The sequence below is a fragment of the Arthrobacter sp. genome, from assembly GCF_048266065.1.
GTDB lineage: Bacteria > Actinomycetota > Actinomycetes > Actinomycetales > Micrococcaceae > Arthrobacter_H.
Genome location: NZ_JBLXAH010000003.1, coordinates 55285 through 109626, shown reverse-complemented (window position 1 = coordinate 109626; position 54342 = coordinate 55285). Strand labels below are relative to the sequence as shown.

The window sequence follows — 54342 nt, the reverse complement described above, 5'->3', positions numbered from 1 at the left end:
CCAAGGGCCACCTCGACGCCTTGTTCTCCCTCGCCGAGGAGTTCCAGGTGCCGGTCGACGTCCACCTCCATGAGCCCGGCCATCTCGGCGTGTTCTCCACCGATCTGATCCTGGAACGCGTCAGGGCCCTGGGCATGCACGGCCAACTGACCATGTCCCACTCCTACGACCTGGGCGGCGTCAACGAGGCGACGACCCGGCGGCTGGTGGAGGAATTCGCGGAACTGGACGTCTCCATGGCCACGGTCGCCCCCGCGCAACAACGTGGCCTCCCCCTCGTGGACCTGGTGCAGGCAGGGGTCCGCGTCGGCTTGGGCGAGGACGGCCAGCGTGATTTCTGGTCCCCCTACGGAAATGCCGACATGCTGGACCGGACGTGGCAGCTGGCCTTCACCCACCAGTTCCGTGCCGACGAGCTCATCGAGCACTGCGTGGCGATTGCCACGCGTGGCGGCGCGTCCATCATGTCCGCCCAGGTGCCGCGGGTGTCCTCGGTTGCCGACCGGCCGGGTCTGGCCGACGGCGACGCCGGTGACCTGGTGCTGGTCTCGGGCGACACGGTGACCGCAGCGGTCATGGACCGGTTGCCGGACCGCACAGTGGTCCACGCCGGCCGGGTGGTCGCCGACGGTCTGCAACTGACCTGACGGCTGGTGGACCGGGGGACGGCGCGGAACCGCTACAGCGCGTCGACGTAGTACCAGCGGCCGGCTTCGCGGACGAAGCTGCTGCGTTCGCGCTGGACCCCGCGTTCGCCGTCGATCCGGTAATGGGCCGCGAATTCGACGATTCCGGTGTCGTCGAAGGGGCCGCCGGCCACCGTGTCCAGAATGTCCAGTCGGCGCCAGGCCATGCCGGGGTCCAGTTCGAGGGTGGCCGGCCGGGTGGAGGGGTGCCAGCTGGCCAGCAGGTAGTCGACGTTCCCGACGGAGTGGGCGCTGTAGCGCGAACGCATCAGCGCCTCGGCGGTCACCGCCCCCGGCCCGCCGGCGGCGCGATCGGCGTGCACCTTCCCGCAGCAGTCCCCGAAAAGCCCACCCGAGAGACAGGGGCAGCGTGCACCGTCGTCGTACCCCGGAAAGGCCTGGTCGGAAGCGGAACCGGCACTCATTCCCCGTCGGTCCGGTGGTGCCGGTGGTGGCGGGTGGCGGGTGCGGCGAGGGGTGCCGCTGCCCGGTCATCGCGGCGCTTGCGCACCACCATGCGGACCATCCCGAAGGCCATGCCGAGGCCCAGGACGACGGGCAGGACCGACTTCGAGGCGGCCCCGGTTCCGGGGGTTTGCCGTTGCTGTGTCATGCACCCAGCGTAGGCGCGCGTGGCGGCCCGGGACAGGTGCCGGTGGGGTGCGTCACGACGGGGGTGGCGCCCGGGCAAACCCGGTAGACTGGCAGGGCAAGCTCGCGGAGCGCCTCCATCCCGGCGTGAGACGGCACCTCCGCAGGCGTTCCCACCACCCCTCGCGCACAGGAGACCCCCGGATGCCCCGCATCGTTGTTGACGTCATGCCCAAGCCAGAGATCCTTGACCCCCAGGGCAAGGCCATCGTCGGCGCACTTCCCCGCTTGGGCTTCGACGCCTTTTCCGGCGTCCGGCAGGGCAAGCGCTTCGAACTGAGCGTCGAGGGCGAGGTGACCGAGGAGATCCTGGCGCAGGCCCGCACCGCGGCCGAGACCCTGCTGTCCAACCCGGTGATCGAGGACGTCGTCAACGTCGAGGTCGTCGCCGAGGCATGAGCAACGAACTTCCCCTGATCGGCGACTACAGCACGCCGGACACAGCTCTCAGTGGCGCCCGCATCGGCGTCGTCTCCTTCCCCGGCACGCTGGATGACCGCGACGCCGCCCGCGCAGTGCGCCTGGCCGGCGCCGAGGCCGTGTCCCTGTGGCACGCCGACGACTCGCTGGCCGACGTCGACGCGGTGGTCATCCCCGGCGGGTTCTCCTACGGCGACTACCTGCGCGCCGGCGCCATCGCCCGCTTCGCCCCGATGATGTCCCGCATCGTCGACGCAGCGAACTCGGACGCGAAACTGCCCGTGCTGGGCATCTGCAACGGCTTCCAGATCCTCACCGAGGCGCACCTGCTGCCCGGCTCGATGATCAAAAACGACCACCTGAAGTTCATCTGCCGCGACCAGGTGCTGCGCGTGGAGAACAACGAGACCGCCTGGACCAACCAGTACGGGATCGGCCAGGAGATCACCGTCGTGCTGAAGAACCAGGACGGCCAGTACGTCGCCGACGAGAAGACGCTCGACGGACTCGAGGCCGAGGGCCGCGTCGCGTTCCGCTACGTCGGCTGGAACCCCAACGGCTCGCGCCGCGACATCGCCGGCATCACCAACGCCGCGGGCAACGTCGTCGGGCTCATGCCCCACCCCGAACATGCGGTCGAGGCCGGCTACGGCCCGACCACCGACGCCGGCACCCACACCGGCACCGACGGCCTGGGCTTCTTCGCCTCCGTCCTGAGCACCCTGGTGGGAGGCACCAAATGAGCCAGCAGTTCAACATCGACACCGTCGAGAAGGCAGCAGCCACCCCGGACACCGAGCTGCCCTGGGCCGAACTCGGCCTGAAGCAGAATGAGTACGACGACGTCGTGAAGGTCCTCGGGCGGCGCCCCACCGCCGCCGAGCTGGCCATGTACTCGGTCATGTGGTCCGAGCACTGCTCCTACAAGTCCTCCAAGAACCACCTGCGCCAGTTCGGCGAGAAGGTCACCGAGGAGATGAAGAAGGACATGCTGGTGGGCATCGGCGAGAACGCCGGCGTCACCAACCTCGGCGACGGCTGGGCCGTGACCTTCAAGATCGAATCCCACAACTCCCCGTCCTTCGTCGAACCCTTCCAGGGCGCGGCGACCGGCATCGGCGGGATCGTGCGCGACATCATCTCCATGGGCGCCCGTCCCGTCGCCGTGATGGACCCGCTGCGCTTCGGCGCCATCGACCACCCGGACACCGCACGCGTCATGCACGGCGCGGTCGCCGGCATCGGGGCCTACGGCAACTCGCTGGGCCTGCCGAACATCGGCGGCGAAATGGTGTTCGACCCGGTGTACCAGGGCAACCCGCTGGTCAACGCGCTGGCCGTGGGCGTCATGCGCCACGAGGACATCCGCCTGGCCAACGCCTCCGGCAAGGGCAACAAGGTGGTCCTGTTCGGTGCGCGCACCGGCGGCGACGGCATCGGCGGCGCCTCGGTGCTGGCCTCCGAGTCGTTCGACGCGACCAAGCCCTCCAAGCGCCCCGCGGTCCAGGTCGGCGACCCGTTCGCCGAGAAGGTGCTCATCGAGTGCTGCCTGGAACTGTTCAAGGGTTCGCTCGTCGAGGGCATCCAGGACCTCGGCGCCGCGGGCATCTCCTGCGCCACGAGCGAGCTGGCGTCCAACGGCGACGGCGGCATGCAGGTGGAACTGACCAGCGTGCTGCTGCGCGACCCGACCCTGACCCCGGGCGAGATCCTGATGTCCGAGTCGCAGGAACGCATGATGGCCGTCGTCTCCCCGGAGAACGTCGAGGCGTTCGAGGCCGTCATGGACAAGTGGGCCGTGGAGTACTCCTGGCTCGGCGAGGTCACCGACTCCGGCCGCCTGGTCATCACCTGGGACGGCGAGGTCATCGTCGACGTCGATCCGCGCACCGTCGCCCACGACGGCCCGGTCTACGACCGCCCCTACTCCCGCCCCGACTGGCAGGACGCCCTGCAGGCCGACACGTTCAAGGCCTCCCCCGCCGGCGTCAACCTGCCCGCGCTGGGCGAGGAGCTCAAGGCGGCGGTGCTGGAACTGGTCGCCTCCCCGAACATGTGCGACAAGTCCTGGATCACCAACCAGTACGACCGCTACGTCGGCGGCAACACCGCACTGGCCACCCCCGATGACGCCGGAGTGATCCGCGTCGACGAGCAGACCGGTCTCGGCGTCGCCCTGGCCACCGACGCCAACGGCCGCTACACCTACCTGGACCCGTACCACGGCGCCCAGCTGGCCCTGGCCGAGGCGTTCCGCAACGTGGCCACCACCGGCGCCATCCCGATGGCCGTCTCCGACTGCCTGAACTTCGGCTCCCCCGAGGACCCGGACGTCATGTGGCAGCTGGCCGAGGCCATCCGCGGCCTCTCCGACGCCTGCATGGAGCTCGGCATCCCGGTCACCGGCGGCAACGTCTCGCTCTACAACCAGACCGGCACCACCCCGATCCACCCCTCCCCGGTGGTCGCGGTGCTCGGCAAGTTCGACGACGTCGCCCGCCGCACCCCCTCGGGCTGGCACTCCAGCGCCGACGGCCAGGCCCTGTACCTGCTGGGTACGACGGCGGATGAGCTCGATGGCTCCGAGTTCGCCAACCTGCGCGGCCACCTGGGCGGGCTGCCGCCGAAGGTGGACCTGGCGGCGGAGAAGCTGCTGGGCGACCTGCTCATCAACGCCTCACGGGACGGGATGATCGACTCGGCCCACGACCTCTCCGAGGGCGGCCTCGCGGCCGGCCTGGTGGAGATGTCGCTGCGCTACGGCGTCGGCGCCCGCGTGGCGCTGGATGACCTGTGCGAGCGGGACGGCGTGGATACGTTCACCGCACTGTTCTCCGAATCGCAGGCCCGCGCCGTCGTGGCGGTGCCGCGCTCCGAGGAGGTCCGCTTCAACGACATGACCAGCGCCCGCGGCTTCCCCGTGGTCCGCCTGGGCATCGTCGATGCGTCCTCCGATTCCCTGGAGATCCAGGGCCAGTTCACCGCGAGCATCGCCGAACTGCGCGAGGCCCACGAGGGGACCCTGCCGAAGTACTTCTGATCGGCTTCAGCTTCATGGCCAGTGGCCCGGCGGACATCCGCCGGGCCACTGCCATGTCCATCGTCAATCCCACATTTGCTCCAAGTCCAAATTTTGATTTGGGGTAAATTTGGCGAACCAGAAACTACCCGTTAACCAGCTTCTTGGCGAGGCTCTCAGTCGGCTTCCAAATAAAAGCCTTACCCAAACGAACCTTCGTGAGATAACCCCTGGCCACGAGTGCATCGAGATCATTCCTCGCCGTCTGGTCCGTCACCCTATAGCGATGCGCAAACGCCTGTGCGGTAATTGATTCCAGTTCCCCCCGCGAAAATTTCTCCAGCATGTCCACTTGGCGGAATCCCAGTTCATTTCCGGCACCCGCCAGTGCGGCCCTTACCGCGGCCGCCTCCTGGCTCTTGGCGCTGATGTATTTTTCGAGATCATCGAGAGCCCTCAAGAAGGTCTCCAGCTGGTAGTGGATGAAGTACGTCAGATCACCGTCATCATCCTCTGTGTAGAGATAAGTCGCGCCATACCTGGAAGGGGCATTGCGCAGGATGCGGGATATCGTGACGTACTCGCTGAGCCAATATTGCCCCCGAAGCATCGACCAATAAAAAAGCACCCGTGCTGTTCGGCCATTCCCATCAACGAAGTAGTGGTCGTATCCGGTCATGAAATGAAGAATGACGGCTCGTACCACCGGGGGCATGTACGCCCCGTCGCTTGCTCCGCCGTTGGCGAAATCGCACAGCTGTTGAAGTCTCTCGGGCAACTCCTCAGCTCTTGGTGGCTGGTGGACGCAGACTTCGTTATCCCACACGGCAACGCGCTCATGATCAGGCGTTTCGAGCCGACCTGCCTCACCCGGATCGTCCAAGGTGCCGTCCGTCAGGATTCGATGCAACTCCAACACCAGTGCTGGAGTCAGGGATTCACCTGGTGCGTCCTTTATCCTTTGCATCGCCAGGTAGTTGTTGACGATCATCATTTCGGACTTGTCGCGAGGGTCCCTCCCGGATTCCAGCATTTCGACTGCGTCGCGACGAGATGTCGATGCCCCCTCGAGTTGGCTGGACGTCACTGCTTCTTCCACCAGCGACCGAACGATATAGCTTTCCCGGGTCTGCCCCTTAAGGACCTGATCATTGCTGGCGAAATTGGCGCCGGCCCTGCGTGCAATGTCCTCGCTCATACGCAGCAAACGATCAGTCATTGAAAACCAGAACCGACGGCCGTCCTTCTGGAATAGTTCGACCGTGCGCCCCTGGCGGGTTCTTCGAAGCTTCAACGCCAGCCACCAGTCTTCAAGGGTCAGCCCCTCTGGCGGGCTCTTGTAGCGCAAACTATCCCAGTGCAGATACGGATCATCGCCGACCTGGGCCAGCAGGATCTTGTTCAGATGTTGGGGGTCTTCCCGGGCGATCTTGCCGAGAAGATCTTCATATTTGGGGGCAGGCATGGGTAGCTTCACTATCGTCCCCTTCCAACTCCAAACACCTTGATTGATTTGGGACAAATCTACAGGGCTCGAATTGCTTGCGCTAGCCGTAAATCCAAATTTGCCCCAAATCCAAATTTTGATTTGGGGCAAATTTGGAGAACCGGCAATTAACCATCGCTTGGATCCCTGTCGGGCCGTCAAGCTCCCCAACCGCGGTGGTGTGCCCACAGGTCGCCACCACGGCGTGCCGCCGCATCAATGAGTTCGCGGATACCGGGTGCATCACGCACGGGAAAAGAGACGTAGGTGCCCCTGCCGCCATCGACGGGCTTGCCGTAGGCCTTGGCCGCGAGCCCGCCATCGGGGAGCAGGCGGACGGTGATCGACTGCAGCTCGAACTCCACACCGCGCCGAACGTCAGTCCAGCGCAGGTCCTCGGGGATCACCACGTTCAGGGCCATGGCCTTCACCTCGACGTCCACGTCAGGCCCTGCTATCGACACTGTCGATCCCCTGCCGGCCCGGCAACTCGTCAAGACCTGCCAGAACTGTCAGGCTTCCAGCGACCAGGCCGATCGCGGTGTGCGGGAGCAATGTTCCCTTCCGGACCAACCGGTCACCGAAGCGGTGGATCCATTTCTCCGTGGCGATGTTGAGGCCGATACCGGCCAGGAGAAGTGCCCCGCCCACGACGATCACCACGCGGGGATTTGCCGTCCACCGCCTACCGCCGGTGCCGGCTGGTGCCGGTGCGCCCGGCTCACGTGGAGTGTCACCCAACGCGGCATCGTCGGGAACCGGCGGTGCCGAGGGGCTTGCCGGCGCCCAAGCGAAGGCGGCCGCCGCGCCGCTGAGAATAGCGGTCTTGGCCACGGCCCGCGAGCGCCTCCCGCGGAGATAGTCGGGCGTCGCGTACCAGAGCGCCACGGCCAAACCGCTGATGCCTGCCCTCCGCAAGCGTGCGCCCGAGGCGCCCGAAGCGTGGCTGGTATCCAGGCGATGCGTCATGCGTGGCCTTTCTTCGGGTTCTGGCTCATGGTTTCCTGACGTGTCGGCCCCAGAAGTCGTCCATCGCGGGGCCACCCAGGGCACACACGGTAAACAGCACGGCGGCGGTGGCGACCGGTATCGCCCACCCGGCGTGGGCGGAATACAGGGCCGCTCCCACACCTGCCAGCACAGCAACGAGCACGACCCCGCCCACGTAGGGCACCCACATGATGCCGGTCAGCTTCAGTGACCTGACGGCACGTGGCTGCTGGTGCGCGGCCGTGATCACGATCGCCATCAAGAGGAGCGGGACGGCGATGAACGTTGCCACGGGCGGCAGCAGATTGCCGGCCAACGGGATGAGTCCCAAGACGGCGAGCAGGGCGCCCAACCTGACCCAATAGCGACGCGGCCGCCGCAGGGCATCGCGGTCCGGGCCCCCGGCGAAAGGAGCGGGTACCCCGGTGCCGGTAGGGGGTGCGCTGGGGCGGGACTCCATCCACCCACGCTATCGTCGTCGGTCGACCGGCGAAAGCCCGACCTGCGGCGGCTGCTTCAGCCCGTCGCCAGGCGGGTGGCCGCTGAAACGTAGCCGCGCGTGATGAGTGCCTGGGTCCGCTCGGTCACGGGTGCCGCGGCCCGCATCACCACGTTCGCCGGGCGGGAGTAGGCGAGGACCTCGAACCACACCGATCCATCGGCCTCCAACACGGCACTGAAGGATTCCTCTCCACTGACCGGGTGTCCCTTCAAGGTGCCATATCCGAAACCGGCACGCCGCGGACCGGAGCCGTCGGGTTCCCGGGTCCACAGCACGCGGCACGGCGCCGGGATCCTGGCCGGCCCCACGCCCATACCGGAGACGACGCGGACACCGGGCGCCGCTCGCGGGGTCCCAGCCGCCACCCGCAGTCCGGAACCCCGGTGCAGTTCCCAGTCCAGGCTGCCGTTGGCCAGCCGCATGAACGCTTCCTCCCCGGTCCCGACCCGCGTGCGTTCGCGCACCGTCCGGTAGCCGGCCGGGGCGCGCCCGAGTGCGGTGAATCCATGTTCGGCGTAGGTGAGATCGGCGGGCTGGCCGATCCGGGCCAATCTGCGCAGGGCCGCCAATTCGCTGGGCAGCTGTCGCTCCAAGGCCAGGCCGGCGATGGCCAACGTCAGTTGCCCACCCCGTCGCGCCGGAATCCGCAGCGACCGCCCACCGGGCAACGGGACCGCGGGGGCGCGCAGGCCCAGCAGTTCGCGGTACCTGCCCGGCAGGGAGTCGACGACGGCGGCGAACAACAACCGGTATCCGGGCATCAGCAACGGGTCCAGGGGCGGGTTCCTGAGGAAGGAGACCACCTCGTCCACGCGGGGCCCGCCGGACAGGTGCCCACCGTCGTCGTACTCCCGCATCCGTGCCCGCAGTGCGGCCTCGGTGCGGGGTGGGTCGATGACGCCCATCAGCTTCCCGGCGGTGGCCCACTGTTCCACGTAGGCATCGGCGCCACCCAGCCGGGCGGGAACGGGACCGCGGAAGATCTCGTGGGAGCGCAGGAACGCGTCAGTGAAGGCGATGTGGACCCACTCGGAAAGGCCGGGGTCGTTGGCGGAATAGCGCCGCTGCTCCCCGTGGGCGTCGGTGTAGTTTCCGGTGACCGGCACGTGGAGCCGGCGGATGTGGGCGCAGGCCGCGTCGGCCGCCGTGGTGTCGCCGTAGGTGAGCGTGAAGATCCAGCGGATGGTTCCAGCCAGTCGGCCCAGTGGGTCCTCGCGGTAGTTCGAATGCTCGGCCACCCCGGCCAGCGCCCCGGGGTGCAGTGCCTGGAGCAGCAATGCGCGGATGCCGGCGGCGATCGGGGTCATGCCGCCATGGACCCGCCACACTGCCGAATCGGCGGGGAAGTAGCCGGCGTCCTCGCCCTGGTCCAGGGCATCCTCCCAGGCGGGAACGCCCTCGGTTTGCCCGGCGAAAGTGAGGCGGAGCCGGTCCCGCAGCGGTGCGATGACGTCCATGATCCCGAGCCTACCGCCGGGTTAGCTGCGGGTCCGTCCGCGGTGGGAGACCAGGGCGACCACCAGCCCGATCGCGAACCACACGACCCCGATCAGCAGCGCCAGCTGGGTCGCCGAGGCCAGCACGGCCACCAGCAGGAGGGCACCCACAGCCGGGATGGCCCCATGCAGGAACCATGTCCCCCGCACCGCCGCCTTCTGCCTGACCAGGTAGTAGCCGATCACCGAGACGTGCAGCAGGATGAACGCGGTCAGCGCCCCGACGTTGACGATCGAGGACAGGATGTCCAGCCCGTCGTCCCGGGTGGCGGCCCACACGGCGATGACGACGTTGCCGGCGGCGGTGATCAGGATGCTGCGCGCCGGGACGCCGGTGCGCTCGGAGACGCGCGCCAACGAGTGCGGCAAACGCCGTTCACGGGCCATGTCCATGATGATGCGGCTCCCTGCCCCCTGGCCGACCATCGCGGCAAACGCGGCCCCGGCTGCCTTGGACAGCGCCAGCAGCCAATGCAGCCACTCGCCGATCCCCTCCTGCACCGCCGTGTAGTAGGCGGCCCCCTCCAGCGACGGGTCGGCGGCCAGCTCGGCGGGCGTCGTCGTGGAGAGCAGCGCCCCCACGTAGGTCTGGGCGACGAAGAGCACGCCGGCGGTGACGAGGCAGATCATGGTCGCCCGGCCGACGAGCCGCACGGTGCCCTTGGTCTCCTCGGCGAAGGTGGCCAGCGCGTCGAACCCCAGGTAGGACAGGACCGCGACGGAGACCGCGGCCATCACCGCGGCGAGCGAGAACCCGCCGATGCCGGTGAACGGGCTCAGCCACGGCCGCTCGGCGCCCTGCGTGGCCAGCACGTAGACCCCGCACACCAGCACCACCAGCAGGACGGCGACTTCCAGGAGCACGACGGCGGTGATCACCTTGGAAGCCACCCTCACCCCGGCCAGGTTCAGGGCGGTGGTCACCATCACTGCGACGGCAACGAACACCCAGATGGGGACGGCGGGGAACAGCGAGTTCAGGGCGATGCCGGTGAACATGTATGCCACCGACGGGATCAGCAGGTAGTCCAGCAGGATCATCCACCCGGACACATATCCGGCCCGCGGCCCGATGCCCGCCCCCGCGTACGCGAAGACCGATCCGGCGCGGGGGATCTCGCGTGACATCCGCATGTAGCTGGAGGCGGTGAACGCCATGACCAGGGTGGCAACGACGTAGACCGTGGCCACTGCTCCCCCGGATTTGGCGTCCAGGGTGCCGAAGATCCCCACCGCGGCGGCCGGCCCAATGAAGACCAGACCGAAGAAGACCAGCTGGCCCAAAGTGATGCTGCGCTTCAGGGAACCGTCGGCCGGCGCGGGAGTCGATGCGTTGGAGGTCATGGGGCCATTGTGTCGCAGGTGCCCCCCACCTCTTTGATCACGTCGGGATGGTATGCCACACATTTGACACGAGGCACGCGATAAAACGTACGCCGGGCACATAGCCGGTGAACCGTGGCCTGGTTGCAGAGGCAGTGGTACCGCGACGGGCCCTGTCGCGGCGGGACAACTTTCCGCCCATCAGCGCGCGTGATTCGCGAAGCGGAAGCCTGCCGTCCGAACGCTGATCGTGGAACATCACTGGGCAGCCGTGTGCTGGCCACTCAACCATTGCGCTTGGGGGCTGGATCAAATGTTCCGCAAGCCCTATCCTGAATAAAACGAAAAAAACGAAATGTGTGCACATAACGAAGCGAGACCCATGCGTACGAGCGCTGCCATCAAAGAAACGTTTTTCGCGCCCAAAAACCCGGAAACCGGGGAAATCCTCGACTTCCTGGAAGCGCATGCCGCGAAGAGCGGGTCGCGACCAACACCGCAGTTCTTCCTCTCTGGTTCCGAGCCGGGCGACCAAGTCCAACTCCCACACGAAATCTACGAAATTCTCGTTAAGGCGGTCGATGCCATGAGCAAAGGCCTGGCTGTCACGATCACACCAAGTTCCATGACGCTCACCACCCAACAGGCAGCTGAACTTCTCGGCGTCACGCGCCCTACTCTTGTAAGGCTCCTCGACGACGGCAGGATCCCCTTTGAGAAGCCGAACACCCACCGAAGGGTCAGGCTTGAGGACGTAGTCTCCTTCAAGGAGACCCGAAAAGCGCAACAATACGAGGGGCTGTCAAGGCTTGGACCCATCGACGATGAGTCTCCCCAAGCCGTGACCGAACGAATGAAGAAGGCACGCAAAGAAGCCGCGCGCCGTCGCCGAACCGCTTAACGGTGGAACGAGCGGGCGCATGTTCACCGCACTCCTAGACAGCTGCGTACTCTGGCCAAGCACCCAGCGGGATTTCCTCCTGTCCCTGGCCTTCGAGGGCGCCTATCGCTTTATCTTCAGCGAAGCAATCCTCCTCGAAGTCGAAGTCAACGAAGAGATCAAGCGCGTCGAACGCGGCGACAGTCAGGGAACCGCCAAGGGAAAAGCCAAACATCTGTCCGCACAGATGCGCAGCAGCTTCTCCGACTCCATCGTCACGGGCTGGGAAGGTCTGGAGGGGACTTATGGCCTTCCCGACCCCGACGACGAGCATGTCCTGGCCGCAGCACTCGTTGGTGGTGCCGGGAGCATCGTCACCGATAACTTCCGCGATTTCCCCGACAAGTTGATCCCTGCCGGCATCCAGATCGTCAGCCCACAAGAATTCGCATTCAAAACTGCAGCCATGCGTCCCGATCTCGCTCTTGCGGCTGTTCAGGCGATGTCCCTTCGTTCGGGCCGCAACCACCCACGGCTCGAGGCACTCGAAATCCTTGGAGCACTCGACAAGCTCTACGGATTAGACGAGACCACTGCCATTATTCGCAGGCTCATTGAAACCGAATAACCGGCCCCTGGGTTAGTGGCACCTTCGGTGAAGAGTCCCTGTTGTGCACTGGACCAGCCGTAGGAGCCTGAGCACCCTGCTCACCTCCCTACGCCGCAGAAAGTCCCATGCTCCACCTAACGCCGACAGCGCCCGGAAATCTTCGGCGCAATGGATTCCGTTCGTTGTCCGCCGAGCCAGGACGTGCGGTGGCATCATGGGCACATGAGCGAAAACGAGTACCCCAGCCTGCGTTCCATCGAACTGTCCCGGACGTCCACCGGCCAATACACGGCCCGCAATGCCGCCGGAGCCGAGATCGAATTCGGACAGGGCGAAGGGCTCCTCTCCCCCGTCGAACTGCTGTTGGCCGCGATCGCCGGCTGCTCGTCCATCGACGTCGACATCGCCACCTCGCGGAGCGCCGAGCCGACGAAGTTCGCCGTCACCGCATCCGGCGACAAAATCGTCGAGGAGCACGGTGCCAACCGCATGGACAACCTGAAGCTCGCGTTCGACCTTGCCTTCAACGACGATGCCGACGGCCGGAAGGCCGCCAGCATGGTCGAGCGCCTGGTGGCTCTATCCCACGACAAGTACTGCACGGTGTCCCGCACGGTCGAACACGGGACGCCGGTCGCGAGCAGCGTGGCCGTCACGACCGGCGAGGCGAACTAGGCGTCGACCTGGAGCTCGCCCATCCGGTCCCAGCCTTCGCCGTCGACCTGGCGGCTGACGATCTGCGGGGTTTCGGCCAGGGTCGGGCGCATGGCCTCGAGGCCGGCGGCGAAGTGGTCGCTGGACACGTGGGCTTCGCCTGAGCCGTCCTTGAACGCCTCGACCAGGACGAACTCGTTGTCGGCCTCGACGCTGCGCGACCATTCGAACCAGAGGTTGCCCTCCTCCGCACGGGTGGCCTCGGTGAACGACCGGGTGAGCTCGATGAAGGAATCGACGAATTCGGGCTTGACCTTGTATTTCACGACGATGAAAATCATGGATCCAGCCTATCCCCGGGCCAGGCCCTTCCACCCGAGGCGTTCGCGGTCGGCCTTGGGCAGTGATTCGACGACCAGGTCATAGGAGTCCTCGATCAGGTCACGCGCCATCGCGTCGTCGACGGATCCGGAGCAGACCACCGTGTTCCAGTGCTTCTTGCTCATGTGGTAGCCCGGGGTGATCTCCGGATGGATGGCCCGGAGCTGGTCGGCGAGGTCGGGTTCGCATTTCAGGTTGGCCCGGGCCGGGTCGGACCCGTCCCAGAGCAGGGCGAACATCTTCGCCGGGCCACCGGGACGACCGGCAACCTTCATGACGGTGGCATCCGGGCCGAAGGGGTGGTCCTCGAAGGCACCGGCCAATTCCAGGCACGCAGAGCGGAACGATTCGTGGTCCATACCCGGCATCCTACGCGCGGCGACGCCGGCACCCGAAGGGGGCGCCGACGTCGTCCCTGGTCCTGCTGCAGGGGTCGGCGGTCTACTTGACGGCGCCCATGGACAGGCCGCGGACCAGCTGCTTCTGCGCCAGCCAGCCGGCGAGGACCACCGGCAGGGAGGCCAACACCGAGGCGGCGGAGAGCTGGGCGAGGAACAGGCCCTCGCTGGTCATCTGCGACATCAGGAACACCGGGACCGTGGCTGCCTTGGCTGCGGTGAGGTTCAGGGCGAAGAAGAACTCGTTCCAGGAGAAGATCACGCAAATCAGTGCCGTCGCGGCGATGCCCGGGGTGACCATGGGGATGAGCACCGAGCGCAGCGTCTTGATCAGTCCGGCGCCGTCCATGGAGGCGGCTTCGAGCACCTCCCCGGGGACCTCCTGGAAGAACGAGCGCATCATCCACACGGCAATCGGCAGGTTCATGGCCGTGTAGAGGACGACCAGCGTCCAGATGCTGTCCAGGGCGCGCAGCTGGCCGGAGATGACGTAGATCGGCATGATGACCGCGACGACCGGGAGCATCTTGGTGGAGATGAAGAAGAACAGCACATCGGAGGTCTTCTTCACCGGACGGATGCTCAACGCGTAGGACGCAGGGATGGCCAACACGATGACCAGCAGCGTCGAGACGCCGGTGGCGATGAGCGAGTTCAGGAAGTACGGGCCGGCATCGGAGGCGATGACCGCCTTGTACTGGTCCAGGGTCGGCTCGAAGAAGAAGGCCGGCGGGTTGGAGGCTGCGACGTTCTCCTGCTTGAAGGACGTCATCACCATCCAGGCGATCGGGGCGAAGAAGACCAGTGCCGCGATCCACGTGACGGTCGTCAGGACGCTGCCGCTGATGATCCCCTTGCGGCGGGGCTTCACGATGTCGCCGCGCCCCGTCGTCGTCCCTGCTCGTTGGGGGTCGAGGGTCGTGGTGCTCATGCCTGCTCCTTGTCGTCGAAGCTGCGGAAGATCAAGCGCAGCGCGAAGGTGGCGATGATGATGGTCGCGATGACCACGATGACGCCCATGGCGGCGGCCTGGCCGATGTCGAAGCCCAGGAACGCGCGCTGGTAGATGTAGAAGGGGAGGTTGGCGCTGGCGGTACCGGGACCGCCGGCGGTCATCAGGTAGATCTGGTCGAAGGTGTTCACCACGTAGATGGAACCGAGCAGGACCGCCAGTTCCATGTAGCGGCGCAGCGCCGGCAGGGTGACCAGGGTGAAGGTCTTCCACCAGCCGGCCCCGTCGAGCGAGGCAGCCTCGAGCACGTCCTTGGACTGGGCCTGCAGCCCGGCCAGGATCAGCAGCATCATGAACGGCGTCCACTGCCACACCAGCGCGATGATCACCGACAGCAGCGGCGCGGAGGAGGTGAAGTCGATCGGGTCGATGCCGACCAGTCCGATGACCCAGTTGACCATCCCGTAGCTGGGGTTGAGCATCGAGACGCTCCACAACATCGAGGAGGCGACCGGCATGATCAGGAACGGGGTGATCAGCAGCGTCCGCACGATGCCCCGGCCCAGGAACTCCCGGTCCAGCAGGACCGCGAAGACGGTACCCAGCACCAGTGCGACGACGACACAACCCAGGGTGATCAGGATCGAGTTCAGTGCGGCCACCCGGAACGTGGAATCGGTGAAGATGTCCACGAAGTTCTGCAGGCCCACGAAGATGTTGCCGTCGGGGCGCAACAGGTTCCAGGAGCGCAGCGAATACCAGATGGTCAGCAGGAACGGCAGCTGCGTCACCACGATGGTGAAGATCAGTGCCGGCAGCAGGGGAAGCCGGCGGCTCCACCCGTCCCGGCGTTTGGCCCGGCGCAGTTCCACCTCGTCCGGGCCGGAGCCCACGGCCCCGCGCCTGCGCGTTTCGGTCATCGTGCTCATGGCCTAGCCCTTCTTCTGGTAGGTCCGGGCCACGGTGGCCGCGAAGTCCTGCGATTGCCGCAGCGCATCCTCCACGCTTTGGCTGCCGGCAATGGCCGCGGAGATCTGCTGGGCCACCCGGGTGCCCAGGTCCTGGAACTCGGGGATGCCCACGAACTGCAGCCCGGTGTAGGGAACGGGATTGACCATGGATTTGGCCTGGGTCGCGTTGCCCATGGCCTTCAGGGTCGGATCGGCATAGTCCTTCGCGACCTTGGCATACTCGGGGATCTCGTAGGTGGACTTGCGGCTACCCGGTGGCAGGCGCTCCCAGCCGAGGGAATTGCCGACGAGCTTCATGTAGTCCTTGTTGGTCATCCAGGCGATGAAGTCCCAGGCGGCCTGCTTGTTCTTGCTGGTCTCCGGAATCGCCAGCGCCCACGTGTACAGCCAGCCGGCGGATTCGGTTTCCTTCACGGGGGCCAGCGCGTAGTTGGTCTTGCCGGTGACCTGCGACGATTTCGGGTCCTCGATGGAGGAGACCATGGCCGTCGCGTCGTACCACATGGCAGCGTTGCCCTGGGAGAACCGGGTGATGCAGTCGCCGTAGCCCGAGGTCGCGGCGCCGGGCTGGCCGTAGGTGCGTACCAGGTCGACGTACCCGGCCACGGCGTCGTGGACCTCCGGGGTATTGAGGGTGGCGTTCCAGCCCTCGTCGAACCAGCGGCCCCCGTAGGTGTTGATGACCGTATCCAGCGGGGCCATGACCTCGCCCCAGCCGGCCAGGCCGCGCAGGCAGATCCCGGCGAAGTCCTCGTCGGGGTTGTGCAGTTCCTTCGCGAAGCCGCGGATCTGCTCCCAGGTGGGCTGCTCGGGCATGTGGAGCCCGGCCTTCTCGAACAGGTCCTCGCGGTAGACCACGAAGGAGGATTCGCCGTAGAACGGGACCGAATACTGGCCGCCGTTGTGGGTCAGTGCCTCGCGGATGGTGGGGATGAAGTCCTGGGAGTCATAGCCCTTGGTCTGCTGCATGAACGGGTTCAGATCGGTGATCCACCCGTTCTCGGCCCACATCGGCGTCTCGTAGTTGGAGATCATCACGACGTCGAATTCCCCACCTTGTGTGGCGACCGATGCGGTGATCTTCGCGCGGGCCTCGTTCTCCGGCAGGGAGACGAAGCGGACGTCGATGTTCGGATGCTTGGAGCGGAAGTCCTTCATCAACGAAATCGCATCGGTCATCTGCGGGTTGGAGACGATGGCCACGACCAGGCTGGACTTCCCGCCGGCGGTGGCTTGCCCCGAACAGGCGCTGAGCCCGGCGGCCGCCATGGCGCCGACTCCGGCTCCGATGAATCCCCGGCGGCTGAGGGACAGGTCCCGAATCGCCATAGCTTGCTCCTCGCCCGAGCGACGCCTACTCGCTCATATGATGGTGTTCAAGTGCTCATTTGTTATGTGACTCTAGTCATATAAGATCATTTGAGCAAGACATGCAACTCACATGAGTCCAATGCGTCGCGGTGTCGACGGGAGACGGGGTAGGCCACATGCCAGAACGGCACGAGGAGATGCTGGCCCAGATCGCCAGCGAGTACTACCTCGACAACGAGTCCAAGGTGGAGATCGCCAAGAGCCACGGCATCTCGCGCTTCCAAGTGGCCCGCTACCTCGATGAGGCGCGCCGCGAGGGGATCGTGACGATCACGATCCGCCGCCCGGCAGCGAACCCGGCCAGCGGAGCGCGATTGGCGGCGGCCCTGGGCATCGAGTCGGTGACCATCGCCCCGGGGGCGGGGGACGCACGTGACCAGCTGGCACGCACCGCAGCCGGAATCGTGGCCGACGTCGTCACCGACGGCAGCCGACTCGGAGTTTCCTGGTCCCGCACCCTGCAATCCATGGCCGGGTACCTTCCCGACCTGCCCACTTGCGACGTGGTCCAATTGGCCGGCTCCATCTCCGTGACGGGAGGCGGCGGTTCGGGTTCACTGATCCACCGCCTGGGCCAGGTGGCCGGAGGCCGTACCTGGCCGCTGCCCGCGCCACTGATCGTCGAATCGGCAGACACTGCGGCCAGCCTGCGGCGGCAACCGGAGATCTCCGACGCGCTGCACGCCGCCGATGACCTCGACGTCGCCGTCGTCTCCCTCGGCGACTGGGTGCCGGGAAAGTCCACGGTGTACGAGCGGGTCTCCCCCGCCCAACGGAAGGCGGCGACCGCTGCGGGCGCCATCGCAGAATGCTCCGGACGCCTGTTGGCCGCCGACGGGGCCGCAGCCGATGGCGGCCTGGATGACTGCGTCATCGCGGTGACCTTGCAGCAACTCATCTCCACCCCGCAAGTAGTCCTCGTGGCGCCGAGCGAGGATGGTGTTGCCGGCGTGCGTGCTGCCGTTACCGCCGGAATCGCGAATCATCTGGTCATCGGCTCCGAACTGGCCAGGCATCTGGGTGCCGAACTGGGACTGGCTGACGAAAACCCGGCGACGGACGGGGCCACCGCGTGAAGCGCGTCGTCGTCGGCATCGATTCCTCCACGCAATCCTGCAAGGTCCTGGTGCTCGACGCCGTCACCGGTGCGGAACTGCGATCGGCCAAGGTGCCCCACCCGGATGGCACCAGCATTGATCCGCGCATCTGGGCCGACGCCCTGCGGAGCGCCTGGAAGCAGGCTGACCCCGGGTCGGCGGGAACCGTCATCGGAGTTGGACTCGCCGCCCAGCAACACGGCATGGTGGCGTTGGATTCCGACGGCGAGCCGGTCTACGACGCCCTGCTCTGGAACGACACCCGCAGCGCCCCCGAGGCCGCTGCGATGGTCCAGGACCACGGCGCCGCCTTTTGGGCCCACGAGGTCGGTTCAGTTCCGGTCGCCTCCTTCACGCTCACCAAGCTGGCCTGGTTGGCCCGGCATGAACCGGACGCCGCGGCACGGGTGCACCGGGTGGTGCTTCCGCATGACTACCTCAACCACGTGCTGACCGGCCGCTGGTTCACCGACCGCTCGGACGCCAGTGGCACCGCTTACTTCCACCCGGAGGTCGGATACCACGAGGCGGTGCTCCACGAATACTTCGGCAGGCTCCCCGAACTTCCCGAGGTCATCGAGCCCGGCACGTCCGGTGGGAAGCTGCTGGCTTCCTTCGGCGCGGGCGAGCCTCCCGTATCCGCCGGCGCCGGCGACAATGCCGCTGCAGCTTTGGGCCTGGGGATGCGGGCCGGGGAGATCGCCGTGTCGATTGGCACCTCCGGAACCGTGTTCGCCTCGGTTCCCGATCGGCCCACCGCCGACCCCACGGGAGCGGTGGCCGGATTCGCCGACGCCACCGGCGGATACCTGCCCCTTTTGGCCGTCATCAACTCCGCCCGCGTCATGGCATCGACCGCAGAACTGCTCGGCGTCGAGCTCCCCGAATTCGACCAGCTCGCCTCCGCCGGGGATCCGCTGGCCGGAGGGTTGAACCTGATGCCGTACTTCGACGGCGAACGCACCCCCAACCTGCCCGACGCCACGGGGAGCCTGACCGGCATCAGCCGGGCATCGCTGACCCGTGAGAACATGGCCCGGGCTTCGGTGCTCTCCGTGATGAATTCCCTCGCCGACGCCGCCCGGGCCCTCTCGGAGGTCTCGGTTCCGGCGCAGCGCGCCCTGCTGATCGGCGGCGGCGCCAGGTCGAAGTCACTGCGGGCGGTGGCGCCCGATCTGCTGGGCATCGAGGTCGACGTCCTGGCGGCCGGGGAATACGTGGCCCTGGGTGCCGCGCGGCAAGCCGCCTGGGCGGCCACAGGCGAGCTGCCGGCCTTCGAACGACACATTGAAACGCGGCTCAGCCCCTCGGGCGAGGCGTGGGGAACGCAGTCCCGCCAGCTGTACGCCGCCGAGCGGACGCGCCTCTACGGCGTCTAACCACAGCCACCACGGTGGCCCGATGAAAGGAAACCCCTGACATGGACACCTCGAACGTGACGGAGAACAGCGGCTGGTGGCTTGTGCTGGCCATCGTCACCGCCGGGCTGGCCGAAACCAAGGGACGACGCCGGTGGATCTGGTTCCTGCTGGGATTGCTCCTTGGCCCGATCGCCACGGCGCTCGTGGTCATCTGGGGCCGTCCCGCTCGCGGCAAGGGGAACGGCTGCCCGATAAACCGGGAGAACTGCGGACCTTGACCACACCTATTGCCAGCCGTCCTCACGACGAATGCGCAGCAAAGCCAGCGATCGGCCGTCGTCCAGCACGACAAGAGCCGCCCACCTTTAGTCGGATCACGACGTCATCATGGCTTGCTAGGCGCACAAGCCATGGGTCGCATATTCGGCGCAACGCGAGCGGTCGCAGGGGGTGTAATACGCTCGACTGAAAATGCACAAAGCCCAAAACCCAAAAAGGGATTGTTCAACGAAAATGAAAACCAGGTCACCATTATTAGCTAGTGCTACTGCAGCCTTGGCGCTTTGCATCGGAGTTTCCGGTGCTCAGGCGTCCGAAATCCCCACCTCGACCGTAACGAGCCCGACAACTTACATCGTCGGGCCTACGGGGGAAACTCTCAGGTTGCCAAAAGGAGACGGCCGGACGACGAGCGATGCAGATGTCGCAGAACTCAGCACCTTGACGCCGCTACTTTTAGACCCGGTCGATGTATTCAACTGTAATGTTCGCAAGAATTCCAACCATACGGTCAAGAACTACACCGCCAAAGCGTTCGGAAGCTTTACGGGCGGAACAGTAGCCCTGAAGTGTGAGACAGCAGAAGACGGATGGATCCGTATTAAAAGACAGCACGCCGACCAGTGGCAATACAAGCTTGACCGCGTAGCTGGAACAGGTACGTGGGACGACCTCATGGGGTTTGCGGTCAAGGAGGCACTTAGCCACCCCGGGACGATTGCCAATGGGGGGCAAGGCAAGCTCTGCTTCTCGACGCCCATAGAGCTCCACCGAGGCACGACAGTGGTGAAGTTCAATCCAACCGTGATCATCTCCATGAACAACAGAAAGGTCATCACTGCCTATCCGTCCAATAGGCAACAGTGCCATGGATAATTCGGAACGCAGCCAAGGGAGCATCAACGTGGAAACCAACTCCGTCGGATATTACATCGTCACTGAAACCTGGACGTCGGGTCTGCCTATTCAAGTGATTGACTCGACAGGCGATTTGGAAGGCCGGGCCACGGCACAGGACTTGCCCGACGATATCAATACGCAACTCCTGGTGGACATGACGGCATGGAATAGTCGCTTCCTGGCATCGCGCGCCGATGACGAGGGATGGCATTCCGAGGAGGATTTGGAACGTCATCTATCGGAAGGGCGGGCTCTTGCCGAAGCCTTCATGGCAGCGACGGAATCGACGGCCCCGGTACAGGTGAAACTGTGGGCCACGCGCGTCAAGGGGAGCTCAACGGCGCGCCCCGCGGAGGAGTTCGGATTTCGGCCATCGACATCAACGCTTCTTGGGCCCTGACTCCAGCAGGCCATCCCGGCACGGTAGCGGAAGAACCAGTCGCGCCTACTGCCAGCCGTCCTCGCGGAGCGTGCGCAGCAAAGTCAGCGCTCCGTCGTCGTCCAGGATGGCCAGCCCCTCCAGATAGGGCTTCGTGAATTCCCCACGTTCGGCGAGGTCTCCGAAGAGTTCGGGATCGCGCAGGAAGGCCAACGGGTCCTCATCCTGTGCTGCGGCGGCCGCCATGACGCGGTCGCGGAGCCGGTCCACGACCGCGATGGGCGCACCGGCTTCGTCGGTGCCGCGGGCATAGCGCGCCCACGAGGCGACGATCGCGGCGCTCAACCGCACCGATCCGCCGTCGGACAGATTGGCACGGATGACCGGGACCAGCCAGGTGGGGATCCTGTCGGAGGACTCGGCGGCCAGGCGGGCGAGAGTGTCCTGGATCTGTTCGTTGGCGAAGCGTTCGATGAGCTGGTGCCGATAGGCGTCCAGGTCGATGCCGGGGACCGGCCTGAGCGTGGGGGTGGCCTCGCGCTCCATGTAGGCGAGCAGGAAGTCGATGAAGAGCGGGTCGCCGCAGGCCTCGTGGGCGAAGCGGTAGCCGGCGAGGTACCCGAGGTAGGCGATGCCCTGATGGCTGCAGTTGAGCAGCCGCAGTTTCATCAGCTCGTAGGGCTCCACATCGTCGACGAGCTGGACCCCCACGGACCCCCAGTCGGGGCGGCCCGTGGGGAACTTGTCCTCCAGGACCCATTGGACAAAGTCCTCGCAGACGACCGGCCAGGCGTCCTGGACCCCGTATTCGCCGGCGATGGCGGCGCGGTCGGCGTCGGTGGTGACGGGGGTGATGCGGTCCACCATGCAGTTGGGGAACGGGACGTTTTTGATCATCCAGGCGCCCAGTTCCGGGTCCTTCAGCGTGGCGAAGGCGGAGAAGACGCGGGCCGCGAGGTGTCCGTTGCCCTGGATGTTGTCGCAGCTCATGATCGTGAACGGTACGGTACCCGCCTCCCGGCGTCGACGCAGCGCCTCGGTCACGAACCCGAACGTGGTGGCCGGGACGGCCCCGTCTGCCAGGTCGGCGGCAACCGCGGGGGTGGAGGCGTTGAATTCGCCGGTGGCGGCGTTGTAGTTGTAACCGCCCTCGGTGACGGTGAGCGAGACTATGCGCACGTCAGGGTCGACGAGTTGGGCCAGCACGGCCTCGGGGTCGTCCGGGGCGTAGAGGTAGCGGGCAATGGAGCCGATGACGCGGGCGTTGCGGCTGCCGTCGGGGGCCTTGTCCACCAGCGTGTAGAGCCCGTCCTGGTCGGCGAGCGCGTCGCGCATGCGCTGGTCGTGCGGCATCAGCCCGACCCCGCAGATCGCCCAGTCCAGATCCTTGCCCGCGTTCATCAGCCGGTCCAGGTACATGGCCTGGTGGGCGCGGTGGAATCCACCAACCCCGAAGTGCACGATTCCGATGCGTCGTTGCGCCAGGTCGTATCCGGGCACGGCGACCGTGTCGTTGAGGGATGACAGGTTCGCGGCGTTCAGACGCGTCATGGCAGGCTCCGATCGTGATGTGGCTAACACTGCGAGCATAACATATGAGCAATTCATGGTTCTCATATGAGCGCGGCGGAGAGAGGGGGTCCAGCCGCCCGCCGGGCTTGCTAGGGTGGGGCAGCGTGAGCCGATCCGTCCCGCCCCGTCGCGATACCGTCTGGAGCGCGCCGGGAATGCCGGCCCTGCTCCTGCTCACCGCCGCCGGGTTTTCCGGATATGCCGCCCTGTTGTCCGTCGCCCCGCTGTGGGCGGTGCGCGGAGGCGCAGATGCCGCGGGATCAGGACTGGTCAACGGGGCACTGCTGCTCGCCACCGTCCTCACCCAGGGGCTGGTGCCGCGCCTGCTGGAACGTTTCGGGACCACGCGCGTGCTCGGCGCCGGGCTGTTCCTGCTCGGCGCACCCAGCCTGCTGCTGCTGGTCTCGGACCAGCTGGGATGGATCCTGGCCTGGTCCATTGTGCGCGGTGTCGGCTTCGGCATCCTCACCGTCACGGGGTCGGCGGCGGTCGCCCTGCTGGTGCCGCCCGTCCGCCACGGCGCCGCCATCGGCGCCTATGGTGCTGCCATCGCCGTCCCCCAGCTGGTGGTCCTGCCCGCGAGCCCCTGGCTGGCCGAGACCTTCGGATTCTGGACCGTCTTCGCCCTGGGCACCTTGCCGCTGCTCGGCATCCTCGCCACCGGGCGCCTGGCCCACGCCCTGCAGGCGGACCGCCATGCCAGTTCCCTTGTGGCGGCCTCCACCCCGGCGGGTGCCGAACCCACCGGGCGGCGTCGCCGGTTGGTCCCCGCCGGGCTGCTGCGCCCCATGCTGCTGTTGCTCGGCGTCACCCTGGCCGGCGGCGCGCTGATCACGTTTGCCCCGCAATTCAGCTCGGTTCCGGCCGCCACGTCCGGCGGCCTGGTCCTGCTCACGGCGGCTGCGGCCCTGAGCCGGTGGAAGGTCGGCGCACTGGCCGACCGGTACGGCGCGCACCGCTTCCTCTGGCCGCTGGTGCTGTGCACGGTCATCGGACTGGGGCTGGCCGCTGCCGCGATCCGCGATGCCGACGCCACCCGGGTCCTGCTTCTGCTGGCGGCGATGGCCCTGGTCGGGATCGCCTACGGCGGGCTGCAGAACCTGACACTGCTGCTCTCCCTCTCCGCAGTGGACCGCCGCGACTACGGGACGGCCAGCGCCGTGTGGAACATCGGGTTCGACGCCGGCACTGGACTCGGATCGGTCCTGGTCGGACTGCTCGCCGCCGGGTTCTCCTTCCCCACCGCACTACTGGTCGCCGCGGCGCTCTCGCTGGCCACCCTGCCGTTGGCGCTGCGTCGCCGGGCAGCACGGACCGGGCACTGATACACGCCTCCGGGCACGACGCCGGTGGATGCGGATCCGGGCACGAAAACTCCTTATGCTGTGCTCATGGGAACGACGGAAGAAGCAGTTGATGGTGCCCGCCAGGCGGCGCATAGCCAAAGGTTCGAGCGGGTGGCCCGCGCAGGGTATGCCGCCAACGGGGTCCTGCACCTGACCATGGGTTTCCTGGCCATCAACGTGGGGCGCGCTTCCGGAGGCGAAGCCAGCCAGTCCGGCGCCATCAGCACCCTGGCGAAGCAACCGGGTGGCGGGGTCCTGATCTGGATCTGTGCCCTGGGTTGCCTGCTGCTGGGCCTGTGGTGCGTGGCCCAGGCCCTCTTCCCGGGAGAAGACGGGGCGTTCTACCGGATCAAGCAGGCGGGCACCGCCGTCGTCTTCGGGGTGATCGGTTCGACGTTCATCCGCTACGCAGTGGGCAGCAGCCACGGTTCCTCGAAGCAAAGCAGCACTGTTTCCAGCACGCTGATGTCCTCCGGGCCAGGCAGTGTGGCGCTGGTGTTGGCCGGGTTGGTGGTCATCGGCATCGGCGGCTACTTCGTCTACCGGGGCGTCTCCCGCAGCTTCCAGAAGGTCCTGCGCCCGCAGGAGAACCAGGGAATGCGGTGGCTCGTCAATGGCTTCGGGACCGTCGGCTACATCGCCAAGGGCCTGGTCCTGGCCGCGGTGGGCCTGTTGTTCATCGTCGCCACGGTGCAGCACGATCCGCAGGATGCCACCGGTGTCGACGGCGCGCTGAAGGCGGTCCGGGACCAGCCGGCGGGCCCCGCGGCGTTGACCGCCATGGCCGTGGGGCTCATGGCGTATGGGATCTTCCTGTTCCTGCGCGCCCGCTACGACCAGATGGACTAGGCCGGGCTATTCGAGGATGACGTTGCGGCGTTCGATCGCCGGGCAGGCATCCATCACCACGTCGAGCCCTGCCGCCTTGGCCCGCGCCGCCGCTTCCTCGTCGATCACGCCGACCTGCAGCCAGACGGCCTTCGCGCCGATCTCGATGGCCTGGTCCACGATGGCCCCGACCTTGGTGGAATTCACGAAGCAGTCCACGACGTCGATGCTGCCCGGGATCTGGTCCAACCGGGTGTAGCCGCGTTCGCCGTGCACCGTGTCGCCCTTGAGCGAGACCGGGACGATGTCCATGCCGAGCTCATCACGGATGATGCGGGCCACGCCGACGGCGGCCCGCCGCGGGTTGTTGGAGAGCCCGACGATGGCCCAGCGGCCCGGGGTGGTAAGCAGGCGCCGGATGGTGTCCCGGTCGTTGATGTGGTGCAGGCCCAACGCCGGGCCATCGGTTCCGGCACCGCCGAGCACTGGTTCGCGCAGGACCGGTTCGGCCAGCACGGGGTCCCCGACGTTCAGGACCGGTTCGGTGGTCCCGCTGGCCGGGTCTCCGGTGCGCAGCTGGGGGTCGGTGGTTCCCAACGGCGGGCCCTCGACCTCGGGGACGACGGGTTCGGGGATCTCCCCGGGACGCGTGGAATCCCCGAAGAGGCCCTCCGGCAGGTCGCTGCCTCCGGCACCGGGGTCCTCCCCCGGTGCCGCAGGGATCTCGACGTCGGCGATCTCCGGTGCCGGGATCTCGACCTCGGGGATCTGGGCCTCCGGGACTCCGGCGAGTTCGGCCTCGGACGGCTCGTGCTGGGCTGCTGGTTCCGTCATGCGTCCACAGTACAAGCCGAGGCCCGGCAGGTCAGCCCGTCGGGTCACACCGCCGTGGCCGGCACCGACTGCGTGGCGGTGGCCGCGTGTTGGGTGAAGGCCCCCCGGTAGGCGGCCGCCGGATGCGTGTCCTCCAGCCGCGCGGATCGGCCGAAGACCTTTTCGCGCAGGGTGCCGGGGGCGTATTCGGTCTGGGCCAGGCCGCGGGCGCGCAATTCCGGCAAGGCCCCTTCGATGAAGTCCGTGTAGGAACCGGGGAGCACCTGGTTGATGATGTTCACCCCATTGATCCCCGCGTCCTGCCACCGTTCGAGCTCGTCGGCGATCTGTTCGGGGGTGCCGGAAATCTGCTGGGCCTTGGCCCGGTAACGGGCCAGGTCCCCAATGGTCGGCTTGCCCCCGGGAACCGAGGCGATGGCCGCCTCGAGGACGCCGCGCGCGCCTTCGGTTTCCACCTCGCCCAGCGGTGTGTCGTGGTCCAATCCCCCCAGATCGACACCGATGCCGCCACCGATGTGGGCGATGATCGCGTCCAGGTCCAGGTACTCGTCGTACTCGGCTTCCTTGCGCTTGACCTCGGCCTCGGTGCTGCCCACGACGAAGGACAACCCGGCGAAGATCTTCACGTCCCCGGGAGCCCTGCCGGCCTGCGCCTCGAGGTTCCTGATGGCCGCGGCCTGCTTGCGCACGTAGTCGGTGTGCGGGGCGAACAGGAACGTCGCCTCGGCGTGGGCCGCGGCGAAGGCCTTGCCGCGCGGCGAACTGCCGGCCTGGAAGAGGAACGGGGTGCGTTGCGGGCTCGGGGAGCTCAGATGCGGGCCCTCGATGGAGTAGCGGGTGCCTTCGTGGTGGATCTTGTTGATCAGCGCCGGATCGGCGAAGCGGCCGGCCTGCTTGTCGGCCAGCAGTGCGCCGTCCTCCCAGGACCCCTCCCAGAGCTTGTAGACGGCGGAGACATATTCGTCGGCCCAGTCGTAGCGGTCCTCGTGGGCGGCGAGCCCCTTCGCGCCGAAGTTCCGGTGCGCGTTCTCCAGGACGCTGGTCACGATGTTCCAGGCGACCCTGCCACCGGAGAGGTGGTCCAGCGTGGAGAACTGGCGGGCCATCTGGAACGGCTCGGACTGGACGACGGAGCTGGTCAACGCCAACCCGATCTGCGAGGTCGTCGCGGCCAGTGCCGAGGCCAACACCAGTGGATCGTTCGAGGGGATCTGCAGCCCCTTGTCGACCAGGGACGCCCAGCCGCCCTCGTGGTTTCCATAGAGGCCCACGACGTCCGCGAAGAACATGGCGTCGAACTTGGCCGCTTCCAGTTCCCGGGCCAGGTCCACCCACAGGGCCAGGTCGTTGAAGCGGTGCTGTTGGGCCTCGGGGTGGCGCCATTGGCCGCCGAGGATGTGGCTGGGCGTGTTCATCAAAAAGGCGCTCAGCAGCAGGCGGGGGCGTTCGGTGGTGCTCATGCGGGTGCGTTCCCCTTCTCGGTGGTGGTGGCCTCGCCGATGCTGTTCAGGCCGGTGGGGATGGTTCCGTTGACGTGGAATTCGCCTACGGCGCGGGCCTTGAAGATCGCCGGGTTGTGCGTGGCGACCGTGCGGGCGTTACGCCAATGCCGGTCCAGCGACTTGCCCCGGCTGGTCGCCGAGGCGCCGGTGACGTCGAAGAGGGCAGTCGTGGCTTCCAGGATGAGCGGCGGAACGGCCACGTGGGCCTTTTCCACCCCGAGTTCGGCGCGCAGGAAGGCGGCCTCCTCGTCCAGTCCGAGCGCCGGGTCGACGGCGGCATCCAGGTCGCGGGCCGCTGCGGCGACGATGGCCTCGGCGGCGTAGACCTTCGAGGCCAGGGTGCCGACATGTTCCTGGATCTGCGCGTCGTCGCGGAACAGCCCGCCGGATCCTGTGTTGAAGGTACGGGTCCGGGCGGACACCAGGGCCGAGGCGTCCCGCAGGGCTGCCCGGCCGATGCCGGCCAGCACGGCGAGCAGGACGAGTTGGAAGAAGGCAGGTTCCAGGGTGCTGGTGACCTTGCGGTGGATGATGTTGGATTCCTCGACTGGCACGTTCTGAAAGAGCGCCGTTCCGGTGCCGGTCAGGGGTTGGCCGAACCCGTCCCAGTCGTCGTGGATGACCACGCCGGCGGCGTCTGCCCGCACGACGGCGTACTGGCGTCCCTCGATTCCCTCGGTGCTGGCCATGACGACGACCCAGTCGGCGAAGATGCTGCCGGTCGTGTAGTACTTCGCCCCGTTGAGGATCCATCCGCCGTCGTGCTTCGACAGCCGCGTCGCGGTGGTCCCCAGCGCGTTGCCGCCGCGTTCGGTGGCCGCATTGCCGAAGATCTCCCCGGCCAGCACGCGGGGGAACCAGGTGTCGCGGAAGGGGCGCGGTTGCAGCGCGATGGTTTCGACGAAGGCGAAATGCGAGCGCAGCAGGTGCGAGACGTTCGAGTCGGCCTCGGCCAGCTCGATGAGCAGCCGGAAGAGGTGTTCGTGGGTGACGGGGTCACCACCGTGTTCGGCCGGGACGCGCAGCGTGGTGAATCCCGAGTCCTTGAGCCAGCCGATCTGCTCGAAGGGCAGCACGTGGTCCTGTTCGCGGGTGACGGTTCCCTCGGCGATGCGCTCGAAGACGGGGCGGAAACGGTCCGCGAGGGCTGCATAGCGTGCCTCGGATCCGTCCGGGGCTGCGGTGGCCGGCGATGCCGGTGCCGTGGTGGTTTCACTCATGATGGGTCCTAACTGATGGTGGCGGGCTCGGGCTGGGAGGAGGCATCGGCGTCGTGCCGTGCATCCAGGTCACGCGCCCCGGTTTCCGGGGCGAGCAGTGTGGTGACCAGGGTGATGGCCCCGACGCCGACGAAGTAGGCGATCACCCAGAAGGGGCTGCCACCCCCGGCTGCCAGCAGGGCGGTGGCGACCAGCGGGGCCAGGCCGCCGCCGAGGACCGAACCGATCTGGTAGCCCAGCGAGACTCCGCTGAAGCGCACCCGGGTGTCGAAGAGTTCGGAGAAGAACGCCGCCTGCGGTCCGTACATGGCGTCGTGCCCGATGTTCATGCCCAGCACCACGGTGAAGACGATGAGCACGAAGTTCCCGGTGTCCAGCAGCGGGAAGGCAATGAGGGCCACCAGGATGCTGAAGATCCCGCCGAAGAGGTAGGTGCGGCGGCGGCCGAGCCGGTCCGATACCCAGCCCCAGAAGGGGACGGAAACCAGGCCGAGGGCCGAGGCGATGAGGATGGCCTGCAAACCGGTTTCACGGCTGGTGCCACCCTGGGCGAGGTAGGTGAGGATGAAGACGGTGTAGACGTAGTAGAACGCGTTCTGGGCCAGCCGCAGCCCGGTGGTCAGGGCGACCTGGCGGGGGTGGGTGCGCAGCGATTCCAACACGGGGCGGCGCGCGACGGCGCCGGTGTCCACGATGCGCTTGAACGAGGCACTGTCCTGGATCTTCAGGCGCACCACCAACCCGACGACGACCAGCAGGATGCTGGCCAGGAACGGCAAGCGCCAACCCCAGGCCAGGTAGGCGTCCTCGGGCATGGACGATTCGAGGGCGAGCAGGACGCCGGTGGCCAGCAGCATGCCGGCGCTGGGGCCGATCTGGGTGGCGCTGCTGGTGAACCCGCGCTTGCCGGGGGCAGCATGTTCGACGGTCATCAGGGCGGCTCCGGCCCATTCGGCGCCGTAACCGATCCCCTGCAGCACGCGCAGGGCCAGCAGCAGTGCCGGGGCAATCCAGCCGGCGGTGTCGTGGGTGGGCAGCAGGCCGATGGCCGTGGTGGCCAGGCCGGTGAGCAGCAGGGAGGCGACCAGGACTGTCTTGCGCCCGATCCGGTCCCCGAAGTGGCCGCCGAGCACGCCACCGATGGGGCGGGCGATGAAGCCGACCGCGTAGGTGGCGAAGGCCGCCATGGTGCCGATCAGCGGGTCGGCGGGGGCGAAGAACAGCGGGCCGAACACGGTGGCCGCGGCCAGGCCGTAGAGGACGAAGTCGTAGCCCTCGATGGTGGTGCCCACCAGGCTGGCAACGGCGACGCGGGATCGCATGTGCGGTGGTTGTGGGGTTGAAGTGGTGCTGCTTGTGGTCATGTCTGGTCCTCCTCGGGTCATGCCGGGGAAGAGCCCGCCCGCACCCCCGTCCGCCGGTTCCGGGCGGACGGGGACGAAGAAAGGCCTCTCCATCGGTCCTGGCAGGAGCACCAGCCCTCGGGGGGTGGTTGCTGCGGCGTCAACGAGCCAGGTCTCTCAGCCGCTCTGGATGGTGGTGGTGCGGTTCCCTAGCTGGTGGGCAGCTCGGCGGTGGCCAGGCGGTAGCCTGCGGCGCGGTGGGTGTCCTTCACCCGGTCGCCGGCCCCGAAGAGCTTCTGGCGCAGGGTGCCGGGCTCGTATTCGGTGGGGTAGGCGCCCAGGGCCTGCAGTTCGGGGATGACATGTTCCACGACGTCCTCGAACGTGCCCGGGGTGATGGCGTAGGCCAGGTTGAACCCGTCGACGTCGGTGTCCTGGACCCATTCGACGAGCTTGGCCGCGACTTCCGCGCCGCTGCCGACCGTGACCGGGCCGAATCCGCCGACGCCGATCCATTCGGCGAGCTGGCGGATGGTCCAGGGCTTGCCGTTGTCGCCGGAGGCCTTCTTGAACGTCTCGACCGAGGACTGGATGGCGTTGGACTGCACGTCCTCCCCGATCACGTCATCGAGGTCGTACTGGGACATGTCGATGCCGGTCCAGCCGGAGAGCAGTGCCAGGGCGCCGTCCAGGTCGGTGTAGGAGGCGTAGTCCTCGTACTTGGCCTGCGCCTCCTCGCTGGTGGCCCCGGTGATGATGGTCTGCATGGTGTAGATCCTGACGTCGTGGGCATCGCGTCCGGCGGCCACGGCATTGGCGCGGATCTTCTGCACCGATTCCACGAGCAGTTCCTTGGTGGGGCAGTTCACGAAGACCGATTCGGCGTTCTCCCCGGCGAATTCCAGCCCGCGCTTGGAGGCGCCTGCCTGGTAGATGACCGGGGTGCGCTGCACCGAGGGTTCGGTGATGGCAATGCCCGGCACCTTGAAGTACTTGCCCTGGTGGCCGATCTCGTGGACCTTGGACGGGTCGGTGTAGACGCCGGACTCACGGTCGCGGAGGACGGCGTCGTCCTCCCAGGAGCCCTCGAGCAGCTTGTAGACGACCTCGAGGTATTCATCGGCGTGGTCATAGCGCTCGTCGTGTTCCATCTGGTCTTCCTGGCCCATGTTGCGGGCGGCGGAGGGCAGGTAGCCGGTGACGACGTTCCAGCCGATGCGCCCGTTGGTCAGGTGGTCCAGGGTGGCCAGGCGGCGGGCGAACGGGTAGGGGTGCTCGTAGGCGGTGCCGGCGGTGACGCCGAAGCCCAGGTGCTCGGTGACGGAGGCCATGGCCGAGACCAGCAGGAAGGGGTCGTTGACCGGGACCTGCGCGCCGGCGGAGAGCGGCACGGAATTGGTGGAGCCGTAGACGTCGTAGGTGCCCAGCACGTCGGCGATGAACAGGCCGTCGAAGAGGCCCTTTTCCAGGGTCTTGGCCAGTCCGGTCCAGTAGCCGAGCTCCTTGTAGCGCCAGGCCTGGTCCTGTGGGTGGCGCCAGAGGCCGGGCGACTGGTGGACCACGCAGTTCATGTCGAATGCGTTGAGGCGGACGTGGCGTCGTGCCGGTGTGGTGCTCATTGTTCTCCTTCGGTGGTCCTGAGGTCGCCGACGGCGCTGAGCTTGCGCGGGGCCGTGGCGTTGACCTCGTAGTCGCCGACGATGCGGGACTTGTACATGGCGGGGTTGTGCGTGGCCACGGTGCGCGCATTGCGCCAGTGGCGGTCGAGGTTGCAGCGGGTGGAAGTCGATGAGGCGCCGAGGCCGTCGAAAAGCGCGGTGGCGGCCTGCAGGACCAGCGGCTGCACGGCGGACTGCGCGCGGTTGGCAGCGAGCTCGCAGATCGCATACTGCTCGGCGGCGCTCAGGCCCGGTTGGCCGATCGCCTCCTCGAGTTCGGCGGTGGCAGCCAGCACGATCGCATCCACGGCGAAGGTCGTCGCGGAGATCTCCCCGATGACCTGCAGTACCTGGGGCTCACGGCGTGAGGCCACCCCGGTCCCGGTGCTGAAGGCGCGGGTCCTCAGCTGGGTGTGGGCCCGCGCGTCGGCGAGCACGGCGCGGGCGATGCCCGCCTGGACGGCGAGCAGGACCAGCTGGAAGATGGCCGACTCCGGATGCACTTCCAGGACCGCAGGATCCAGCAGGGTGTCGACCGGGACCCGCTCAAAGGTCGTGGAACCGGTGCCGGTGAGCTGCTGGCCGAAGCCGTCCCAGTCGTCATGGATCCGCACCGCAGAATGCCGGGTGGAGACCACGGCGATGTGCCGGCCGGGAACTCCGGACGCCGATGCGGTGACCGCGACCCAGTCGGCGAAGATCGTTCCGGTGCAGTAGTACTTCTGCCCGGTGAGCAGCCATCCGGTGCCGGTCGGCTCGACGACGGTGTTCAGCTTCCCCAGGTCGTTGCCACTGCGTTCGGTGTAGGCGTTGCCGACGATCTGGCCCGTGGCGAAGCGGGCAAACCAGCGGGCCTTCACCGACTCGTCCTCGAGCAGCAGCACCGATTCGACGAAGCCGATGTGCGAACGCAACAGCTGGGCGATCTGCGAGTCGGCCTCCCCGAGTTCGATCAGCAGGCGGAAGGAGTCCACCAGGGAGGCGCCGTACCCGCCGGCTGCGCGCGGGACGCGCAGGGCGCCGAACCGGACCTGGTTCAGCCAGCCGACCTGTTCGATGGGCAGGATCCGCCCGGCATCGCGCTCCGCTGCGCCCTCGGCGATGCGCGCGAACACGGGACGGAAGATTGCTGCGAGTTCGTCGTAGCGGGAGTCGGCGGGCACGCCGGGGGTCAGCTTGATCAGGTGACGGGGGGCCACCTCGTCGATCGGCACAGCGGACATTGGCAATCACTCCATCGGTTCCGGCGTGAGCACCTTCCTCCCGGGTGAACGGGAAGGGGTTGCTGCGGCGTCATCGAGCCAGATCTCTCGGCCGCTCTGGATGGTTACTGCCTCCATTGGGCCATACGAAGTCCCCCCGCGACAACCGCCGTCCCCCACATGACGCCCCGCCCCACCCCGGGAGCACCCCCGCCGGACCACCACCCGACATCGAACGATGGCGGTGATTTCGGGGTTTTTCGTGCCATTTGTTCAGCGGCCGGATCCCCGCAACACCCCGGATGAAATATTTCGCAACGCGTCGCAGAAGTTGCCCGGACCCCGCCCGCTGGGATTCAGTGGAGGGGAACCCATCCCGAGCGGCCGAGAGACGTGGCTCCGTGACGCCGCAGCAACCACGCCGGGCAGCGCAGCACCCCAGGTGTTGCGGTATCCGGCACAGGTGCTTCTGCCATGACCGATGGAGCTGATTTCATGAGCACTGCCCCTGCATCCACCACCGTCCCCCTGGACGCGTCCGCCGTCGACCCCGACGCGGTGTTCGCCACCGAGGCCGAACGCCTTGACTTCTGGGCCGCCGCCGCGGCCCGGCTCGACTGGGTCGACCCCTGGCACACCGTCCATTCCTCCACCGGCGTGGACCCGCAGGCCCGCAGGGGCCCCGAGCTGCGCTGGTTCGAGGGCGGGACGCTGAACGCCGCGGTGAACTGCGCCGACCGCCACGTCGCCGCCGGCCGCGGGGACAAGGTGGCCCTGCATTTCGAGGGCGAACCCGGGGACCGCCGCACCATCACCTATGCGGAGCTGACCGGCCTGGTCTCCCAGGCAGCCAACGCCCTGACCGCACTGGGCATCGGCGCCGGCGACCGGGTGGTCATCTACCTGCCGGTGTTGGTGGAGACAGTGGTCATCACCCTGGCGTGCGCCCGCATCGGTGCGGTGCATTCACTGGTCTTCGGTGGTTTCTCCGCCGAGGCCCTGCGGTTCCGTGTGGAGGACACCGGAGCCAAGCTGCTGGTCACCACCGACGGGCAGTATCGCCGCGGTACAGCGGTCCCGGTCAAGGACAACGCCGACGCAGCGGTGGCCGGGGACAACGCGATCGAACACGTGTTGGTCATCCGCCGCACCGGCAGCGACATCGCCTGGACCGCCGGCCGGGACCTGTGGTGGCACGAGGCGGTCGAGACCCAGCCGCGCACGCACACCGCCGAGGCGTTCGACGCCGAGCACCCGCTGTTCATCATGTACACCTCGGGCACCACCGGCCAGCCCAAGGGCCTGGTGCACACCACCGGCGGCTACCTCACCCAGGCATCCTTCAGCCACGAATTCCTCTTCTCCCACCCCGACCCGGCCCGCCGCCGCCACGACGTCCACTGGTGCACCGCCGACCTGGCCTGGGTCACCGCCCACACCTACGAGATCTACGGCCCGCTCTCCAACGGCGTCACCCAGGTCATCTACGAGGGCGTGCCCAACGCCCCGCACCCGGGCCGGCACTTCGAGATCATCGAACGCTACTCGGTGACCAGCTACTACACCGCCCCCACCCTGGTCCGCTCGCTCATGGGCTGGTTCCCCGACGGCATCCCCGCCGACCACGACTTCTCCTCCATCCGCCTGGCCGGCACGGTCGGCGAAGCGGTCAACCCGGAGGCCTGGCGCTGGCTGCGCACCCAAGTCGGCCGCGACTCGCTGGTCCCCGGCGAACCGGACTCCGGCATCCCGATGGTGGACACCTGGTGGCAGTCCGAAACCGGGGCCACCATCCTCTCCCCCCGCCCCTCCGACACCGTTTTCAAACCCGGCTGCGGCACGCGCGCCCTGCCCGGGGTCTCCACCGCCATCGTGGACGACGACGGAGCCCGGGTCCCGGCACAAGTCCAGGGAAACATCGTGCTCACCTCCACCGGCCCGGCCATGGCCCGCACCGTGTGGGGCAACCCGGAACGCTACTTCACCAGCTACTGGGAGAAGTACGCGGCCCGGGGCTGGTTCCTCGCCGGCGACGGCGCCAAGTACGACGACGACGGGGACGCCTGGATCCTGGGCCGCACCGACGACGCGCTGAACGTCTCCGGACACCTGCTCTCCACCATCGAGATCGAATCGGCGCTGGTCTCCCACCCCGCGGTGGTCGAGGCGGGGGTCTGCCCGACCACCGATGCGAAGACCGGCCATGCTGCCACCGCGTTCGTGGTCCCCCACGACCACTCGCTCATCGGCGCCGGCACCGCCGCCGGGTCCAGTCCCGAACAGCTGGCCGCTGCAGCGGAACTGCGCGCGCACGTCGCCACGCAGATCGGCCCGATCGCCAAGCCCCGCGACATCGTGTTCGTCCCGGACGTGCCCAAGACCCGGTCGGGGAAGATCATGCGCCGGCTGCTGACCCAGCTGTTCGAGGGAACGGCGCTGGGAGATACGACCAGCCTGCAGAACGAACCCTGCATCCCGGAACTGCAGCGGATCTGCTCCCCGGCGTAGGCCGGGGCCGGTCGCCGGTCACATCCGGCCGCCGGACGCTGCTGTGTACTTCCGGACCGCGTCGTCGCGGAGCCGCACGTACTCGTATTCCTGGGCGGCGGCGCGCTGCCAATTCACCCTGTAGAAACCGCCGATGGCCCGGAGCACCCGCAGCAGCGGGTTCGCGCGGGCCGGGCGGCGGGCGCCCGAATCGGTGGTGGCGGTCAAGGGAAGGAAAGCGCGGTTCGTGGTCATGGAACCAGCGTCCGCGCACCGCTCCCGCCCCCGCCACGATTCGGCCCACGCCGAACCCTCGCGGGTTGGCCCGGGCGCCCCTACGCTGATTCCATGCACATCACGCTGACCCCGGAGGACCTGACCCGCATCAGGTTCGAGTCCTCGCCGCTCTGGGAAACCGTGGCCAGCATCCGCACCCTGCAACGCCAACCGGCCATCCACCGCCCCTGGGTCCAGGCCACCCGCCAGGCCCTGTCCGACTCAGCGGACCCGGACAGGGCACGCCACGTGGACATCCTGGCGACCCTCGTGCGCCCGCAGGCGTACCTGGCCGATGCGCTGACCCCCACGCCGTCCCGCCACGGCGACTTCGAGGCCTCGCTGGCCGACGTGGCCAACGTCGACCCCGACATCTGGCGGGACAACCTCGAGTACCTCCGCCGGTTCGAGCCCACGCCGCGCCACGTGCGGACGGTGGACCTGCTGCTGCAGGACCTGGCGGCGGGCATCGCCCTGATCGTTGACGCCCTGCGCTGGTACTGGGCGCTGGCCATCCGGGACTGGTGGCCTCGGTTGCGGTCCCTGCAACTCGCCGACATCGACTGGCGCCTGGCGCAGATCTCCCAGCACGGGATCCACGAGGTCCTGAAATCCCTGCACCCCAGCGTGATCCCCACGGCCACCGGACTGGACATCGTGCGCGACTGCGACGCCGACATCCCGCCAGACCCCGGCTCGGGTCTGATCCTGGTCCCCAACGCGTTCATCTGGCCCGAAACCCTGGTGCTCAACGTCGCCCCGTTCGTCCCGACCCTGACCTACGCCCCGCGTGGTGTGGGCCGGCTCTGGGAATCGGCGCCGTCCTGCCCCGACGCACCGCTGGCCAAGCTGCTCGGGAAGACGCGGGCGCAGATCCTCGCCCAACTCGATGTCCCGATGACGACGACGCAGCTCTCCTGTGCACTCGATCTCGCCCCGGCGACGGTCAGCACCCATCTGAAGGTCATGTCCGAGGGCGGGCTGGCCGTGCCGCTCCGCGCCGGTCGCGAAGTGTTCTACCGCCGGGCCGAGGTCGGCGAAAGCCTGCTGTTGGCCGGGGCGTAGGCGAGGGGCCTCAGCCCGGGGCACCCGCGGGAACCGGGGCCGCCAGCAGGTCGGCGTCGACTTCGACGACCTCGCCGTTGAGCACCCGCGGGTGGACCACGCCCCGCAGCGAGCCGACCAGGAGCCGGATCAGGGTGCCGTGGGCGACGACGATCATCTTCGTCCCGGGGTGCGCGCAGACGATCCCGCGCAGTGCCTGAACCGCCCGGTCCACCACCTCGGCCTCCGGCTCGGCGGTGGCCAGCAAGGCGTCCAGGGTTGCACGGTCCATGCCCGCGACCACCCGGCCCTCGCCCGCGCCGTAGTGGCGTTCCTGCAGCCCCTCCACCGGCGCGATGGCGTGCAGTCCGAGGCGGTCGCCGATGATGGATGCCGTTTCCACGGCCCGCCCCAGGGGCGAGGAGACCAGCAGATCCCAGGCGCCGCCGTCGTGCCCCAAGCGTTCCAGCTCCCGCGCCGCCGTCTCTGCCTGATCGCGGCCAGCGCCGTTCAGGGGGATGTCGGTTTGGCCCTGGAGGCGTCCTTCGGCGTTCCAGTCGGTCTCCCCGTGGCGGACCAGTGCGATGCGTGTTCCCATGCCTCCAGCCTACGGGGGGCGCCCCCGGCTGCCACGCTGCGCAACATTCTTTGATGCCGGCCCAGGGTTTGCGACCATGGAGGGAACCATCCCGAGCGGCCGAGAGATCTGGCTTGTTGACGCCGCAGCAACCACCGGAACCCACCGGCGCGGTGCTAACGCCAGAGACGATGGAGCGCAGCGTGAACCGCTGCACGGTTCCCCCGGCGGACCGCACCATGGCCGGGATCGGCAGCAGCCGGAAACCAACCTCGAAGGAGCCAACGCCTAGATGTCGGATCACCAGTTCGGATTCCGTACGCGCGCCCTGCACGCCGGGGGCACCCCCGATGCCGAGCATGGCGCCCGTGCCGTGCCGATCTACCAGTCGACTTCGTTCGTGTTCAAGGACACCGACGACGCCGCCAACCTGTTCGCCCTGCAGAAGTACGGCAACATCTACTCGCGGATCGGCAACCCCACGGTCGCCGCGTTCGAGGAGCGCATCGCCTCGCTGGAGGGCGGGATCGGCGCGGTGGCCACCGCCTCCGGCATGGCCGCCGAATTCATCACCTTCGCGGCGCTGACGCAGGCCGGGGACCACATCGTGGCCTCCTCCAAGCTCTACGGCGGCACCATCACCCAGTTGGACGTGACGCTGCGCCGCTTCGGGGTCGAGACCACGTTCGTGGACAGCAACGAGGCGGCCGACTTCGCCGCCGAGATCCGCCCGGAGACCAAGGCACTCTACACCGAGATCGTGGCCAACCCCTCCGGCGACCTGGCCGACCTGAAGGGCCTGGCCGCCGTCGCCCACGAGGCCGGCATCCCGCTGATCGTGGACTCCACACTCACCCCGCCCTACATCCTGCGCCCGATCGAGCACGGGGCCGACATCGTCATCCACTCGGCCACCAAGTTCCTCGGCGGCCACGGCACCACCCTGGGCGGCGTCGTCGTCGAATCCGGGCGGTTCAATTGGGGCAATGGGAAGTTCCCGACCATGACCGAACCGGTCCCCTCCTACGGCAATGTGTCCTGGTGGGGGAACTTCGGCGAGTACGGGTTCCTCACCAAGCTGCGCTCCGAGCAGCTGCGCGACATCGGGCCCTCGCTCTCCGCCCAGTCGGCCTTCCAGCTGCTGCAGGGCGTCGAGACGCTCCCGCAGCGCATGGACGCCCACCTGGCCAATGCCCAGCGCGTCGCCGAATGGCTCGAAGCCGACCCGCGCGTGACGTACGTGAACTATGCGGCACTGCCCTCCCACCCGCAGCACGAGCGGGCGAAGGAGCTGCTGCCCGACGGCGTCGGCTCGGTCTTCAGCTTCGGTGTTGCGGGAGGCCGCGAGGCCGGTGGACGGTTCATCGAGGCGCTGCAGCTGGCCAGCCACCTGGCCAACATCGGCGATGCCCGCACCCTGGTCCTGCACCCGGGCTCGACCACGCACCAGCAGCTGTCCGCGGACCAGCTGGCCGCAGCCGGCGTGCCGGAGGACCTGATCCGGCTCTCCGTCGGCCTGGAGGATGTCGAGGACATCGTCTGGGACCTGGACCAGGCGCTGACCGCCTCCCAGCAGGCCTCCGCCACCCCCTCCGACGCCTCGGCCAAGGACGGTGCGGCCTGTGCGGTCCCGGCAGGTGCCGGCGAGCAGATCGGAGCCGCCCAATGAGTGCCGCAACCGCAGAACGCAACTGGGTCGGCCCGTCCGCCCCCGAACGCCTGAACATCCTGCGCGCAACACAGTCCATCGCGATCGTCGGCGCCTCCGACAAGGCCGCCCGCGCCTCCTACTTCGTGGCGACGTACCTGCTGTCCTCGACGCGCTACCGGGTCTACTTCGTGAACCCGGTCCTCGCCGACAAGGGCGCCACGATCCTGGGTCACCCGGTCTACCCGTCGCTGGCCGACCTGCCCGAGGTCCCGGACCTGGTCGAGGTGTTCCGCAAGGCGGAGGACACCCCCGGGATCGTCGAGGAGGCCCACCAAGCAGGTGCGAAGACCGTGTGGCTGCAGCTGGGCATCTGGAACGAGGAAGCGGCACAGCTGGCCGAGTCGTACGGCATGCACGCGATCATGGACCGCTGCGTGAAGATCGAGCACGCGCGCTTCCACGGCGGGCTTCACCTGGCCGGCTTCAACACCGGCGTGGTCTCCTCCAAGCGGCAGGTGCTCGCCTAGGGCATCGGCTTCACCGCACGACGGCGGCCCGTCACCCCCTTTCCGGTGGCGGGCCGTTGGTGCGCCCGGCCGGACCGGACATACTGGTTCCATGCCTTCAGCCGTCCAACTCATCCGGGCCCCGGGCCTGTCAGACGCCGTCGACTACGCCTACGCCGCCACGGCCCCGCCGCAGGCCCGGCTGGTCTTCCTGGCCGGCGCCTGCCCGCTCGACGCGGCGGGGGCCACGCTGGCCGTCGGTGATCATGCCGGGCAAGCGGCCGCCTGCCTCGACACGTTGTCCGGTGCCCTCGAGGCGGCCGGCGCAGGACTGCACGACGTCATCAGCACCCGTGTCCTCGTCGCCTCCACGCAGCGGTCGGACCTGGTCGCAGCGTGGGAGGTCGTCCGCGACGCCTTCGGCGACCACGACGTGCCCAGTACGTTGCTAGGCGTCACGGTATTGGGCTATGACGACCAGCTCGTGGAGATCGAGGCAGTGGCGGCGATCGTCGACTGACTGTCTCACGCTTCTCGGGTCCTCCCGAGCTGCCGTGAACGTACCGTCCAGGCGGCGCACACCGGCGGCCCGTCACCTTCTCAACGGTGCCAACGCCGCTCGTGTCCGGGTTTCCGTCGTTTTGGCCGAGCCTTTCCGGCGGAAACCCGGCGCTCCCACTGGACGCTGTGAACCCGGGGCAGCCGGCGCCCCGCTGCCCCGGCGAGCGCTGCGATGCCCAGTGCCGCCACCGGTAATGCCTGGACCAGGCCATAGCCCGGTGGTGTGTCATGGTGGCCGGTGATGGCAATGCCGATGAACACCTGCGGCAGCGTCGAGGTCAGGGCCAACAGGGCCAGCAGCACCAGAATCCATCGGGACGCGGGGCGCGAACCCCCGGGGCCCGACCACAGGCAGGCCAGCAGGAACACCAGGGGGACTACCATGATCCAGGCCCACTCCACCGCCACGTTGATGGCCAGCCCGTGACTCCGGGGATCAACGTCAACAGGCCGACGCACGCCGTGGGGTAGACCACCTGGGCCCGCCACACCCGGCCCAGCCTCCCCGCGGTCACCAGGGCGACGGCGGCGGCGATGCCCAGCAGGGCCGCTCCGTGGAGCAGGACTGCCCACGGCTCGCCGATCCACTCAGGGCCCGGCAGCACCGAGCCGTATAGATGGTGCTCCTGGCCGGCAACACAGGCGGGACCGTAGAGCGCGTCGAGGCACGCGCCCCACTGCGGGATCTCGGCCACGGCCCCCGCCACCCCGGAGAGCAGCAACACGACGCCGACGAGAGCCAGCCTCCCCGTGCCGGGCTCGCGGGACGGGTCAACGGGCCCACTGACCGAGGCGGCTGCTTGTTGCACGATCTCGACCTCCGGAATGCATGATCCCGGTGCCGGCGGACCCGGCATCCGTGGCCCAGAACGCTATCCGTCAGGCTAATGGGCGTCAATGGCGCCGCCGGTCCACTTCGCGGCCGCGGTCCCTACAGGTCCTCACGGCCCGCCATGAACGTGTAGTCCCAGGCGCGCACCCCGTCGGCCTCGTCGGAGGGCGACGGCTCGTGGTGCAGCGAGCGTGCACGGTCCAGCACCGCGCAGACCTCGGCGAAGACGGCCGTCGCCTCGTCCTGGGTCAGCCGCAGCGTACCGATGCTCAGTTCGCCCTTGGCATCGGCCTCGCGTCCCGTGGCATAGTTCGGCGCCCAGGCCAGCACCTTCGCGACCATCTCCTGCTGGTCCATCGTCATCTGGTGCAGGTAGGCCGCCAACGGCGCCTCGTCGTCCGGCCCGACGGGTTCCTCGGGCGAGCCGACCTTGTAGGACTGGTTCACGCCCCTCCATACCCGGTCCCGCCGGTCGCGCGCATGTTCCGGCGCCTCCTCGACGAAGCCGGCGTCGGCGAGGGTGCGGAGGTGGAAGCTCAGGGTGTTCGCGGCGACCCCGAGTTGCCGGGCAAGGTCCGTGGCGCGGGCGTAGTCCTGCGCGCCGAGCACGGACACGATCCGCCGCCGCAGCGGATGGGACATGGCCTTGAGCATCGGCGAGGTCATGACCCGTGACTCGAGGTCCGAGGCGCGCGGCGGCTGGTTGTCAGGATCCATGCGGCCAGTCTACAAACCCACAACGAAAGTTGCGCAACTACTATTGCGCAACTTGTCGTGCGGATCTACGCTCGTCGCATGGAACCCCTTCACCCCGAACCGGCAGCCGCACCCTCCGCCGCGTCGGCCCCGGCGGCCCCGGCGGCCCCGGCGACGCCGGCGACGCCGGCCCCCAGCCGTCCCCCGGCCTTGTGGCGCAACCGGGACTACCGGTGGTGGCTGGCCACGGACACGTCCACGGGACTCGGACGCGCCCTGCACAACTTCGCCGTCCCGCTGCTGGCCCTCTACGTCACCGGCGACCCAGCCCAGGCCGGGATCATCGCCGCCATTGGCCAGGTCGGCCGCGTCGTGGCCACCCTTCCGGGCGGTGTCCTGGCCGACCGGCATGACCGCCGCCGGCTCATCCTGCTGGGCACCGCCACCGGAGTGGCCGTGGCGAGCGCGCTGGCCGCCTTCCAACTGGCCGGGCTGCTGGGCTTCTGGCTGCTGACCGTGTTGAACCTGCTGATGAACGTGCGCAGCGGCCTGTTCGACGGGGTCCCGAACGCCGCCTTGAAATCCGTCGTCGAGCCCCGCGCCGTCGGATCGGCCATGGCAGCCAACCAGGGCCGCGACGCCGTCGTCAGCCTCGCCGGCGGTCCCGTCGGCGGCGTCCTGATGGTCCTGGGCCACGCGGTGCCGTTCGCGGCCACCGCGGTCCTGAACCTGATGGGCCTGTTCTCGGTCCTGCGCATCCGTGCCGATCTGCGCCCGTTGCGCGACGCCCCAGACCACGACGGGGAATCGTCAGTATCCGGCCGCACCGGATATCTGCGCGAGGCGTGGGAGGGCTTCTCCTGGCTGTTGCACCGGCCTGAACTGCGCGGCGTCATGGCCATCTCCACCATCGTGAACCTGGGCATGAATGCCTCCATCACCGCCGTCGTCTTCGGCCTGCAGCAACGGGGCGAATCCCCGGCCACCATCGGCCTGGCCACCGCCTCGGTCGGGGCAGGGATGCTCGCCGGGGCCCTGCTGGCCCCGCCCCTGGTGCGGCGGGTGTCCACCGGGTGGCTCGGCGCCGTGGGCTTGGCGGTGTGCACCGCAGCGGTGGCCGCGTTGCCGTTCGTGCACTCGATCCCCGCAGCGTGCGCCGTGTTGGGGGCCAGCATGTTCGCCGCACCGGCCATCAACGCCTCGTTGCTGGGCTACTTCACGGTCGCGGTGCCCACCCATCTGCTGGGCCGGGCCAACAGCGCGCTGGACCTGCTGGCCATGGGGGCCATCCCGTTGGCCCCGCTGGTCGCCGGGTTCGGCTACGCGGCCTGGGGCTGGTCAGGCGTGTTGGCCCTGTGCGCGGGCATCTGCGCCGTCGCCGTCATCCTGGCCTTTGCCAGCCGCCGGCTGTTGGCCATCCCCGCCTCCGACCAGTGGGAGGAACATGCAGAGGCCAACGCCCGCGAGGCGGCGCTCAGGCGCTGACGTCTGTGCCGATCCGCCGATTGGCGAGCACCGGCAGGAATTCGCGGACCTCGTCGATCCTGCGGCGGGTGACATCGACGGTCACCAGCGCCTCGGTCTCGTCGTCCAGGAAATCCACCGGAATGCCCATGGGGTCCAGGATGGCCGAGTGCCCCACGGTGTTCGTCGAGCTGGTGCCCGCGGCGGCCACCCAGACCGTGTTCTCCACGGCCCGCGCCTTGAGCAGCGTTTCCCAGTGGTCGATCTTGAAGTCGCCCTTGAACCAGGCGGCAGCCACGAGGACCACATCGGCACCGGCCACGGCGAGGCGGCGGGCCATTTCGGGGAAGCGGATGTCATAGCAAGTCATGATCCCCACCTTCAGGCCGCCGATCTCGAAGACGGGCACCGCGGCCACGTCACCGGATTTGATGCGGGTGGACTCCTGGTAGGAGAACGCGTCATAGAGGTGGATCTTGCGATAGGTGCCCAGGATCCTGCCGGTTCCGTCCACGACCACCAGCGTGTTGTAGGGCTGGGGCTCCCCGCTCGGCTCGTAGCCGCCGGCGACGATGGCGATCCCGAACTCGGCGGCCAGCAGGGAGACCTGCTGGACGAACGTGCTCCAGTCCCGATCCACCACGGGGGACAGCGGCCCGTCGATCTTGCGGACCGTGAACATGGTCTCCTCGGGGAAGAGCACCAGCTCGGCCCCGGAATCCTTGGCCCGTGCCACGATCCGGCGGACCACCTGCAGGTTCTCCTCCAGCACCCCGCTGGGCGAGAGCTGTCCAACACTGATTTTCATCGTCTTTGCCTTCCGCTGCGGTCACCCCAGCGTACCCACGATCGACCGATTGGTTGATGTCGCACCCGGCTACCAATGCGTAACGTTTAGGCCATGAAGAAACCCGCTCCCAACAAGTGGGCCGCCCTGGCCGTTCTGGCCGCCGGCCTGTCGATGATCGTCCTCGACGGGACCATCGTCGGTGTCTCGCTGCCGACGATCATCAAGGACCTCGGCATGGACCTGGGCGACGCCCAGTGGGTCAACAGCCTCTACTCCGTCGTCCTGGCCGCCCTCCTGCTCACCGCGGGACGTCTCGGGGACCGGGTCGGACGGCGCAAGCTCTTCGTCATCGGCGTCTTCCTCTTTGTGCTGGGCAGCCTGTTCGCCGCCGCTGCGGACTCCTCGTCGGCGTTGATCGCCGGGCGTGCCCTGCAGGGGGTCGGCGGCGCTGCGGTGCTGCCCTCGACCCTGTCCAGCGTCAACGCGACCTTCCGCGGCCGGGACCGGGCGGCGGCCTTCGGCGTCTGGGGTGCTGTCATCTCCGGCATGGCGGCCGTCGGCCCGCTGCTGGGCGGCTGGCTGACCTCCAGCATCGACTGGCGGTGGATCTTCCTGGTGAACCTCCCGCTCGGCATCCTGGTGCTCATCGGCACCTGGCTCTTCGTCCCCGAAACCAATGAAACCCCCGCGGTCCCCGGCGTCGACCTCCCCGGCCTGCTGCTCAGCGCCGCAGGTTTCGGCCTGCTGGTCTTCGCCCTCATCGAGGGCCCGACGCTGGGCTGGTGGACCCCGCGCCAACCCCTGGCCATCGGGTCCTGGACCTGGCCTCAGGGCAGCTCCCCCGTCGTCGGCCTCGCGGTGGCCGCCCTGGTCCTGCTGGCCGCCTTCATCTGGTGGGAGGCCCGCCGCGGTGCCGCCGGCCGGGCCGCGTTGCTGGACTTGAACCTGTTCCGCATCGGCACGTTCTCCTGGGGCAACACCGCGGCCTCGGCCATCGCCGTCGGCGAATTCGGGCTGCTGCTGGTGCTGCCGCTCTTCCTGGTGAACGTGCTCGGCACCGGCACCCTGGGCGCCGGCCTGATCCTGGCCGCCATGGCCCTGGGCGCCTTCGGCTCCGGCTCCAGCGCCCGGCGCCTGGCCGCCAGGATGGGCGCCGAACGCGTAGTCATCCTGGGCCTGGTCCTCGAGGTTGCCGCCGTGCTCACCCTGGGCCTGTTCACCACCAACCACCTGGCCATTGGCCTGCTGGTCCCGCTGCTGGTCGTCTACGGCCTGGGGCTGGGCCTCGCGTCGGCCCAGCTGACCGGAACCGTCCTGCGCGACATCCCCACCTCGGCCTCCGGCCAGGGCTCGGCCACCCAGAGCACCGTGCGCCAACTCGGTTCCGGCCTGGGCTCCGCCATCGCGGGCACGGTCCTGGCCATCGGCACCACCATCGGAACCACCTCGGCGCTGCAGGATGCCGGCACCGGATCGGGCACCGCCACGGAACTGGCGCAGCGTCTGAGCGACTCCGCCGGCGGCTTGATTGCCGGGTACGACGCCGGTTCCCCCCTGCGCGCGGCCCTCACCGCGGGATTCTCCACGGGTGTCCAGTGGGCCGTGTTCGCCTCGGCCGCGTTCCTGGCCCTGGGGCTGGTGGCCTCCCTGCGGGTGGCCTCCGTGGCCCGGGCCATCGAGGCCGCCGACGCGGCCCCCGAAAAGCAGGTACGGCCCACCGATGACGGGAGCACCGTCGGGGCGTAGCCTGACGCCATGGAGAGCAACCAGCGCGAGGTGGATGTCTGCGTCATCGGTGCCGGACCCACGGGACTCATGGCGGCGAATTGGCTGCAACGCCTCGGCGTGGATGCCGTGGCCATCGACGGCAAGGACGGCCCAACGCGGGAATCACGGGCCCTGGGGGTGCAGGCACGGACCATGGAGATCTATGCCCAGCTCGGCGTGGTCGACCAGGTGCTGGCCCAAGCGGTCCCGGCCACCGAGCTGCGTCCCGGAGTGGGACGCCACGCCTGGGTCGCCGTGCCGCTGGGCGCGATCGGAGCAGGCCTGACCCCCTACCCGGGGATCCACATCCTGGAACAACACGCCAACGAACGGATCCTGGCGGACCGTCTGGAGGCGGTCGGCCGGCCGGTCCTGTGGAACACGTGGATGACATCGATCGAGCAGGCCGGTGATCGGGTGCGGGTCGAGACCGCGCAACCGGACGGCACCACCACCGTCGTCTCCGCCCGGTACGTCATTGCCGCCGATGGGGCCTCGTCCCCCACCCGGACCCAGCTGGGTATCGGCTTCGGCGGGTCCACCAACGCCAAGGTCTTCTACGTCGTGGATGCCCAGGGCGTCGCGGGGACGGGATCGGGCATCAACGTCCGGCTCGCCGGGGACGATTTCCTGCTCACCTTCCCCATGTCCGCCGCCGGCACCCGGAAGCGGGTCCGTCTGCTGGGCATCCTGCGCGATGTACCCGGCGCCGGACCGGGCACCCTGGGCACCGGTGATGACCAGGTGACCGTCGACGAGGGGCGGGCACGTGCGGCCCTGGAGCGGGATTTCGATGTCACCTACGACAGTTCCGGCTGGTTTGCCACCTACCGCGTCCACCACCGGGTCGCCGAGGCCTTCCAGGTCGGCAGGGTCTTCCTGGCCGGGGATGCCGGACATGTCCACTCCCCGGTCGGAGCCCAGGGGATGAACACCGGATTGCAGGATGCGCACAACCTCGCCTGCAAGCTCGCCGATGTGCTGGCCGGGCGCATGCCGGCCGACTACCTCGATCGCTACGCCGCCGAACGCTTGCCCGTGGCGGCACATCTGGTCGCCACCACCGACCGCCTCTTCGCTGCCGTCACGTCCTCGGCTCCGCGGGCCCGCTTCATCCGCGAGCGCCTCATGCCCCTGGTCTGGCCCGTGCTGGCGCGCGTGGTGCCGCGGGGACCGATGGGGCGCAGGATGTTCGGCTACGTGTCGCAGGTGCGGATCCACTACTGGATGACCGAGAGCGCCCGCCGCCATGCGGAGTCCCTGCGGGGCCTCGCCCGGCGCCGCAGCCGCGGCCACGTCCTGGGACGTCGGCTGCCCTGGATCGGCGCGACGAACCCGGGCGAGGACAACCATGCCCCGCTGGCCTCGGCCTCCTGGCAGGTCCATGCCTATGGCCCGCGGGCCGCCGAGGCCGGAGCGCGTACCGCTGCAGGGCTGGTGATGCCGCTGCACCGTTTCGGGGCATCGCCGCGTCGCGGATTGCCCGACGGGACCGTCGTCGTCATCCGGCCCGACGGGTTCGTCACACGCCTCGAGCACGTGGGCCGCCCGGACAAGCGTTAACCGGCGGATGCCGCCTCGACCGGGGTCGGGGCGGCATCCGGGACGGCGGGGGCAGCCTTCTAGGCGGTTCCCTCGATGAGGTCGTGCCGCACGATGGTCTGGTCACGGTCCGGGCCGACGCCGATCGCCGAGATCCGGGTTCCCGAGATCTTCTCCAGCGCCAGGATGTAGTTCCTGGCGTTCTCCGGCAGGTCCTCCATGCTGCGGGCCGTGGAGATGTCCTCGGTCCAGCCGTCGAAGTACTCGAAGATCGGCTTCGCGTGGTGGAAGTCGGTCTGCGTCATCGGCATTTCGTCGTGGCGGACCCCGTCGACGTCGTAGGCCACGCAGACCGGGATCTTCTCGATGTTGGTGAGCACGTCGAGCTTGGTCACGAAGTAGTCGGTGAAGCCGTTCACGCGCGAGGCGTGGCGGGCCAGAACCGCGTCGTACCAGCCGCAACGACGCGGCCGGCCGGTGTTGACGCCGAATTCGCCGCCGGTCTTCTGCAGGTACTCGCCCATGTCGTCGAAGAGCTCGGTGGGGAACGGGCCGGCACCGACGCGGGTCGTGTAGGCCTTGATGATGCCCACGGACCGGGTGATGCGGGTCGGGCCGATGCCCGATCCGACCGAGGCACCGCCGGCGGTCGGGTTGGAGGAGGTGACAAACGGGTAGGTGCCGTGGTCCACGTCCAGGAACGTGGCCTGGCCGCCCTCCATGAGCACGACCTTGCCCTCGTCCAGCGCCTGGTTCAGCAGGTGGACCGAGTCCACGACCAGCGGGCGCAGCCGGTCCACGAAACCCAGGAAGTACTCGACGATCTCCTCGACCTCGACGGAGCGGCGGTTGTAGACCTTGACCAGCAGCTCGTTCTTCTGCCGGAGCGCGCCCTCGACCTTCTGGCGCAGGATGGACTCGTCGAAGACGTCCTGCACGCGGATGCCCAGGCGCCCGATCTTGTCCATGTAGGCCGGGCCGATGCCCCGCCCGGTGGTGCCGATGGCCCGCTTGCCCAGGAAGCGTTCGGTGACCTTGTCCATGGTCTGGTGGTAGGGGGCCACCAGGTGGGCGTTGGCTGAGATGCGCAGCTTGGACGTGTCGGCGCCGCGGGCTTCCAGGCCGTCGATCTCCTCGAACAGGGCCTCCAGGTTCACCACGCAGCCATTGCCGATGACGGGGGTCGCGTTCGGGGACAGGATGCCGGCGGGAAGGAGCTTGAGCTCGTACTTCTCGCCGCCGACGACGACGGTGTGCCCGGCGTTGTTGCCGCCGTTGGGCTTGACCACGTAGTCGACGCGGCCTCCGAGCAGATCGGTGGCCTTGCCCTTTCCTTCGTCGCCCCATTGGGCTCCGACGATCACGATTGCTGGCATGGGATCCTCCCCCTTGCGTGGGTCAGCGGCCGGCTTGCGCCGGGTTCCGGCGGTGCCGGACACAAGAACGCCCCTGACCTCCGTACCCCGCCCCGAAACCGGGCGGAAGCGTAAGAGTGAAAGGGGCTCTTACGCATCGAGTTTACCCAAGTGCCCGGCAACATGCGACTTTTTCCACAGAACTGACAATCCCGCGACGCTTTCCGGGTGCAGTATGCGGGGGCTACGCATTCGGCGCGGCGCGGGTTCCCGCCCCGCGCCTGCGGACCTCCGGGCTGGCGGCGGAAGCACCGCCGTCGTGCCCCAGGACGGTGAACCCGGCGTCGGCGATCATGGCCAGGTCCGCCTCGGCCGCCTGCCCCTCGGAGGTGAGGTAGTCGCCGAGGAACAGCGAGTTCGCCACCTCCAGCGCGGTCGCCTGCAGGGAGCGCAGGTGCATTTCGCGCCCGCCGGCCAGTCGCAGCTCCTTATCCGGGCAGGCGAGCCGGACCAGGGCCAGGATCCGCAGGCAGTGCAACGGCGTCAGTTCCCACGTCCCGGCCAACGGGGTCCCCTCGAAGGGCATGAGGAAGTTCACCGGGATCGAGTCGCTCCCCAGCTCCCGCAGCGCGAAGACCGCCTCGACCAGTTGCTCGTCGCTCTCCCCCAGGCCGACGATCAGTCCGGAGCAGGGCGAGAGGCCTGCCGCCTTGGCCTGTTCGACGGTGGCGACACGGTCCGCATAGTCGTGGGTGGTGCAGATCTCCTGGTAGTTGGATTCGGCGGTGTTCAGGTTGTGGTTGTAGGCGTCGACCCCGCAGCCACGCAACCGCTCGGCCTGCCCTTCCTTCAGGATCCCCAGGCAGGCACAGACCTCCACCTCGGGGTAGCCCTCCTTGATCTGCTCGACCATGGCGGAGACGCGGCCCACGTCCCGGTCGGTGGGCCCCGTACCGCTGGCGACCAGGCAGACCCGCGAGGCGCCGCCCCGGATGCCGCGGGCCGCCTGCTCGAATGCCTCCTGGGCTGGCAGCCAGGTGTACTTCAGGATCTGCGCGGCCGAGCCCAGCCGCTGGGAGCAGTAGGTGCAGTCCTCCGGGCACAGGCCTGACTTCAGGTTGACCAGGTAGTTGACCTTGACCGCGTTGCCGAAGTACCGCCGGCGCAGCACACCGGCCGCCGCCACGAGTGCCAGGGTGGCCTCGTCGGGGGTGCGCAGCACGGCCAGCGCGTCGCGGGCATCGAGCGTGTGCCCCTCGGCGACCCTGCGGGCGACGTCGACGGCATCGAGTGGTTCACGGACGCCGTCGGCGTGCAGTGTCCCGGTCATGGCCCCACCTCCTGAACAGTGTTCAATACGTGGTGTCCACGCTACACCACGCGGCGGCAACTGCCGTCTCCGGGCTCGCCTAGACTGAGGCGCATGGCGCTGACTCGGGAACACGTGGTGGGAACGGCCGTGTCGGTGCTGCGCGACTTCGGGCTGGCCGACCTGTCGATGCGCCGGCTGGCGCGCGAGCTCGACGTGCAGGTCGGCGCCCTCTATTGGCACGTGAAGAACAAGCAGGAACTCCTGGTCGACGTGGCAGCCCAGCTCCTCGGTGACATCCCGCCCGGCGCTCCGGCCGGCACCGGCCCGGACGCAGCGCGCGCCGGCGTGGCCGCCTTGGCCACGGCCATCCGCTCGGCCCTGGTGCCGGTGCCCGACAGTGCCGAGGTGGTCCAATTGGCCCAGTCGCTGCAGCCTGCGGCGTTGGCTCCCCTCACCGGATTGCGCGACCTGCTCGAAACCGCGGGGATCGAACCCGCCCACGCGGCCTGGGCGCAGCATCTGGTCCTGAACCACATCCTCGGGTCGGTCGCCGCCGAGCAGGAGAGGACCCGGCTCGCGGCCGCGGCTCCGGACCCCTCGGCTCCCGGCGGCCCGCCCCTGGGGGCCGAGGCGTTCGCCTGGGGCCTGGAGGTCATCCTGGACGGCGCACTCCCCCGTTAGCGCAGGTAGCGGGAGGACATCCAGCCGGTCCGGCTTCCGTGCTTCACCTGGTACCAGGGACCCGAGCGCTGGCCGGTGAGCCGGACCGCACTCCCGCGCCGGACCGTGGCCAGGACCCGGTACCGGGTCCCCGCCCCGCTGCGCAGGTTCAGGTTGGCGGTGGTCCTGCGCGTCGAGTGGCCGGCGGCCGGGGCGGAGGTCCCCGTCGCCGGCTTCCGGGCCGCCGGACGGGACGTCGCGCGGTAGTACGCCTCCAGCGTGCGGGCCTTGCTGGCGGTGTAGCGCCGGGCGGCAGCCTGGCCGAGGTAGCGGTAGTGCCACGGCTCGTACCGGTACCCCGTGGTTCTTTCCTGGCCCTTCGGGTAGCGCAGGATGAAGCCGTAGGTCGCGGCATGCCGGGCCATCCAGCCCTGCGGGGCGCCCACGTCGACGGCCAGCCCGGTCTGGTGTTCGGAGGTGCCGGCGGGTGCGACCACGCTGCGGGCGTACGCCGCGCCATACGCGCGGGTGTAGGTGACCATCAGCGACCGCTGCGTGGCATGGGACCGGTAGGCGGAATTCAGCCGGATCCGCACCCCGTCCCTGCGGGCCGCGACGACCATCTTCCGGTAGGCGGAGGCCGCCGGCGCCTGCAGGCGGAACGACGTGCCCGGCACCCTGACCAGCCGCGGGGTGAAGTTCCCGGGGATGAGGGGATGGGACTTGTTCACCAGCACGTCGATCTTGCGCGGGTTGCGCGGAGGACGGGGCGCCGCCGTCCGGGCGGTGGACACGACGGGGAACGACGCCGGCGCCTGGCCCGGCAGGGACCTGCCGGCCTGGTTGGTGGTCGCCACCGCCGCCGCGGGGAGGGACACGGCCCGTGCCGGAGCCGTCCCCAGGCCGAGCCCGGCGACCAGCGCCAGGGCCGCCGTCGCGGCGGAGAGTCGATGGGCAAGCTTCACGATGGACCCCCGGATGGTGCGATGTTCGCGCGGCGCCACCCGTTCCTCCCCCGGTGGACCAGCTTCAAGGTAGCAGTCGTCCGCACCGTCGCGTATCCCGAATCCATAACGATGCGGCGGGGGTGATTGTGGACGCGACCCGGCGTCCGTAGGTTCAACCATGGTGCGGGCCCCGGGCCCTCCCCCGGCCACCCCACCTGCGGTGGAAACCGCCCGACCGATCTCCCCACGCCGCCGGCGTGCCACCTCCAGCCTCCAAGGAACCCGCATGCGCCGCCCGCTCCCGCCATCTTCCACCCTGCCCCGCCTGCTGGCGCTGGCCGCCCTCGGTGCACTCTCCCTGGCTGCCTGCAGCTCCGGGACCGGGTCCGGCACCTCGGACACCGCCGACGCCACACCCGCGACGTCCTCCCGTTCCGGCAGCCCGGCAGCGGGCACCGCGCCGGCAACCGGATCATCACCGGCGCTCCCCTCCGGGGCCGCATCGTCGGCGGCTTCGCCCTCCGGCACTCCCGGGACACGCGGGGCCGCTGCCGGCGAAGAGGCCATCGTTCCGGGTGCTGCGAACGAGGCGTGGATGAAACGGGCCCGCCAGTCCGTCGTCGACACCGATCCGGCGTCCACCGCCTGCCTGGACACGCTGCTGGACCAGACCATGCTCGACGCCGTCGCCACGCACCTGCCGCAGGTGGACTCGGTGGTCCTCGGCGGCCAACGGCACGAGGCGGGATGCGTGTTTTCCGCGGCGGGAGACCCCGGAACCGCACCGGCGGTGGCCGTCAAGCGGTTCTACCTCGCGAACGACACCAGCAAGGCCATGGACGAGACCGGCCTGCTCGGCAGCGACATGTGCGCACCCGGTCGGGAGCAGGACGCCGCCGGCATCTCGACCGAGGTCGATGACGTGGTCGTGTCCCGGGGGCCCGGCGGGGACGTCAAGGCCACCCTGCGCGGGGCCTGGTCCTGTTCCCAGGACGGCAAGATCGGCAGTGCCTTCCTGGTCAGCGCCGGCCCCGGGGCGAAGGCCTCCATCCCGGATCCGAACCAGCTGGCCCTGCCCGATTTCGCCGTGGCGGCGGCAACCCATCTGCATGACACAGAGGTCAATTGGGCCCCCACGCTCGATGACCTCCATGAAACCTATTTCCGGGACATCGCCGGCCAGTAGGGCGCGCTCACGGTGGAGGGACGGGGCAGGACCGCTCAGGGCGCGAGCTCGGCGTACCGGCGGAATCGTGCCAGGTGCCCGTCCTCATCGGTGGCCACCGAGGCGCGGATCCCCTCCGCCTCGGCGGTGAGTTCCGGGGACACAACGACGCCCACTGCCAGGTCCAGGCGCGTGTCATCGGCGCTGTCCTCCAGCCGGTAGGTGTACGTCGTGTGGACGTCGCCGTCCCCGGCGGAGATGCAGAGCTCGCGCTCGGGCATGAAGCGGGACACCGAGTGGGTGCGCACCCGGCTTCCGACGTGCACGTCCACCTCAACGCCGGCAGCCAACGGCCCGTCGGCATGCATCTCGGTGACACCGGCGAGCCACAGGGGTGCCGCCGTGAAGTCGGTCAGCAGGGCCCACACCCGGGACCGTGGCAGGTGGATCAGCTCGCTGGCCGCATAGGCGGTGTCCCGCGGGGGGTTCGTATCGGTGCCCATGGGTTCATCATCCGCCGCGGACCGGCCAAAGTGAAGACGACGACGGTGCCCCAGACCCGGGGCGAGGGCGGGCGGGTGCGCTACGCGCCGAGCCGCCCCCCGGATGCCTCCAGGTAGCAGGACCCGCACAGCGATTCGTACCAGACGTCCTGGCCGTCGATGGCGACCTGGTCGCCATCGAAGACGACCTCGTCCCCGATCCGCCGGGTGTTGAAGATGGCCTTGCGCCCACACCGGCAAATCGTCTTGAGCTCCTCGAGCGTGTGTGCCAGTTCCATCAGGCGGTGCGCACCGGGAAACATGCGGGTCCTGAAATCGGTGCGGATTCCGTAGGCCAGCACTGGAACGTTCTGCTGGACTGCAATGCGGAACAGGTCATCGACCTGCCCGGTGGAGAGGAACTGGGCCTCATCGACCAGCAGGCAGGCGACCGGCTGCTGGTCGACATGCTCCAGCAGCGCATCGGGATCGTCGCCGGCGGCGTGGGCGTTGAACAGCTCGGCCACGGAGGCCCCGGCGGGGATCATGATGTCGACCGTGCGGGCCATGCCCAGGCGGGAGACGACCTGGTCATCACCTTTGGTGTCTACGTCGGGCTTGGCCAACAGCACGCGTTGGCCGCGTTCCTCGTAGTTGAAGGCGGCCTGCAGCAGTCCGGTGGACTTGCCGGAGTTCATGGCGCCGTAGCGGAAGTAGAGCTTGGCCAATGCGTTCCTTTTCGTTGCGGGTGCGCATCGATTCTATGCGGTTCGCTGCTGTCCGCCGCAGATCAGGTCCACTGGACCTCCCGGCCAAAGGCGGCCGCCTGGATGACGTCTTCGAGCTGGCGCAGGACATAGGAACTGTCGGTAGTCCACAGTGCCGGCTTATCCGTCCCCGATTGCGGGTCCTCCATGAGTCCCACGCGGTAGTTTCCACGGATTCCCGTATTGACGTACGTGATGGGCTCAATGGCCCCGGCTTCTCCCTCGGCCTCAATCTGCCAAACGAACCACGGCTGGTTCCAGACTTGTTCCATGACCTCGTTTGCGCCCGCCGGCAGCGGCGCCTCACCCGCAAACCTCGCCTCCAGCTGGCCCGGTTCCAAGAGGAAGGGTGCCACGTGGATGTTCCACGCGGGTCCTGCGCCGGCCCACCGCGAGGCGGACGAGGAGAGTTCACTCAAAGGGATCAACTGCACATTGAACAGCGTCGGGTCATCAGCGTTCCACGGTTGGTTGAGTACGCGCGGACCGTAGCCCTGCTCTGCTGCCACGAGCGCCAGGTCCCCGATCGCGAACGCCTGGAAAGTGGTCTCGGCATCGAGGAAACGTCCAGTCAGGCGCAATCGTGTGGGCGCGTTGTTCAGGGCAGTGGCCATGACGTCGCCGATCTCGCTCAGGCGGCCACCCTCCAACACACCGAGGTCCCTCAGCTCGTCGAGCACGGGGTCGCCGCGGCCGGTCGAGAGTCGGCCAAGGACCGAGTCCTCCAACTCGCCCATGCGGGCAATCGCGGCGCCCGACATCCAGGTTCCCTCGCCAATCCACGATCCGGCGGCTTGGTAAAACGAGTAGTCCTCCGATTCCTCGCCGCGGGCTCTGCTGGCAACTTGGTCGATTCCATCGCCAGCGGGCTGAACCACGCTGCCGTCCTCGCCCACGGACACTCCAGCTTCCGCGGCCGAGCGCAATGCCGTCACCGACCTGGCGATGGCGACGAACTCCTCCTCGAAGAGCTGCCGGGTCTGCAGAGCGGTGGTGGTGCTGATCTGGACCGCCCACCCATCAATCAACACCAGGTAGTCCACGCCGCTGACGGTTCGTCCCACCGGTGCCCGATGGGTGTATTCCACCATCCGACCAGCATGCCGGACCAGTGGCAGACCCCGTTCGTCCACGGGGATGTGGCCTTCCC

56 protein-coding genes and 3 riboswitches (2 of these 59 cut by a window edge) are annotated in these 54342 nt (G+C 68.3%); of the genes, 24 read left to right on the top strand and 32 right to left on the bottom strand.

What is annotated here, in order from left to right:
* On the top strand, nt 1-647 hold the 3' portion of the coding sequence (locus tag ACN0TP_RS06005) for an amidohydrolase family protein (protein ID WP_417217695.1). Its footprint begins 556 nt before the window's first position; the window shows 647 of its 1203 coding nt (coding positions 557-1203); its start codon lies beyond the left edge, outside the window; the stop codon is at nt 645-647.
* Nucleotides 648-679: 32 nt separating this feature from the next.
* Here ACN0TP_RS06005 and ACN0TP_RS06000 read toward each other — a convergent pair whose 3' ends face one another.
* Complete coding sequence (locus ACN0TP_RS06000) at nt 680-1111, bottom strand: YchJ family protein (protein WP_417217693.1); 432 nt, start codon at nt 1109-1111, stop codon at nt 680-682.
* Nucleotides 1108-1299 carry a hypothetical protein gene (locus ACN0TP_RS05995; protein WP_417217691.1) on the bottom strand — a complete coding sequence of 64 codons (192 nt, stop codon included), beginning with the start codon at nt 1297-1299 and terminating at the stop codon, nt 1108-1110. Before ACN0TP_RS05995 ends, ACN0TP_RS06000 begins: the two co-directional genes overlap by 4 nt.
* A 182-nt stretch (nt 1300-1481) precedes the next feature.
* Here ACN0TP_RS05995 and purS point away from each other — a divergent pair, with 182 nt between their 5' ends.
* Genes purS through purL form a run of 3 tightly spaced genes read left to right on the top strand, consistent with a single transcriptional unit; the run spans nt 1482 to nt 4797 of the window.
* Nucleotides 1482-1736: a phosphoribosylformylglycinamidine synthase subunit PurS gene (gene purS / locus ACN0TP_RS05990; protein WP_417217689.1), complete on the top strand. Its 255-nt coding sequence runs from the start codon at nt 1482-1484 to the stop codon at nt 1734-1736.
* A complete protein-coding gene (gene purQ, locus ACN0TP_RS05985) occupies nt 1733-2500 on the top strand; it encodes a phosphoribosylformylglycinamidine synthase subunit PurQ (protein WP_417217687.1) in 768 nt (255 codons plus the stop codon). The genes purS and purQ overlap by 4 nt, the downstream gene beginning before the upstream one ends.
* Nucleotides 2497-4797, top strand: a complete 2301-nt coding sequence (gene purL / locus ACN0TP_RS05980) for a phosphoribosylformylglycinamidine synthase subunit PurL (protein WP_417217686.1) — start codon at nt 2497-2499, stop codon at nt 4795-4797. The genes purQ and purL overlap by 4 nt, the downstream gene beginning before the upstream one ends.
* Nucleotides 4798-4921: 124 nt before the next feature.
* On the opposite strand, the gene ACN0TP_RS05975 is transcribed toward purL, so the two are convergent.
* The 6 genes from ACN0TP_RS05975 to ACN0TP_RS05950 form a co-directional block, all read right to left on the bottom strand.
* Nucleotides 4922-6241, bottom strand: coding sequence for a Fic family protein (locus ACN0TP_RS05975; RefSeq protein ID WP_417217684.1), 1320 nt, complete (start codon nt 6239-6241; stop codon nt 4922-4924).
* A 179-nt stretch (nt 6242-6420) separates the two neighbouring features.
* Nucleotides 6421-6705, bottom strand: a complete 285-nt coding sequence (locus tag ACN0TP_RS05970; protein ID WP_417217683.1) for a hypothetical protein — start codon at nt 6703-6705, stop codon at nt 6421-6423.
* Nucleotide 6706: 1 nt separating this feature from the next.
* Nucleotides 6707-7231 carry a hypothetical protein gene (locus ACN0TP_RS05965; protein ID WP_417217681.1) on the bottom strand — a complete coding sequence of 175 codons (525 nt, stop codon included), beginning with the start codon at nt 7229-7231 and terminating at the stop codon, nt 6707-6709.
* A gap of 25 nt (nt 7232-7256) precedes the next feature.
* Nucleotides 7257-7712: a hypothetical protein gene (locus tag ACN0TP_RS05960; protein ID WP_417217680.1), complete on the bottom strand. Its 456-nt coding sequence runs from the start codon at nt 7710-7712 to the stop codon at nt 7257-7259.
* 56 nt (nt 7713-7768) lie between these two features.
* Nucleotides 7769-9211: a DUF1990 family protein gene (locus ACN0TP_RS05955; protein ID WP_417217678.1), complete on the bottom strand. Its 1443-nt coding sequence runs from the start codon at nt 9209-9211 to the stop codon at nt 7769-7771.
* Between the two features lie 21 nt (nt 9212-9232).
* Nucleotides 9233-10594: an APC family permease gene (locus ACN0TP_RS05950; protein WP_417217676.1), complete on the bottom strand. Its 1362-nt coding sequence runs from the start codon at nt 10592-10594 to the stop codon at nt 9233-9235.
* 361 nt (nt 10595-10955) lie between these two features.
* On the opposite strand from ACN0TP_RS05950, the gene ACN0TP_RS05945 reads away from it, so the two are divergent.
* The 3 genes from ACN0TP_RS05945 to ACN0TP_RS05935 all read left to right on the top strand — a co-directional run bounded on the left by ACN0TP_RS05945 (nt 10956) and on the right by ACN0TP_RS05935 (nt 12738).
* Nucleotides 10956-11474 (top strand): helix-turn-helix domain-containing protein, encoded by a 519-nt coding sequence (locus ACN0TP_RS05945; RefSeq protein WP_417217674.1) that lies wholly within the window; start codon nt 10956-10958, stop codon nt 11472-11474.
* A gap of 19 nt (nt 11475-11493) precedes the next feature.
* A complete protein-coding gene (locus ACN0TP_RS05940) occupies nt 11494-12081 on the top strand; it encodes a PIN domain-containing protein (protein ID WP_417217672.1) in 588 nt (195 codons plus the stop codon).
* A gap of 204 nt (nt 12082-12285) precedes the next feature.
* On the top strand, nt 12286-12738 hold the full coding sequence (locus tag ACN0TP_RS05935; protein ID WP_417217670.1) for an OsmC family protein: 453 nt from the start codon (nt 12286-12288) through the stop codon (nt 12736-12738).
* Here ACN0TP_RS05935 and ACN0TP_RS05930 read toward each other — a convergent pair.
* The 5 genes from ACN0TP_RS05930 to ACN0TP_RS05910 all read right to left on the bottom strand — a co-directional run bounded on the left by ACN0TP_RS05930 (nt 12735) and on the right by ACN0TP_RS05910 (nt 16748).
* Nucleotides 12735-13058 (bottom strand): putative quinol monooxygenase, encoded by a 324-nt coding sequence (locus tag ACN0TP_RS05930; RefSeq protein WP_417217668.1) that lies wholly within the window; start codon nt 13056-13058, stop codon nt 12735-12737. The genes ACN0TP_RS05935 and ACN0TP_RS05930 overlap by 4 nt on opposite strands.
* Before the next feature lie 9 nt (nt 13059-13067).
* Nucleotides 13068-13457 carry an MmcQ/YjbR family DNA-binding protein gene (locus tag ACN0TP_RS05925; protein ID WP_417217667.1) on the bottom strand — a complete coding sequence of 130 codons (390 nt, stop codon included), beginning with the start codon at nt 13455-13457 and terminating at the stop codon, nt 13068-13070.
* Between the two features lie 82 nt (nt 13458-13539).
* Entirely contained in the window at nt 13540-14427 is an 888-nt protein-coding gene (locus ACN0TP_RS05920) for a carbohydrate ABC transporter permease (protein ID WP_417217665.1), read from the bottom strand.
* Nucleotides 14424-15377 carry a carbohydrate ABC transporter permease gene (locus ACN0TP_RS05915; RefSeq protein ID WP_417217663.1) on the bottom strand — a complete coding sequence of 318 codons (954 nt, stop codon included), beginning with the start codon at nt 15375-15377 and terminating at the stop codon, nt 14424-14426. Before ACN0TP_RS05915 ends, ACN0TP_RS05920 begins: the two co-directional genes overlap by 4 nt.
* Before the next feature lie 3 nt (nt 15378-15380).
* Nucleotides 15381-16748: an ABC transporter substrate-binding protein gene (locus tag ACN0TP_RS05910; protein ID WP_417217661.1), complete on the bottom strand. Its 1368-nt coding sequence runs from the start codon at nt 16746-16748 to the stop codon at nt 15381-15383.
* A 158-nt stretch (nt 16749-16906) separates the two neighbouring features.
* Between ACN0TP_RS05910 and ACN0TP_RS05905 the strand changes: the two genes are divergently transcribed.
* The 5 genes from ACN0TP_RS05905 to ACN0TP_RS05885 all read left to right on the top strand — a co-directional run bounded on the left by ACN0TP_RS05905 (nt 16907) and on the right by ACN0TP_RS05885 (nt 20827).
* A complete protein-coding gene (locus ACN0TP_RS05905; protein WP_417217659.1) occupies nt 16907-17866 on the top strand; it encodes a sugar-binding transcriptional regulator in 960 nt (319 codons plus the stop codon).
* Nucleotides 17863-19266 (top strand): xylulokinase, encoded by a 1404-nt coding sequence (xylB, locus tag ACN0TP_RS05900; protein WP_417217657.1) that lies wholly within the window; start codon nt 17863-17865, stop codon nt 19264-19266. The genes ACN0TP_RS05905 and xylB overlap by 4 nt, the downstream gene beginning before the upstream one ends.
* 41 nt (nt 19267-19307) lie before the next feature.
* Nucleotides 19308-19526: a hypothetical protein gene (locus ACN0TP_RS05895; protein ID WP_417217656.1), complete on the top strand. Its 219-nt coding sequence runs from the start codon at nt 19308-19310 to the stop codon at nt 19524-19526.
* Nucleotides 19527-19761: 235 nt separating this feature from the next.
* Entirely contained in the window at nt 19762-20403 is a 642-nt protein-coding gene (locus tag ACN0TP_RS05890; protein WP_417217654.1) for a hypothetical protein, read from the top strand.
* A 28-nt stretch (nt 20404-20431) separates the two neighbouring features.
* The gene (locus tag ACN0TP_RS05885; RefSeq protein ID WP_417217652.1) at nt 20432-20827 is read left to right on the top strand and encodes a hypothetical protein; all 396 of its coding nucleotides are present in this window, start codon (nt 20432-20434) and stop codon (nt 20825-20827) included.
* 45 nt (nt 20828-20872) lie between these two features.
* On the opposite strand, the gene ACN0TP_RS05880 is transcribed toward ACN0TP_RS05885, so the two are convergent.
* Nucleotides 20873-22357 (bottom strand): mannitol dehydrogenase family protein, encoded by a 1485-nt coding sequence (locus tag ACN0TP_RS05880; protein ID WP_417217650.1) that lies wholly within the window; start codon nt 22355-22357, stop codon nt 20873-20875.
* A gap of 125 nt (nt 22358-22482) precedes the next feature.
* Between ACN0TP_RS05880 and ACN0TP_RS05875 the strand changes: the two genes are divergently transcribed.
* Together ACN0TP_RS05875 and ACN0TP_RS05870 are read left to right on the top strand one after the other, a co-directional pair.
* Nucleotides 22483-23703, top strand: coding sequence for an MFS transporter (locus tag ACN0TP_RS05875; protein ID WP_417217648.1), 1221 nt, complete (start codon nt 22483-22485; stop codon nt 23701-23703).
* A gap of 66 nt (nt 23704-23769) precedes the next feature.
* The gene (locus tag ACN0TP_RS05870) at nt 23770-24573 is read left to right on the top strand and encodes a DUF1206 domain-containing protein (protein ID WP_417217647.1); all 804 of its coding nucleotides are present in this window, start codon (nt 23770-23772) and stop codon (nt 24571-24573) included.
* Nucleotides 24574-24579: 6 nt separating this feature from the next.
* Here the strand turns inward: ACN0TP_RS05870 and ACN0TP_RS05865 are convergent, their stop codons facing one another.
* The 6 genes from ACN0TP_RS05865 to ACN0TP_RS05840 all read right to left on the bottom strand — a co-directional run bounded on the left by ACN0TP_RS05865 (nt 24580) and on the right by ACN0TP_RS05840 (nt 32332).
* The gene (locus ACN0TP_RS05865; RefSeq protein WP_417218218.1) at nt 24580-24999 is read right to left on the bottom strand and encodes a CoA-binding protein; all 420 of its coding nucleotides are present in this window, start codon (nt 24997-24999) and stop codon (nt 24580-24582) included.
* A 431-nt stretch (nt 25000-25430) separates the two neighbouring features.
* Complete coding sequence (locus ACN0TP_RS05860) at nt 25431-26846, bottom strand: NtaA/DmoA family FMN-dependent monooxygenase (protein ID WP_417217646.1); 1416 nt, start codon at nt 26844-26846, stop codon at nt 25431-25433.
* Nucleotides 26843-28108, bottom strand: a complete 1266-nt coding sequence (locus ACN0TP_RS05855; RefSeq protein ID WP_417217644.1) for an acyl-CoA dehydrogenase family protein — start codon at nt 28106-28108, stop codon at nt 26843-26845. The genes ACN0TP_RS05860 and ACN0TP_RS05855 overlap by 4 nt, the downstream gene beginning before the upstream one ends.
* A gap of 8 nt (nt 28109-28116) precedes the next feature.
* Complete coding sequence (locus ACN0TP_RS05850) at nt 28117-29472, bottom strand: MFS transporter (protein ID WP_417217642.1); 1356 nt, start codon at nt 29470-29472, stop codon at nt 28117-28119.
* An 86-nt stretch (nt 29473-29558) separates the two neighbouring features.
* Nucleotides 29559-29648: riboswitch (SAM riboswitch) on the bottom strand.
* Nucleotides 29649-29660: 12 nt separating this feature from the next.
* Nucleotides 29661-31070: an LLM class flavin-dependent oxidoreductase gene (locus tag ACN0TP_RS05845; protein ID WP_417217640.1), complete on the bottom strand. Its 1410-nt coding sequence runs from the start codon at nt 31068-31070 to the stop codon at nt 29661-29663.
* Nucleotides 31067-32332, bottom strand: a complete 1266-nt coding sequence (locus ACN0TP_RS05840; protein ID WP_417217638.1) for an acyl-CoA dehydrogenase family protein — start codon at nt 32330-32332, stop codon at nt 31067-31069. Before ACN0TP_RS05840 ends, ACN0TP_RS05845 begins: the two co-directional genes overlap by 4 nt.
* Nucleotides 32333-32340: 8 nt before the next feature.
* Nucleotides 32341-32439, bottom strand: a riboswitch (SAM riboswitch).
* Nucleotides 32440-32806: 367 nt separating this feature from the next.
* On the opposite strand from ACN0TP_RS05840, the gene acs reads away from it, so the two are divergent.
* Nucleotides 32807-34819, top strand: a complete 2013-nt coding sequence (gene acs / locus ACN0TP_RS05835) for an acetate--CoA ligase (protein WP_417217636.1) — start codon at nt 32807-32809, stop codon at nt 34817-34819.
* An 18-nt stretch (nt 34820-34837) separates the two neighbouring features.
* On the opposite strand, the gene ACN0TP_RS05830 is transcribed toward acs, so the two are convergent.
* Nucleotides 34838-35053, bottom strand: a complete 216-nt coding sequence (locus tag ACN0TP_RS05830) for a hypothetical protein (RefSeq protein ID WP_417217635.1) — start codon at nt 35051-35053, stop codon at nt 34838-34840.
* Nucleotides 35054-35146: 93 nt separating this feature from the next.
* On the opposite strand from ACN0TP_RS05830, the gene ACN0TP_RS05825 reads away from it, so the two are divergent.
* Nucleotides 35147-36139 (top strand): ArsR/SmtB family transcription factor, encoded by a 993-nt coding sequence (locus ACN0TP_RS05825; RefSeq protein ID WP_417217633.1) that lies wholly within the window; start codon nt 35147-35149, stop codon nt 36137-36139.
* Between the two features lie 10 nt (nt 36140-36149).
* On the opposite strand, the gene ACN0TP_RS05820 is transcribed toward ACN0TP_RS05825, so the two are convergent.
* On the bottom strand, nt 36150-36716 hold the full coding sequence (locus tag ACN0TP_RS05820; RefSeq protein ID WP_417217632.1) for a histidine phosphatase family protein: 567 nt from the start codon (nt 36714-36716) through the stop codon (nt 36150-36152).
* An 83-nt stretch (nt 36717-36799) separates the two neighbouring features.
* Nucleotides 36800-36893, top strand: a riboswitch (SAM riboswitch).
* Nucleotides 36894-36987: 94 nt separating this feature from the next.
* On the opposite strand from ACN0TP_RS05820, the gene ACN0TP_RS05815 reads away from it, so the two are divergent.
* The 3 genes from ACN0TP_RS05815 (at nt 36988) to ACN0TP_RS05805 (ending at nt 39372) form a co-directional block, all read left to right on the top strand.
* Entirely contained in the window at nt 36988-38364 is a 1377-nt protein-coding gene (locus ACN0TP_RS05815; RefSeq protein WP_417217631.1) for an O-acetylhomoserine aminocarboxypropyltransferase/cysteine synthase family protein, read from the top strand.
* Nucleotides 38361-38873 carry a CoA-binding protein gene (locus tag ACN0TP_RS05810; protein ID WP_417217629.1) on the top strand — a complete coding sequence of 171 codons (513 nt, stop codon included), beginning with the start codon at nt 38361-38363 and terminating at the stop codon, nt 38871-38873. Before ACN0TP_RS05815 ends, ACN0TP_RS05810 begins: the two co-directional genes overlap by 4 nt.
* Before the next feature lie 91 nt (nt 38874-38964).
* On the top strand, nt 38965-39372 hold the full coding sequence (locus tag ACN0TP_RS05805; protein ID WP_417217627.1) for a RidA family protein: 408 nt from the start codon (nt 38965-38967) through the stop codon (nt 39370-39372).
* 80 nt (nt 39373-39452) lie between these two features.
* Here the strand turns inward: ACN0TP_RS05805 and ACN0TP_RS05800 are convergent, their stop codons facing one another.
* From ACN0TP_RS05800 to ACN0TP_RS05790, 3 genes are all read right to left on the bottom strand, one after another.
* On the bottom strand, nt 39453-39797 hold the full coding sequence (locus tag ACN0TP_RS05800; protein ID WP_417217625.1) for a hypothetical protein: 345 nt from the start codon (nt 39795-39797) through the stop codon (nt 39453-39455).
* Nucleotides 39791-40222, bottom strand: a complete 432-nt coding sequence (locus ACN0TP_RS05795; protein WP_417217624.1) for a hypothetical protein — start codon at nt 40220-40222, stop codon at nt 39791-39793. The genes ACN0TP_RS05800 and ACN0TP_RS05795 overlap by 7 nt, the downstream gene beginning before the upstream one ends.
* A gap of 122 nt (nt 40223-40344) precedes the next feature.
* Nucleotides 40345-40962 (bottom strand): ArsR/SmtB family transcription factor, encoded by a 618-nt coding sequence (locus tag ACN0TP_RS05790; protein WP_417217622.1) that lies wholly within the window; start codon nt 40960-40962, stop codon nt 40345-40347.
* A 78-nt stretch (nt 40963-41040) separates the two neighbouring features.
* Here ACN0TP_RS05790 and ACN0TP_RS05785 point away from each other — a divergent pair, with 78 nt between their 5' ends.
* Nucleotides 41041-42426, top strand: a complete 1386-nt coding sequence (locus ACN0TP_RS05785; RefSeq protein WP_417217620.1) for an MFS transporter — start codon at nt 41041-41043, stop codon at nt 42424-42426.
* On the opposite strand, the gene ACN0TP_RS05780 is transcribed toward ACN0TP_RS05785, so the two are convergent.
* The gene (locus ACN0TP_RS05780; protein ID WP_417217618.1) at nt 42416-43213 is read right to left on the bottom strand and encodes a carbon-nitrogen hydrolase family protein; all 798 of its coding nucleotides are present in this window, start codon (nt 43211-43213) and stop codon (nt 42416-42418) included. The genes ACN0TP_RS05785 and ACN0TP_RS05780 overlap by 11 nt on opposite strands.
* A 93-nt stretch (nt 43214-43306) precedes the next feature.
* Between ACN0TP_RS05780 and ACN0TP_RS05775 the strand changes: the two genes are divergently transcribed.
* Both ACN0TP_RS05775 and ACN0TP_RS05770 read left to right on the top strand, forming a co-directional pair.
* Nucleotides 43307-44941 (top strand): DHA2 family efflux MFS transporter permease subunit, encoded by a 1635-nt coding sequence (locus ACN0TP_RS05775; protein WP_417217616.1) that lies wholly within the window; start codon nt 43307-43309, stop codon nt 44939-44941.
* 9 nt (nt 44942-44950) lie between these two features.
* Nucleotides 44951-46525, top strand: coding sequence for an FAD-dependent monooxygenase (locus ACN0TP_RS05770; RefSeq protein WP_417217614.1), 1575 nt, complete (start codon nt 44951-44953; stop codon nt 46523-46525).
* 59 nt (nt 46526-46584) lie between these two features.
* On the opposite strand, the gene ACN0TP_RS05765 is transcribed toward ACN0TP_RS05770, so the two are convergent.
* The gene (locus ACN0TP_RS05765; protein WP_417217612.1) at nt 46585-47880 is read right to left on the bottom strand and encodes an adenylosuccinate synthase; all 1296 of its coding nucleotides are present in this window, start codon (nt 47878-47880) and stop codon (nt 46585-46587) included.
* 223 nt (nt 47881-48103) lie between these two features.
* On the bottom strand, nt 48104-49189 hold the full coding sequence (gene bioB, locus ACN0TP_RS05760; protein ID WP_417217611.1) for a biotin synthase BioB: 1086 nt from the start codon (nt 49187-49189) through the stop codon (nt 48104-48106).
* Nucleotides 49190-49282: 93 nt separating this feature from the next.
* Here bioB and ACN0TP_RS05755 point away from each other — a divergent pair, with 93 nt between their 5' ends.
* Nucleotides 49283-49852 carry a TetR family transcriptional regulator gene (locus ACN0TP_RS05755; RefSeq protein WP_417217610.1) on the top strand — a complete coding sequence of 190 codons (570 nt, stop codon included), beginning with the start codon at nt 49283-49285 and terminating at the stop codon, nt 49850-49852.
* On the opposite strand, the gene ACN0TP_RS05750 is transcribed toward ACN0TP_RS05755, so the two are convergent.
* Complete coding sequence (locus tag ACN0TP_RS05750; RefSeq protein WP_417217609.1) at nt 49849-50796, bottom strand: D-alanyl-D-alanine carboxypeptidase family protein; 948 nt, start codon at nt 50794-50796, stop codon at nt 49849-49851. The genes ACN0TP_RS05755 and ACN0TP_RS05750 overlap by 4 nt on opposite strands.
* Before the next feature lie 268 nt (nt 50797-51064).
* On the opposite strand from ACN0TP_RS05750, the gene ACN0TP_RS05745 reads away from it, so the two are divergent.
* A complete protein-coding gene (locus ACN0TP_RS05745) occupies nt 51065-51964 on the top strand; it encodes a hypothetical protein (protein WP_417217607.1) in 900 nt (299 codons plus the stop codon).
* Between the two features lie 35 nt (nt 51965-51999).
* Here ACN0TP_RS05745 and ACN0TP_RS05740 read toward each other — a convergent pair whose 3' ends face one another.
* The 3 genes from ACN0TP_RS05740 to ACN0TP_RS05730 all read right to left on the bottom strand — a co-directional run.
* Nucleotides 52000-52446 (bottom strand): SRPBCC family protein, encoded by a 447-nt coding sequence (locus ACN0TP_RS05740; protein ID WP_417217606.1) that lies wholly within the window; start codon nt 52444-52446, stop codon nt 52000-52002.
* 80 nt (nt 52447-52526) lie between these two features.
* On the bottom strand, nt 52527-53153 hold the full coding sequence (locus ACN0TP_RS05735; protein ID WP_417217604.1) for a thymidine kinase: 627 nt from the start codon (nt 53151-53153) through the stop codon (nt 52527-52529).
* Between the two features lie 62 nt (nt 53154-53215).
* Nucleotides 53216-54342 carry the 3' portion of a hypothetical protein gene (locus ACN0TP_RS05730; protein ID WP_417217602.1) on the bottom strand. The gene runs 286 nt beyond the window's last position, so the window shows 1127 of its 1413 coding nt (coding positions 287-1413); the start codon falls outside the window, past its right edge; the stop codon is at nt 53216-53218.

What these genes read in the sequence shown, in the direction of transcription:
- ACN0TP_RS06000 (WP_417217693.1), bottom strand. Translation starts at nt 1,111, where the DNA reads ATGAGTGCCGGTTCCGCTTCCGACCAGGCCTTTCCGGGGTACGACGAC.
- ACN0TP_RS05995 (WP_417217691.1), bottom strand. Translation starts at nt 1,299, where the DNA reads ATGACACAGCAACGGCAAACCCCCGGAACCGGGGCCGCCTCGAAGTCG.
- purS (WP_417217689.1), top strand. Translation starts at nt 1,482, where the DNA reads ATGCCCCGCATCGTTGTTGACGTCATGCCCAAGCCAGAGATCCTTGAC.
- purQ (WP_417217687.1), top strand. Translation starts at nt 1,733, where the DNA reads ATGAGCAACGAACTTCCCCTGATCGGCGACTACAGCACGCCGGACACA.
- purL (WP_417217686.1), top strand. Translation starts at nt 2,497, where the DNA reads ATGAGCCAGCAGTTCAACATCGACACCGTCGAGAAGGCAGCAGCCACC.
- ACN0TP_RS05975 (WP_417217684.1), bottom strand. Translation starts at nt 6,241, where the DNA reads ATGCCTGCCCCCAAATATGAAGATCTTCTCGGCAAGATCGCCCGGGAA.
- ACN0TP_RS05965 (WP_417217681.1), bottom strand. Translation starts at nt 7,231, where the DNA reads ATGACGCATCGCCTGGATACCAGCCACGCTTCGGGCGCCTCGGGCGCA.
- ACN0TP_RS05960 (WP_417217680.1), bottom strand. Translation starts at nt 7,712, where the DNA reads ATGGAGTCCCGCCCCAGCGCACCCCCTACCGGCACCGGGGTACCCGCT.
- ACN0TP_RS05955 (WP_417217678.1), bottom strand. Translation starts at nt 9,211, where the DNA reads ATGGACGTCATCGCACCGCTGCGGGACCGGCTCCGCCTCACTTTCGCC.
- ACN0TP_RS05950 (WP_417217676.1), bottom strand. Translation starts at nt 10,594, where the DNA reads ATGACCTCCAACGCATCGACTCCCGCGCCGGCCGACGGTTCCCTGAAG.
- ACN0TP_RS05945 (WP_417217674.1), top strand. Translation starts at nt 10,956, where the DNA reads ATGCGTACGAGCGCTGCCATCAAAGAAACGTTTTTCGCGCCCAAAAAC.
- ACN0TP_RS05940 (WP_417217672.1), top strand. Translation starts at nt 11,494, where the DNA reads ATGTTCACCGCACTCCTAGACAGCTGCGTACTCTGGCCAAGCACCCAG.
- ACN0TP_RS05935 (WP_417217670.1), top strand. Translation starts at nt 12,286, where the DNA reads ATGAGCGAAAACGAGTACCCCAGCCTGCGTTCCATCGAACTGTCCCGG.
- ACN0TP_RS05930 (WP_417217668.1), bottom strand. Translation starts at nt 13,058, where the DNA reads ATGATTTTCATCGTCGTGAAATACAAGGTCAAGCCCGAATTCGTCGAT.
- ACN0TP_RS05925 (WP_417217667.1), bottom strand. Translation starts at nt 13,457, where the DNA reads ATGGACCACGAATCGTTCCGCTCTGCGTGCCTGGAATTGGCCGGTGCC.
- ACN0TP_RS05920 (WP_417217665.1), bottom strand. Translation starts at nt 14,427, where the DNA reads ATGAGCACCACGACCCTCGACCCCCAACGAGCAGGGACGACGACGGGG.
- ACN0TP_RS05915 (WP_417217663.1), bottom strand. Translation starts at nt 15,377, where the DNA reads ATGAGCACGATGACCGAAACGCGCAGGCGCGGGGCCGTGGGCTCCGGC.
- ACN0TP_RS05910 (WP_417217661.1), bottom strand. Translation starts at nt 16,748, where the DNA reads ATGGCGATTCGGGACCTGTCCCTCAGCCGCCGGGGATTCATCGGAGCC.
- ACN0TP_RS05905 (WP_417217659.1), top strand. Translation starts at nt 16,907, where the DNA reads ATGCCAGAACGGCACGAGGAGATGCTGGCCCAGATCGCCAGCGAGTAC.
- ACN0TP_RS05895 (WP_417217656.1), top strand. Translation starts at nt 19,308, where the DNA reads ATGGACACCTCGAACGTGACGGAGAACAGCGGCTGGTGGCTTGTGCTG.
- ACN0TP_RS05890 (WP_417217654.1), top strand. Translation starts at nt 19,762, where the DNA reads ATGAAAACCAGGTCACCATTATTAGCTAGTGCTACTGCAGCCTTGGCG.
- ACN0TP_RS05880 (WP_417217650.1), bottom strand. Translation starts at nt 22,357, where the DNA reads ATGACGCGTCTGAACGCCGCGAACCTGTCATCCCTCAACGACACGGTC.
- ACN0TP_RS05870 (WP_417217647.1), top strand. Translation starts at nt 23,770, where the DNA reads ATGGGAACGACGGAAGAAGCAGTTGATGGTGCCCGCCAGGCGGCGCAT.
- ACN0TP_RS05860 (WP_417217646.1), bottom strand. Translation starts at nt 26,846, where the DNA reads ATGAGCACCACCGAACGCCCCCGCCTGCTGCTGAGCGCCTTTTTGATG.
- ACN0TP_RS05855 (WP_417217644.1), bottom strand. Translation starts at nt 28,108, where the DNA reads ATGAGTGAAACCACCACGGCACCGGCATCGCCGGCCACCGCAGCCCCG.
- ACN0TP_RS05850 (WP_417217642.1), bottom strand. Translation starts at nt 29,472, where the DNA reads ATGACCACAAGCAGCACCACTTCAACCCCACAACCACCGCACATGCGA.
- ACN0TP_RS05845 (WP_417217640.1), bottom strand. Translation starts at nt 31,070, where the DNA reads ATGAGCACCACACCGGCACGACGCCACGTCCGCCTCAACGCATTCGAC.
- ACN0TP_RS05840 (WP_417217638.1), bottom strand. Translation starts at nt 32,332, where the DNA reads ATGTCCGCTGTGCCGATCGACGAGGTGGCCCCCCGTCACCTGATCAAG.
- acs (WP_417217636.1), top strand. Translation starts at nt 32,807, where the DNA reads ATGAGCACTGCCCCTGCATCCACCACCGTCCCCCTGGACGCGTCCGCC.
- ACN0TP_RS05830 (WP_417217635.1), bottom strand. Translation starts at nt 35,053, where the DNA reads ATGACCACGAACCGCGCTTTCCTTCCCTTGACCGCCACCACCGATTCG.
- ACN0TP_RS05825 (WP_417217633.1), top strand. Translation starts at nt 35,147, where the DNA reads ATGCACATCACGCTGACCCCGGAGGACCTGACCCGCATCAGGTTCGAG.
- ACN0TP_RS05820 (WP_417217632.1), bottom strand. Translation starts at nt 36,716, where the DNA reads ATGGGAACACGCATCGCACTGGTCCGCCACGGGGAGACCGACTGGAAC.
- ACN0TP_RS05815 (WP_417217631.1), top strand. Translation starts at nt 36,988, where the DNA reads ATGTCGGATCACCAGTTCGGATTCCGTACGCGCGCCCTGCACGCCGGG.
- ACN0TP_RS05810 (WP_417217629.1), top strand. Translation starts at nt 38,361, where the DNA reads ATGAGTGCCGCAACCGCAGAACGCAACTGGGTCGGCCCGTCCGCCCCC.
- ACN0TP_RS05805 (WP_417217627.1), top strand. Translation starts at nt 38,965, where the DNA reads ATGCCTTCAGCCGTCCAACTCATCCGGGCCCCGGGCCTGTCAGACGCC.
- ACN0TP_RS05800 (WP_417217625.1), bottom strand. Translation starts at nt 39,797, where the DNA reads ATGGTAGTCCCCCTGGTGTTCCTGCTGGCCTGCCTGTGGTCGGGCCCC.
- ACN0TP_RS05790 (WP_417217622.1), bottom strand. Translation starts at nt 40,962, where the DNA reads ATGGATCCTGACAACCAGCCGCCGCGCGCCTCGGACCTCGAGTCACGG.
- ACN0TP_RS05785 (WP_417217620.1), top strand. Translation starts at nt 41,041, where the DNA reads ATGGAACCCCTTCACCCCGAACCGGCAGCCGCACCCTCCGCCGCGTCG.
- ACN0TP_RS05780 (WP_417217618.1), bottom strand. Translation starts at nt 43,213, where the DNA reads ATGAAAATCAGTGTTGGACAGCTCTCGCCCAGCGGGGTGCTGGAGGAG.
- ACN0TP_RS05775 (WP_417217616.1), top strand. Translation starts at nt 43,307, where the DNA reads ATGAAGAAACCCGCTCCCAACAAGTGGGCCGCCCTGGCCGTTCTGGCC.
- ACN0TP_RS05770 (WP_417217614.1), top strand. Translation starts at nt 44,951, where the DNA reads ATGGAGAGCAACCAGCGCGAGGTGGATGTCTGCGTCATCGGTGCCGGA.
- ACN0TP_RS05765 (WP_417217612.1), bottom strand. Translation starts at nt 47,880, where the DNA reads ATGCCAGCAATCGTGATCGTCGGAGCCCAATGGGGCGACGAAGGAAAG.
- bioB (WP_417217611.1), bottom strand. Translation starts at nt 49,189, where the DNA reads ATGACCGGGACACTGCACGCCGACGGCGTCCGTGAACCACTCGATGCC.
- ACN0TP_RS05755 (WP_417217610.1), top strand. Translation starts at nt 49,283, where the DNA reads ATGGCGCTGACTCGGGAACACGTGGTGGGAACGGCCGTGTCGGTGCTG.
- ACN0TP_RS05745 (WP_417217607.1), top strand. Translation starts at nt 51,065, where the DNA reads ATGCGCCGCCCGCTCCCGCCATCTTCCACCCTGCCCCGCCTGCTGGCG.
- ACN0TP_RS05740 (WP_417217606.1), bottom strand. Translation starts at nt 52,446, where the DNA reads ATGGGCACCGATACGAACCCCCCGCGGGACACCGCCTATGCGGCCAGC.